The organism is Aliifodinibius sp. S!AR15-10 (assembly GCF_031569985.1).
GTDB lineage: Bacteria > Bacteroidota > Rhodothermia > Balneolales > Balneolaceae > JAMQKA01.
In genome coordinates, this window is sequence record NZ_JAMQKA010000031.1 from 1 (window position 1) to 57,671 (window position 57,671).

A 57,671-nucleotide genomic window follows, 5' to 3' on the forward strand; every position below is an offset into this window, starting at 1 on the left:
CGCCGGACGATCGATGCGTTCACCAAAGCGCACAATAAACAGGCCGCTCCCTTTGAATGGAAAAAGAAGTTCGTCAAACCGGGAAAGCTGTCGGATAATTACGCTGATTTATGAATCTAAGTACTAGTATATAAGATCATCTTATTTCACATTTCACCCATTGGAATCAGGATCAACAGGACGGGATTCCTTCGCAAGTAAACATTACCATCCTGCAGATCCGCTAATCCTGTAAATCCCGGTTCTAATTTTACACTCATACTCATCTGCCTCATCTCTGCTGTTTTTGATACTACTCAATCTTACTCCCCCTGCCCTTTTCGAACAACGGGGAATTCACGGATCTTGCTCTCTTCTTGGGAAGATCTCTCATTCAGCAGGCTCCCTCACGCCAGTAGTCGGACACGGTTCGAGATTACCGGTTAAATAGAGACATATTATAATTAATTAGGGGCTCCTCAAAAAGGGCGGCTCCTCCATAATTTGGTTAGTTAATTAGGATACCCTCAAAAGCAACGGTAGTCTTTTGGGTGGGTGGAGGTGTACCGGGCTCCCCGTAAATCCCAGACCGGGGAGAGGTGAAGGATAATTCAAATCCTCTGGCAGCCCCCAAGTCCAGAAAATCCTTGCAGCAGGTGGTCGCAAAGATTATTAATGGGCCAAAGTAAGCTTCGTTTTACAGCAGGTTAGAACAATATCTGGGATTTTCTGGTGATTTTTTCTGGTTCGTTTTTTCTTCACTGAAAAAATGAACAATCCTTCCAGTGAAAAGGGCTTCAGGATGGGAATCAGTGAATCGCGTAGTTCAAGTGCAAGGTAAATGTGTACTTTTGCTAAATACCTTTGCATTTATTGTGTAATATTTATCTCCTAAGTATATAATCTGCAATCATTTATTACCCTCTTGAGGATGCACTAAATAAATACAATTAGGGAAAATAAGATATATACCTAATCCACCAGCACAATCTGCAGGTCCATCAGGTTGTTGCCCGTGGGACCAGTGATGAGCAACGAACCCACCTCCTGGTGGAAGTGGTAGGCATCGTTATTCTCCAAATAACGTTCAGGATCCAATCCCATCTCCCGGGCCTTCGCAATTGTCTTGCCCGTTACCACTGCACCGGCTGCGTCCGTCGGACCGTCGATGCCATCAGTACCGGCACTTAGCCACGTAATGTTATCTTTTCCCTGTATTTCAAGCGCGCCCCGCAGGGCCAGCTCCTGGTTCCTCCCGCCCTTGCCAGTGCCGGTTACATCCACCGTACTTTCCCCGTAAAAAACAAATGCAGCCGGCTGATCACTCGATTTCATATTCCCAGTCACTTTTCCGGCAATGCTTTTCGCTACCTGTCCTACATCTTCATTATATGCTTCCTCCGCGACCCAAGACCGGTAACCTTCATCTTGTAACATTTTTCCTGCATTCTGTGCCAGTTTCCGGGCTGAGCCAACAATCATGGAGTGATGTTTCTTTACCGGGTCCTCTCCTGGTTGGACCGTCTCTGGGACAGTGCCCTCTACACCTTGTTCAATATGATGACGTGCAGATTCCGGGATCCGATTCCACAAGTTATACTTCAATAAAATATCTTTTGCCTCCTTGAATGTGGAGTCATCGGGGGTTGAAGGTCCGCTGCCAATAACCTGCAGGTTGTCGTTGGGTACATCTGAGATCACAAGGTCGACTAATGTCGCCGAGGGGTCAACATGTCGCAGCAATTGTCCCCCCTTCACGAGAGAAATATGCTTGCGTACAGTGTTGATCTCATGAATAGTGGCCCCTGAGTTATTCAACAATTCATATATCGTATTCAGCTCCCCAATTGTAATACCATCCGCTGGTCGGCATACCAGAGAGGACGTACCCCCGGAAACAGCATAGAGCAGTAAGGCATCCCCGGGTACTTTTTCAAAAAAGCGGCTGAGTTTATCTCCGGCCGCTACGCTTGTTTCATCCGGTACGGGGTGGGCCGACTGGTGTAGCTCAATCTGGGGATGCATCTCTCCCGGATCATACGAGCTGATCGCAAGTGCTGCTGCCACGCGGTCTCCCAGCTCTTCACACAGGGTATGCACCATCTCCCAGGAAGCTTTGCCACTACCGGCAATATAGACTTCCGGGTAATCATCAAGGTCTATAATAAAATCCTGCCCCAGTATTCTGCTGTTATCAAAAACACCTTTCAGTACAGCAGATGGCTTTTGAGATTCCAGGGATTGCAGAAATACCTGCTCGGCCAGCGTGTTCATGTTTAATTATTGATTTTATAGTACCCGGTTTAGTTGGGGCATATTATAGCTTTTTTCAATCCGTATTTCTAGCCTGAGTTTCGATGTCTGTTATAATAAACAGGACTTGATGCAGTAGAGCTATTTTTTATACATAGAAAAAAACTCATACCCCATCTTCCCGACTTCCACGATAAATCCCCAAAACAGGACCAATATTCGTTTTATGCCCTTTGTATGCTTTGAGATCATGAGCCACTTGTACCGTATGGTCAGCAGGCGATTTTTAAGCCTGCTCAGGTACCCCCGCTCATAGCGACGATACAGGTAGACCGCTTTGTTTATGATCTCAACGCTGTCGGCTTCTGTCAAAAGCCGAATCGCATAGTCTTTGTCCTGTCCACGCAGCAATCGCTCATCATAGGACCCCACTTTTTTGATAAGTGCCCTGGATATCAGCATGCTGTTTTGATGAAACGGGGACTTGATATTGAACAGCAACTCATCGACCATTGACCGCTTATTCTCCACGCTGGGCGGTGAGCGATGCCCCAGCACCCGATTGCCGTTAAACGTTGAGAATCCCCCAAAAACAAGCTCAGCTCCAGTTTCTTGTGCACGTTGATGTCTAAGCTGAAGGCTATCTTTCGGCAATTTGTCATCGGCATCCAGGATAGTGATATATTGCCCCTTGGCTTCATTTAACGCCCGGTTAACGGCAGCTGACTTGCCGAGGTTCTCTTCGTGCGTATACCGAATGGGGACACCCTCACCAGTTTGATTCCTCATCAATTCTTCAACAACTGCAGGCGTCTCATCGGTAGATCCGTCATCGACTACAAAAAGCTCAACATCGAGGTCACCAAAGCTGCTTTTTTGTACACTGTCTATCGCTTCCGGCAAATAAGCCGCCATATTATAGGTGGGAATGATCACCGTGATATGTGTAGATTGTTCCTTCATTCAGAGTTGTACCCGTTCCTATGAAATCTCTCTTCCCTAGTGGTAGTGAGCCAACGATTTTTGTTATTCGTTATCGGATATTGTTATTGGGAAACGCTCATAGAGCTGACAAGAAATAACCACTTACCAATAAACTAGTACTTAATTCCAAAAGTTAGCGTAATAATCGATTCTAACTTTTTAACTTATTTTGTCAGGTCATCCCCCTACCCCCCCCTTCGAAGAGGGGGACTCTAGAGGCTTTTTTCGAGTTACTTAGAGTTAATTTTAAATACGCTTTTTTCTGACAATAAGTACTAGTAAGAACACTAACAAAGGGTCTTTATGGATCGACTAAAATTAAAAACGTACAGTATAACAGCAATTCTGGTTGAGATCCCTGTAAAATTGATCATATCCTTCCATTAGTGTCCGGGAAAATTACTCTTTTAGGCAAAAAATAGCATTTAAGTTCACGACATACCGTTTTGGGAAAGGAATTCAATATGATCCCCGGCATGAACAGGCTACATACGACAAGACCTGCTTTCGGACCTGGTAACCTTGACCGCCCGGAAGGGAACGGAGGGGAGCGTGAAGAAAAAATCTGCGATTTTTTTCGTTTAGTTCTTCAGTCCGACCACTGGCGGATTTCATTGCTGAAAAAATGAACACAAGAATTAGTAGTAGGAAGCTCCAAAAGTTTTTTTACCGGACAACAGTGATCTCCTTCTACAACTCTAAAGTAAACTGAGAGCAAAATACACTATATTGTTTCGTCGTTGTGAACAAATTATTAAAAGAATAGTTTTGTTCACCCACTGTATACAAACAGTTTAATTCATTAGCTATAAATCCTTATCTTAATCAAGAATTAAGTACAATAAAATGCATTGAGGAACGCCTATCGCAGTAGAACAAAACATCGGTGAATACACCATTCATATAGAAGATGTTGAACCTGTTCTCGTTCTTGGCTTCGAGGATGAGCATCTCAACAAGATCGAGGACGCCTACCCAGAAACCAAGATCACCGTCCGTGGCAATAGTGTGAAGTTGAAAGGCCCTGACGACGATATTGACGATCTGCGGGAGATTATTGAAGAATTGATCGATATTGCGGATCGAAACGGAGATCTCACGGATAGCGATGTTGAAACGGTGCTGGCCCTGCAGAAGGGGGATAGCACCAAGCCGGCCAAAACCAACCCCCTGCGCGATCAAACCCAGGATTCGGAAAACTTTATCCTGCACTCCCAGTCCGGCGAAACGATTACAGCCAAGACCCCCGGGCAGCAGGAGATCGTCCGGGCTTCTGAACAGAATGACATTGTGTTTGCCATCGGTCCGGCAGGAACGGGAAAAACATTCACCTCGGTTGCACTGGCCGTTCGGGCGCTAAAAACCCGTAAAGTAAAAAAGATTATCCTGGCTCGACCTGCTGTAGAAGCCGGAGAAACCCTCGGCTTTCTGCCCGGCGATCTGCGGGAAAAGATCGATCCCTACCTGCGTCCGCTGTATGATGCACTGGAAGAGATGATAGAATATGACCGGCTGGAGCTACATCTTGCCAAAAATGTGATTGAAATTGCTCCCCTGGCCTACATGCGGGGCCGTACCCTCAACAACGCATTTGTGATCCTTGATGAAGCCCAGAACGCCACAAATAAGCAGATGAAAATGTTTCTGACGCGTATCGGGTTCAACAGCAAGGCGATTATCACCGGTGACATCACACAGACCGACCTCCCACAGAAACGGCACTCGGGGCTTATCTCGATCCAGGATATCCTCAAGGATATCGATGGGATCCGGTTCGTGTACCTCGATCAAAATGATGTGGTTCGCCACCGCCTGGTACGCGAAATTATTGATGCCTATGACAGGCACGAAAACAAGAATAGTTAGCAATTCTGTGATGCTGATGGTGCAATTTTCATAACCCATCATTCATCTGACCATCCAACAACAATTCCTGATGCAAACCCAATCAAATTCAACAACAACATCCAGGGCTTATCCACTGTACGAAGGTACATTCAGTGTGGGGACCGACAAAAAGTTTAACCGGATTGACCGCGACGATCCCCCGGCCAAAGGTGCTCTTAAGATCTCGCTGAATCCATTCCTGATCAAAACCGAAGAGCGTAACTATCTTATCGATGTTGGAATCGGTGACTTTGGAGAGGATACGAGCACCGAAACGATTAAAGAAAACCTGGCAGCGCACGATGTTGCGGACTTTGAAATTACCGACATCATCTGCAGCCATCTCCACTACGACCATATTGGCGGACTGGCGGGCCGCAGTTCCGGTTTCTGGGAGCTGACCTTTCCTGATGCACGCCTCTGGGTTTCCGGCAAAGACTGGGAAAAAGCGACTGGCAAGGATACGTATTATGACGATGAAAAGACCCAATTTCTGCACTTCATCGATGCCAGGGCCGACCTTCATTTCCTGGAGGATCAAGATCAGCCGTATCCGGAACTCACAGTCGAAAAAATTGGCGGTCACACTGAATTCTCGCAAGTAATCTGGTTTGACGACGGCCATGCCCGTTATATGATGGCGGGCGATGTGCTGGCCGTCCGCGGCGAAGTGAACCGAAAGTTTGCCGCCAAATATGATTACGATCCCGACCGCAGTATGGAGGCCCGAAAGGAACTGCTCAAAAAAGCTTATCAAGAAGAATACACTATCATGGGCTACCACGACAGCCACTACCCGCTGTTTCGGCTGAGTGATTACAATGAGAAGCAGGGCTATGTGATAGAAAATATTGAGGCGGATGTCTCTTCCTGATCACCTGGAAGAAATAACGGCCTCTCTTCTTGAGAAAGGAGTTGCCGAAGCTCCGGAAGCGGTTATCATACTGGGCTCCGGGCTGGGGAGTTTTTCCAACTACATCGAAAATAGCACACATATCCCCTACTCTTCTATTCCCCACTTCCCGGCCACCTCGGTACAGGGACACAGCGGAGAACTAATTACAGGAGAAATCGAAGGGCACCCGATCATCGCTTTCTCGGGGCGCTTTCATCATTACGAAGGCTTCACATTTGAACAGACCGCCCTGCCGGTGTATGTAGCCGATATCCTTGAAGCAGAAAAACTAATTATTTCGAATGCCGCGGGAGCGATAAACACGGCCTTTAATGTAGGCGATTTAATGGTTATTGAGGATGTGATGCGCCAGAATTTTCGTATCACCCCTAGAGGGAAGTCGCGATTTCGTTATTCACATTACCAGTGGGTTGATACCGTTCGCGAGCTGGCGGCTAAACTGGGAATCGCGACACGGCAGGGAACCTATATCTACGTCAAGGGTCCCAATTATGAAACCAAAGCCGAGATACAGGCATTTCGCACTATAGGCGCTGATGCCGTAGGAATGTCGACCGTGCCCGAACTAATGGAGGCCGCCCGGCTGGGTATCAAGACAGCCGCCATTTCGTTAATCAGCAATATGGCCGCCGGCGTAACCGATGGAAAACTAAACCATGACGAAGTAACCGAAGCTGCTGACCTGCGAAAAGATGATTTCAGCAACCTGGTTCAAAAATTGATTAAGGAACTTTAAATCTCCTGGACTGCCTGCAACATTTGCGAGTTGAGGTTCACCTTTTCTCAGAGCAAAAGGGATTACAAACCATGGAACTTTTGTGATTTGCATAAGTATTAGTGACAGAAACTGAGTGGAAACCAATTATTTCCAGGGTCGAATTTATTTTTTTGTAACATTTTTGTGCTTGACTTCTCTTTATAATAAATAAGGACTAAAAGTATTGTGCTTGGTAGACCAAATCGTTGATAAAATGCTCTATATGAACGTTCAATATAAATGCACAATACGCTAAGACGGCAATTACAATTAATTTGTGTACAGCAATGAGTATAGTAGAACTGAAAATGTTTGAATACTATTCAACAGGAAAATATAAGGGATTCCTGTTGAAAAAGACTGAAGTTATTGACAAACAGAAGAGTTTAAAACGACTTATCTTTACCAATGGTCAGTTTGAAGTCAGCGCCATTGGTCGTTTCCAAGAAGAGGCTCTTCAGACAATTTTTTCACAAATCGACAGGTATTTAGAGCACAATCCTGTGCACTCTCACGCAGTTTAATTAGGGCCTGTTAACACTAATTGTGTGCACTGTGCCGGAGGCCATTTTTCCGTAAGCCAAGGCGCCGGGAGCGTGGTGTGGGGTCCTCACACTAGCAAGCGGGAACGCCGGATTGCGGAAAAAGGGGCCCGGCCCTTCGGGTTGCGCCCAAAATGCCCCCATTCTGCGTTGCTGATCGCTTATGTAGCAGGGCTACACAACGCTATCAGCGCCTTGTCTGGCCCATTTTGGGCAGCAACGCAGCGTACCCAGTTAGTGTTAACAGGCCCTAGAATATTTAGTCTGCAAGAATGTGAGTGATTTTGTGCATTGGGTGCACGTGTACTAATGATGTATAAATCATCTCACAATAATAAAGGTCTTATTAAGTAATAATAAGCCCCTTATTATTACTGGGTTATAGTCTTGGGTAGTAATTGCAGCAAGCTTAATTCACTTAACTCCGATACCATCCATTGCTCGCTTCCGTCCGCTCTGCGGCGGAAGCCCCTCTGACGCGCGTCTTTGTTGCATCATGAGTTATACTGGACGCGAAGCGTCCCAACAGGTCCCAACGGAGAGCATAGGGACCAAGCGTGGGATTATTAATAAGAAATCTTATAACGAACTGACATTAAATTGCCGCTGGCATTGACCATCGGCCCACAGATTTTTAGTATACATCTTTTACCCCTCTCCCCTGGTTATTTAATTTGTGAACAAATTCTGGAGTTACGGGATCTCCTTCAAAGAACTCTCGTTCAACGCCCCGGGTAAGTGCCCACCGGTCGATCCATGAAATACCCCAATCGCCATACCTGGTAAAGGGGTTATCGTAGGCCGGATCTTTTATTACATCGGTTTGGGAAATGAACCGGTAACCATGTTCTATATATACTTGGGTAAGCTCGTCCAGGTAACGTGCATTCAGAAGGCTGGCGTGAATGAGAAGTATTTGCGAAATGTTTCTTCCAAATAATTTGTCAGAGGACTCTTCGTAAAAAAGCAGCTTATCCGTCATGTACTTAACATAAGCCTCTCCGATTTTTTGCATTAATTGTTGGTCATCCTGCTGAAATGCATTATGATAAGCTTTTGCAAAGATATAGTCCTCATTGTCTATCGTCACCGGGGCTTCTGTATAACCTTGTTCACTTAGAAACGTTCTCAGGGAATCGGCATGTGCTTCTGATAACCCAAGCCGCAGGTAGGGATGGCGGAAATATTGATATGGCAGGCCATACTTTCCCGATAATTCGCGGCTTACTTTTTCTCCCCTGGTAACATCTGCAGTATATTCTTCAAAAGGAACCTGGTGATAGTTCTTGTGAGAAAATGTATGATTCCCAAGTTCATACCCTTTTTTTAGCCAGTGTTCCAGCAGTTGTACCTGGTTTGAATCCAAGCGACCGCCCTCATACAATTTGAATTCATTGACATATCCTATGGCCGGAATATTGTATTTATCAAATGTACGTATGAGGTCTTGAGTCACCTGTAAATGAAATTCTGGATCGTCGATGCCGTAGGAAACTACCGGCAGATCATCTACAGTAATGCACATGGTTTTATCTTGAGCATACAAGACGCTCACCGCTATAGAAAATATCAGTGTAAAAAAGTATTTCATATTGAATTGTATAATTATTAATTGTTGTAATTTTTCAGGATCCCGGCATCTACCCAGTAGATATCCCGGTCGCTGATGTAGAAAAAATATTTGCCATCTCTAGTAACAAATGGGCAGCGTTCGTGTCCTTTTGTATTGATAAGCTCTCCCATATTTCTCGCTTCTTTCCAATCGTCATGTTGGTCTCTAAAACTAATATACAAATCGCATTGCCCGTGCCCTTCTCTTCTCACAGAGCTGAAGATCATATGCGATTCGTCGGGCGCTACAAACACATCGGCTTCGTATTGGCGGGAATTGATGTTTTGGTTTAAGCGGTGGGGAGCCTGGAAACTCCCATTTTGAAACTTGGATTTATAGATGTCAAAATCGTGCTTTCTTTCTTCAGTGGCCGCAAAATTTGAGGCGAAATAAATGCTGCCATCATTCGTAAAGGAGCTGTAGTATTCATTTGCGCCTGTATTGATGGAATCTCCTGCATGGACCGGGTCGGACCACCCTGAATCAGTACGGGAAGAGTACCAGATATCGTAGTCTTTTGGCACTTCAGATCCATCACGAGACATATTAGAAATGTAATACAACCTTTTTTCATCCGGGGAGAGGAAAGGATCATTGAAACTAAACCGTTCATGTGCAATCAGGGGCATGGGTGACGTCCAGATGCCGTTTTCCAGCCTCGCAGATCGTATTTCCGCTTTGCCTTCGATATCCACTCCATAATAAAATTCGGTTGCATCCTTTGAGAAAACAGAACCGAATTCATGTTCATCACTCTTCGAGATCAGATTCGGAGCAAATTTCTCAGGCTTCATCCCAGGGAATTTTTGGCCCAAGTAGAAGAACAGGTCATCTTGTACCGAACCGGAATCTCCTTCCACATGAGTGAACAGTTTATCCAGATCGTCTACGTGCTCTTTTTTACCGGTCCATTTGTTGCTTTGGACACTTACAAGAAGTAACAGAAGAATAGCATAGAAACCGTGGAATATTTTGTTCACGAAGTATCAGATGTAGATGATTTTGTTTAATAAGAGATTACAGCTGCTACAAGGATTAATAGAATTCCTTATGCAAAGTAAGTCAGCTGGTCCCGGTACGGCAAGAACATAAGTTAGTTTCAGATAAATGTCTGCCATATTTAGGTTAGCCATATTACTCATCTAAAACCAACATTAGTGCATCTTCGGCAAAAAAATTTTAATTGATCTCAGATTATCCCAAAAATATTTAGACAGCAGGTTTCATCCGAAATTGCAGTGCTAAAGCAGTTCCTGTTGGTTTCCGAATCGGTCAAGGTACTGGGTAAGCTTCACTTTGCGGCGGGTGCTTACGCTGGTCATATAGCGAACCTTACCGTAGATGGGTCGTTCCTGCCACGCGCGGTCGAATCGCCCCAGGCACCAGAAGATGCCGGAATAGCTGTTGGGATCACGCCCGTCAATAGCAAACTTGTTATTAAGCTCTATCATGAACTTCAGCGCGGTTTGGGGATCGGGGGTCCACTCCAGAATTTTCTTGCCCCACAGCATCCGCAGGTAGTTGTGAATGATTCCCTCCTGCCGGAGCTGGCGCTGGGCGGCATTCCAGAGCTCGTCGTGCGTCTGGGCTTTTTCGAACTGCTCGTAACTGTATACCCATTCGCGGGGATCATCTTTGTGGTCCATCAGCGTCTCCAGGGCCCAGTCGGGCAAACTGTCAAATTCGGCGTAATCGGGTCGATGGTGCGCAAAATGGAATCCCACTTCCCGCCAGGTGATCAGCTCGTCCAGGTACTTGGAGATATTGGACTCCCCGTTCCAAAACTGTCCGCGCGACCCATCGTTGTATGAGATATCTCCTAAATCCCACCCTTTGGGTTGATGGTCCAGCACCGTTTTCACAATCTCATACTCCGATATCTTCCCGAAATGCAGCCAGGGGCTCATCCCACTTACTTTGTTCTCATCCGGGTCATTTCGTTTGTCTCCATAATCCATAAGCCCATACTGCACAAACTGTCCGAGCTTGCCGAGTGCCGCCTGCCGCGTCCCCTTGATCTCCAGTGGCTTCACCTCATGGTCTATCGGCTGCTCACCTAGAAACGAAGTAATATTATTGGGAATATTGCCACTAGTGGGCAGTTTTTTACGGATTGCATCGATATCCAAAGTATTTCGATTCTCAAGCTCCTCCAGCGGATTTTTTTTCGGGGGATGTGTATAACATTCCACAAAGTGTTTCTGCACAATCTTGCGAAAAAAGTAGGCGCTGTAGGGATCTTTGTCAGTGAGCCCCAGTGGAATAATCCCGTTGTTATCTACGGTTGTGACCGGGATGTCAAGGTTTTCCCCGAGCCACCTATTGCGCTCACGAATAAAGTAGACCGGGAATTCGTCGGTCACCAGGTAACAGGCATTGCTAAAGACTTCCAGGTAGGCCTGCTTGTTGGTACCCGACTCCTCTTCCACAAAGGAAAGATAATTCAGGTCATGTTTCAGAGCATACTGCTGCACCTCCTGCATCCCCTCCAGGTAAAACTGGTGTATACGGTCAGAGGCCCACGGGTAGTCGTTTTTCAACTCTTCGTAGAGCAGCAAGGGCTTCCCCAACTTGTTAGCCCAGCCCACGGCATATTCCAGCGCGTAATTGTACTGCAGCCGGTGGCCCAACTGCATCCAGTAGACTACGTAATCGCCTTCACTGTTGGGACTCAGATCATTCCTGTGAAATACACGGTGGCGGTTGATGTTTTTCATGCTCAATGCTCTTTTATAATTCATTTTCGGAGGCGTCAACAGCAATGGAAGAGCAGACATTCCCTCTTTTGACTTCTTGGATATCTCAGATTACAGAGATGGTTAGAAATCATCGGTGCATAAATTTAGTACGGCAGCATCCCGACTTGCTACCTATTGTCACTACTTTAATTGCAGTGGCCTCTGTTTTCAGTACAGCAATGTTCTATCTTGTAATTCTGCTATCTTTGATCAGTTAAGCTCATTCTTGTTTGTTTTTTCATCTTTTTGTGCTGTAAAGTCTTTTGTACTGAACACATCTGACAAAATGGATTGTTCGATATATCCCCGTTGTTCCGATTTTACAGGTATCCGTATGATAAGGTGAATTTCTCCAGCTGCCGGCACCTGAATAGTCACCCGCGGTTCCACCGATGGCACGTCAAGTCCCTGTTCATCGCTGATTTGCTTCATGTGCTTGCGTACGTCTTCAAGATATGGTTGGCAATGCCTGTTGGCGGATTCCAGGAACGCCTTCTGAGCTTCCCGCCAGTTATCTTCCCTCTTAAACGGAATGGTAATTACATGCAGAATATAGTCGTTCGTATAACTCTCGTTGATAACGGGTTCCGAGACAAACAATGCATTGGGAAGAACCGTCATACGTCCTGTCCGTTGGTGAGTGAGCTTACCAGGGCCGACTTCAAGGATCGTGGTAGCAAGCAGATTTTAATCTGTATGCGATCACCTAAATTAAAAGAACCAGCCCCGGTTTTGAGTATCGATCCGGTAACACAGAGAATCAACTCCTTGGTAGCCACAACAAAAGCAATCGCAATTGCCACGATCGACAAAGCAATTGTTCGAAGCTGTTCACCCCATATAAAAAATAGGCCCAGCAGCAGTATAAGTAACAATCCATTACGTGATTGAACCAACCACCGACGTCGCAGATCGGTAGTACCTACATTTCGACGAATATATCTAGCAATCAGCACACGCAATACAACGATTGCGATAATGAGAATACCCGTGCTGACAAACATATACATTAAAGAACCTGAAATAGTGAAATCTTCCATCCATACTCTTAAATCTTCAAGCATTATTATTTGTCCTGCTGATTACTGATCATTGAAATATTAAAACGTATTCCATCCACATTGTAAATTGAATAAAAATGTAAGGTTTCTCGACGTTCCGATACAATTGTATAATTTTAGAACTTGTAATCGCAATTATATCAACTGTACACTCAACAAACTCGCCAAAGAATTCCAGTTCCTGTTCCCTCCTCCCATAACCTAATGTTTTGGGACACCTGTCATCTTTTTCAAGACAAGCCTCGGGAATTCGCTGGACTGGAGAAGGTAACCAATCAGCAACTCAACAATTCGACGTTTTAAACATCTCGAAAGGGCCTGATATCAAGCAGGTATCCTTCTTTCATCAACTTCTGTTCGGAACAAAGACTCGGTTAAGACGATAACAACCGGATGAACATCTACAGAAAACCATAAACTTATGTCCATGCTAAAAAAGTTACCGCTATTATTACTCGCTATATTTACAGTATCACAACTTTCGGGAGTAGAAACGGCCAATGCCCAGGATGGATTCTTTACGGACGCCCAAACATTGTCCAAAGGGACTGGCACCCTTGGCATTCAACCGGTGTATTTTACCGAATCGGAGGATGGCATGCTGATGTTTCGTGGTGCTTACGGGCTGAACAGCACCGTCACGCTACACGGCAAGCTGGGTGTATTTGAAGATGAAACCTACGGCGGCGGCCACCTGGAGATCGGTCTGGCTTCTGAACCTTCTTCCAGCATCTCACTAGCCCTGCTCGCCGGGGTTCACGTTTGGGATGAACCAGGACTAAAGGCTTCCCTTATAGCGAGCAAGCGATGGGACCAGGTTAGCCTGTTCTCTGGATTGAGCTACGAGCCTATTTTCTATGAGAATAATACGCTGGGTCCCCTGCTTATACCGGTCGGCATCGATGTGCACTTGGACAACAGCTCGGCAAACCTGGTACTGGAGGCTGACCTGGCCGCAAACGACGATGGAGAGTTTCTGCAGGCGATTACGGGCGGTATTTATTTTTATTTATGATTTTGCTCCTTTAAATATCAAATAGAACCCACTTACTTCTGTTATAGCACGAAGTAACACGGTGAAGCCATAGAGGTCCACAAAGGCGTAGTTCATGCTTCATGACCTCTGTGGAAACTGTGTTACAATTTAAAAAGTAAAATTTGGATATTTGCCCATCACTTATCATTCATTAATACTGTCGTTGAATGAAACTCGGATATCACGGTTGAAATGGATCAACACCGATAAAATATAATCTGTAGTTTTCTGCTGCATCTGTGGCATCGGCGTTCTAGTCCTTCGCTAGTCTGGTATCTTTTAAAAAGAGTAGAATTTGACAGACACTAGAAAGCCACTATAAAGCCCAGTCCCACTGTAAATAGGTCTGTACTAGAACGACTCGTATCGTACACAAGGGTACCGTTATTGTTGCGCAGGGCTCCCTCTTTCAGGTAGTCAGCCTCTCCACCGAACAAATAGCGCGCTTTGAGATCGATAAACCACGTCAACTTCTGACCTAAATCATCATAGGAATCGGCTACCTTAAACTTGAGTCCGCCACCAAGTCCGTAACTGAACGCGGTGTCATCAAAATTGGTAGTCGAGGCGATCGTATCAAAATCACTGTCATCCTCCACTTTGCTTTCCGTAAAGAGATAATTCAGGCCCACCAGCGCATCGACGTAGGGTCGAACGATCCGCTCCTTTGCTTCCAGCCGGGTAAAAAAGTGCCCCGTAAAAATGTTGTTGGTCGTGCGCACTCCCACCCGTACTTCGGGAATATTGGGATTGAAAAACTCTTTTCGCGATTGATTACCGTAATTATAGAATCCCAGGTTTAGACCCACCGTTAATGGTGAGTTTTTGACGCTATATGCCGCCATGCCCTCAAGTCCTATACCATTGCTCTCAACATTGCGCTTGAAATTACCCTGGGGAAATCCGCCGTCAAGGGTTAAGCCAAAACTAAAATCCTGAGCGATGGCCACCGGCAGACCAAATGCCGTCAGGAATAGGAGTAACAGTAACATCTTTTTCATTGTAGTAGTCCCTTTTGATTAAAAAACTATAAAGTGATTTTACGCATCTGTTACAAAAAAGTTCATGGCATTTTGATGTGATTTTAGAAGGCTCTGCAAAACCGCGGTGTATAAAAACTGTCATCACGTCCGCCAAATGGCGGATTGGGGCGTGACGATCTCCACACGAGGGGAGATTACCGCACTTCATTCACTATACACACCTTTGCCAAGGGTACGGTGCACTTCGTTCATTCTGTTGGCAATGGCACCATGGTATTTCAAATCCTCATTTATTCTTTACCAAAAATCAGGATGCTAATGCTATTAAAGCTGTGCCCCTTGTTTCTCATCCTTATTTTTACTATCAAGTGTTAAAGAAACACTTTTGTAATTAAGAATAATTTGGCGCTGTACCTTTGTAGGCTAACATTTTACTCCCCTATTTTTTGAACACCTAAAATGGAGTCACCATGTCTTTAGATATCAGAAAAATCAATTGGGTTGGATATTGCTTGTTACTAGCTGTCATGCTACTAGGTGGTTGCAGTTCTGGAAATGAAGAATCTACTGATAAATTTACGATTGTTCCCTCCCGGGATATTGTTAAAGCGGAGCAATTTGAGCTAAGTGAGGTTCAACTTCTTGAGAGCCCGTTCAAAGATGCAAAAGAGCGGGACGGTAAATACCTTCTCAGCCTGAATCCAGATCGACTGCTGGCTCCCTACTTAAAACAGGCGCGAATGGAGCCCGAAGTTGATAATTACGGGGGCTGGGAATCGACCGGCCTCGACGGACATTCGCTGGGCCATTATCTATCGGCGATATCCATGATGTCTGCCACCAGTGATAATGAAGAATTTAAGCAACGGGTTGATCACATTGTGAGTACGCTTGCAACAGTGCAGGATTCCATCGGGACAGGCTATGTCGCCGGGATTCCCAACGGCAAAGAAATATTCGACGAGATAGCATCGGGCAATATTGATGCGGAACCTTTTGGTCTTAACGACGGCTGGGTGCCCTGGTATAATATCCATAAGCTTTATGCCGGTTTGCGGGATGCCTACCTGTATGCTAATAGCGACTTGGCCCGGGAAGTGTTGGTCAAACTTTCAGATTGGGCTGTGAACCTCTCAAATCAACTTTCTGGTGAACAGTTCAGGCAGATGATTCGTGCAGAATATGGCGGGATGAACGAGGTACTGACCGATGTGTATGCGATCACCGGTGACAAAAAGTATCTCGAAGTGGCCCAGCGCTTTAATGACCAGCGGCTGTTCGATCCGCTTGCCAGTGGTGAGGATCAGTTGGAGGGCCTGCATGCCAACACCCAGATTCCCAAAATTATTGGTGCAGCACGGGAATACGAATTTACGGGCAACAATACCCTCCAACAGGTTGCCACTTTCTTTTGGGAGACGGTAGTAAATAACCGTACCTATGCCAATGGTGGTAACAGCATGAATGAACATTTTGGAGAGCTTGGGAAACTTGCCGAACGCCTGAGTAAGGTGACCTCTGAAACCTGTAACACCTACAACATGCTAAAGCTTACTGAGCATCTAATGAAATGGTATCCTGATGAGCCGAAGTACGCCGCTTACTATGAAAAGGCGCTCTACAACCATATCCTGGCATCACAGGATCCCAAGACAGGGATGGTCTGTTATTTTGTACCGCTGATTTCCGGCCATTTCAAGACGTTCAGCAGCCCGGAGGACTCTTTCTGGTGCTGCGTGGGATCGGGCATGGAAAATCACACCAAGTATGGCAAGAATATCTACCTTCACACAGATTCAGAGCTTTTTGTTAACCTGTTTATCCCTTCAGAAGTAACCTGGAATCCCAAGGAGGTAACCCTGCGGCAAGAAACCGATTTTCCCCGCTCCCAGAGCTCAACACTTACGATATCAACTGAAAATCCCACTCAGTTTGCCCTCAACATCCGTCGGCCGGGCTGGGCGGGATCCGGATTGGGGATTTTAGTTAATGGTGATCCCGTCGATGCGCAAACCAGCACCGCTCATGTTTCCATAGTGCGTGAATGGAGCGATGGCGACCAAGTTGAGGTGATCCTGCCGATGGATTTCCAGTTGGAGCCACTTGCTGATAATGAACATAAAGCGGCGATCACCTACGGACCCATCCTGCTGGCAGGTCAGCTGGGAGATGCACGCATGCAACAAGAACCGATCCCCTATGGTGGGTACGACGGTTTTGACGGCCGGTGGGATCATCGTCGATATGAAGATATGGAGCTTGTGGAAGCGCTATCATTTGATGTTGGGGATCAACCGATTCAAAACTGGATCTCCCCTGTTGAAGGACAGGCCCTTCACTTCAGAACGCAGGGCGTTGGCAGCCCCAATGATGTGGAACTGGCTCCTTTTTATGAGGTGAACCACCAGCGCTACGCCATTTATTGGGATATCACTCGGCAATGAGATGCGTTGAAGGTTGGATTAATTTAATAATGAACAACAACGGCTTTGTTTCATCCCGGACCCGTACCGGGATCTCGCGGAAAATCGAAGCGTTGATATAATTGGTGTAGTGCGCTACGTTCAACAATCTTACCAGAGATTTGGGTCTGAAGTAGTCCGAAAAGATTGGCTGCGTAGAGTTGCATCAGTTTGCGGAAATGAAACTGGCCGGTAAATCTCCGGAAGATGCCATGCCCCTGGTCAAGGATCACCTTGATCGGTGCGGCAGTTGCCGTGAAGAGTATGAGGCCTTGCTGGAAGCCATGAAAAGTCTTGAGAATCCCATCTAGTAATTTAAGTACGTTAAAAAAGTAAGATTCCCGCCTATCTGGTAGTCTAGTAGAAAATGAAAGCTCAACTACCAGGTTATGAAAAAGCGACTCACATATCCCCTTCTCGTTTTAGCCTTTTTAATTCCTGTTGATCTCCTCGGGCAAACCTGTAGTTGTGCAGGAGCACCGCTAATCAGTTCACAAAGCATTAGTTCCGCCTCAAAAGGAAATCTCCTGGTAGGGTTGACCTATCAGTATAATGATATCTCTAATCTTTACACCGGAGATACCCAGCTAACCAATCGTTCGGTGGAACGGAACACCCAGTCCACGCTTTTGGAGTTTAATTATGGTATAACAAGTCGACTGACTGTCTCTGCAACAACCACATTTGTTCGAAAGCAGCGGACTGGGCTTCTAAATCCGGGCAATCGCGATCAGTTGACTACTCAAGGCATAGGCGATGGCCTCGTACTGCTTAAGTATGTGCTGCACCAGAATACCATTCGCGAGCAGTATCAGCTGGCCGTAGGTGGCGGCGGGAAAATACCGTTTGGGAAGAGCTCCCTTACGCAAAATGGTATAGCTCTGAATATGGATATGCAGCCGGGTACCGGGGCTTGGGATGGCGTGCTGTGGTCCTATTTTTCCAAAACATTTGCACCGGCTTCAACCATCAATTTTTTCCTGTTCAACACATACAGGATAACCGGCACCAATGAGCGTTTTGGCAGTGATGACCGCTATAAGTTTGGAAATGAATGGGTAGTCAATGCCGGTATTACAGACACGTTCCTTCCCAACCTCTCCTATATCGGTATGATCAATTACCGATCAACCAGCTCTGATGAGCGTAATGGTCAGGCACTGCCCAATACCGGTGGAAAATGGGTTAATCTCGAACCGGCATTTCGTTACCAGGTTTCGCAGGGATTGTCCGTAAAGTTGTCTGGCCAAATTCCGGTATATCAACACCTCAATGGGACCCAGCCCACCACGGCTTATACTGCTTCATTTTCCCTGTTCTACAACTTCGGGAAACGAGTCATCTTCTAGTCAATACAAACCAATGGTGAACAAAATGAAATCGTTAAAACCGTTTATATTAGCAAGTTTGGTGCTGGTATTTACCGGCTGCAGTTCTGTCAATGATAGTTCTAGCGGTAATAGTCTCGTGGAAGGCGACTGGCTCATCCCCAGGGGTGAGGTTGTGGATGGCGGGCCGGGGCAGGATGGCATTCCCTCCATCGATGATCCACAGTTCTCCGTTGCTAGCAATGTGAGCTATGTCGGTGAAACCCGAATAGTCACCGGGATCAAAATCGGAGATACGATCAAAGCTTACCCGCACCAGGTCATGGACCATCACGAAATTGTAAATGACGCGGTAGGTGATACCCCGTATTGCCTCACCTTGTGTCCGTTGACAGGAACCGCAATCGCGTGGGAGCGGGTCATCGATGGAGAAACGGTTGAATTTGGGGTGTCGGGTTGGCTGTTCCGAAACAACCTTATCCCGTACGACCGAAAAACAGGAAGCCGGTATTCCCAGATGCAGATGCGCGGGATTAACGGCCCTGAGTCTAGCACCCAGCTAAACACGATACAGGTCATTCAGACCACTTGGAGTACATGGCGGGAGATGTATCCCGATTCGCAGGTGCTCACCACCAATACCGGTTTCAGCCGAAATTACAGCGGTTACGTGTACGGCCGGGATTACTACCTGGATGAGAATTCTGGGACGCTCTTCCCTGTTCAAAACTCTGATAACCGCCTGCCCAACAAGGCACGGGTACATGGTATTATTGCAGAGCTACCGGCGGATCAGAACGCGCAGGTGAAGGTGTATCAGATAGGGTTGTTCGGGGAAGGAGTTCATCTTGTTTCCGATCAGGTTGGAGGTGAAGATGTTATAGTCGCAGGAAGTACCAACTATAATTTTGCTGTTTCCTTCCACGCACTTCCTGAAGATGGTACCGAGCTTAATTTTGAACCGGTACAGGACGAATTGCCATTCATCATGGAAGACCAGGAGGGGAACCGCTGGGATCTGTTCGGCTATGCCGTGGAAGGGCCGCGGCAAGGAGAACAGCTTGCTCCGACCAACTCCTACACCGGGTACTGGTTTGCGTGGGCTGACTTTTTCCCGGAGCTGTCTATCTACCGGTGGAATAGTTAGGTAAGCGGGAATTGCATTAATCACTTTATACCATGTTATCAACCATAAAAAGAATATTAATCCTACTTCTGGGAATCGGAATATTCGGCTGCACTATGGTCTCGGAAAATGGAGAAAGTGTAGGTGGGGACAGCCCTTTCTCCGGCCGGTGGTTTTCGAGATCAGGAAACTGGTTGATTCCAAATGACGAAATTGTTGATGGAGGAGCTGGAGCCGATGGCATCCCGTCTATCGACGATCCCCAGTTTCAGCCAGTCGGCAGCCCGGCTACGGAATATATTGCCGACCGAAGACTCGTGATCGGAATTAAGATCGGAGAAACCGTCAGGGCCTACCCACACCAGGTCATTGCCTGGCATGAAATTGTAAACGATCAAATTGGTAATACAAATTTTGCCCTCACCTACTGTCCGTTGACCGGTACAGCCAGTGGCTGGGACCGAACAGTTAACGGAGAAGTCACTGAATTCGGAGTCTCCGGCCTGTTGTTTCGTAACAACTTGATTCCCTATGACCGCAATTCCAATAGCCTCTATTCACAAATGCAACTGCGCGGTGTTCGTGGTGATCACTCCGGGCGGCAGGTTACAGCTTATCCGCTGATCCAAACGACTTGGGAAACGTGGAAAAAAATGTATCCCAACTCACAGGTGCTAACCACCAATACGGGATTTGATCGTGATTACCACGGTTATGCCTACGGCCAGGAATATCTCGAAGAACGATCGGAGGCCCTTTTCCCTATCAAACATCGAGATAACAGCTTTTTTAACAAGGAGCGAGTCCATGGAATCATCGGCGGTCCCATTGATGAATCAGGTGAGCCACCTCCTGTGAGAGTATTTGTTATTGAGCAGTTTGGAGCCGGGGTCAACCTGGTTCACGACCAAGTGGGAGACTTACCGGTCATCGTTGCTGGTAGTACGATTGACCAGTATGCCGTTTCTTTTATGCGGCGAACCGAAACCAGTGATATACTTGAGTTTACTGCGGTGCAAGATTCACTTCCTGTGATTATGAAAGACCAGGAAGGCAACAGATGGGACCTGTTTGGTTATGCTGTTGAAGGACCCCGAAAAGGAGAACGCCTGATCCCCGTTCGTTCTTACTCCGGATACTGGTTTGCCTGGCATGACTTTTATCCCCACCTGGAAGTCTATCAGCAGTAATTATCTCCCGATTAAAATTTTACAATATACCGGTATGCTGATATTGGCTGCCTTTCCTAAAATTGAAACATCAATCTAACTCAACACAATCATTCATGATTCGTATCTGAATTGTACTTCTTTTCGCCGGTATTCTGTTCCCACAAATTGCAATGACTCAAGATCAGATCATCCTGCCGGTAAATCAATACGATGAAAGTTCGGATCCCAAACAGGAGGAAGAGAATCCGCGGTGGGCGCCCATGGAGGTGAAAGCAGATAACCGTACAGAATATTCCAAACGGCAGGACAAGGAGGGCAATACCGTAATTAGGGCAGAGAGCAAAAATGCGGCCTCAGGTTTGATTTACAAGGTAGACATCGATCCATCTGAATACCCGGTTATTGAGTGGCGGTGGCGGGTTGACAACATCGTGGAGGGGGGAGATGTCACCAAGAAAAGCGGGGATGACTATGCCGCGCGAATCTATGTTACCTTTGATTATGACAAAGCCAACCTTGGTTTTACAGACTGGATTAAATACATGTTCATAAAAACGTTTACCTCCTACAATATACCGCTCCGGGCCATCAACTATATCTGGGCTAACGATACCGAGAAAAGCCGGATCGTTCCAAATCCCTTTACGGACTGGGTTCAGATGGTGGTAGTTAGAAATGGCAGTGACAAACGCCGGACATGGATTACTGAAACAAGGAATATTCTGGAAGATTACCGCAAAATATGGGGTGAGGATCCCCCGAGGATATCGGGCGTGGCCATTATGACCGACACTGACAATACTGGCGGAGAAGCGGTAGCTTGGTATGGTGACATAGTATTTAAAAAGGAATAACCGAACATGCAGACTTCTAATGGCAAATATGTGAAACCGAAATCGACAATTTAATTACTGACTAATTTGGCTCATTTGGTAGTTTTTGAAGCAGTGTGTACTAGCAGCACGGAGGTCCCAAATTGTATATAAAAGCATACTACGGAAAAGATAAACGACTGAATCTGATAATTTTTATCTAATAAACTCTTCAAGTTGAAATACGGAATACCATTTAGAAAGAGGAAGGCGTTTCCGGCCTCCCTCTCTGTCATTGTGGATGGTCATGAAGTAATGGTGACTTCAACCTTTTGTTTTACGGCATTTCCTTTGAAAGCATAAAGCAGCGATACAGCAATAATCAATACCTGGAATTCCATTCCTCGTCCTCCATTATTTCCCATATTGCGCGTGGATCATTACTGCAGTAAACAACAGGCCCGAGAGTCGTGTAGCCCAGTCGGGACCAAAACCACCCCAAAGCATAAGCAGGGCTCCTCCTACTTCAACAATACCAAGCGTCAATACCATGATAAACGGCATCCCCATCATCGCCGTAACATCACCTGTCATCGCAATTTTGGGGAAGCCGTGATAAATGAGATTGCCGCCAAAGAAAGCCTGGGAAGCCAGTGTGTGCAATACCCGATAGTTTATTTAATTGATCCATTTCATCCCTTTTGGGTTCGTAATTATTCGAATGTATTTATAAGATGATTTAGGATATAAATGTCTTACTAATTACTATCTTTACTTTGGAGATACACCCGTCGAATCAACTAAATAAGTACCAACTGGTAATGGATTACATAAATACCAGCAAGGATGAGCAAAACACCAGTAACCCGTTCCATATGAGGTAGGATCTTTCGCAGGTACTTCATCAGCAGATCTTTGGCAAACGTGGAAAGCAGAATGGTGGCAATCATCATGCCGCTCAGTCCAACAAAATAGGCCCCGATGTAAGAGGCGCCCTGCCAGGCTGTAGGCGCGGCCAACGCCTGCGTGGCGACCACCAGAAACAGGGGAAACAGGCAACCCAGCGCGCCGATGGCGTATGCGATGCCAAAGACAAAGGCTTCTACCGCTTCTGTTTGCTCGGTGGCGTTGTTCATGTTCAGGGAAAATGAAACATTTTTACCCATAACCATCAGAATGCCGAGCACAATCAAAACGACTCCCATACCAATGGTGATCCACTTCATGTAGTCTTTTAGCACCTGGGCGGCGGCAATGATCATCCCGCCCGCAATGGCATAGACCACCAGGATTCCAAGAATGCTTAGCAGAGCCAGTTTAAGCCCGCGGTACAGCCGCCTGGCTAGTGGGGGATCATCTTGTGAATTCCGCGAGATGAACGCCACGATATAACCGGGGAGCAGTGCAACGGCACAGGGTGCCAGAAAAGCCAGCACCCCCTGCATGAACGAAAAGGAGATAAAATCCATCGGAAATTAGCTCACTATCTGGTCGAACAGTTCGCGGTACTCTTCCTCACTGAGGGCAGTCTTGTTTTTCTGAAATACGATGTTGCCCTCCCGGTTGATGCCTACAGTCGTGGCCTGACTCTCTACGCCAAAATCGACCATGATGTCAGGATGTCCCCAGGTGGTTGGAAAGGTAAACCCTTCCTCTTTAGCCAGCTTGGTCATGACGTCCCGGGTATCGGTCGGATCAATACCTATGGCCACAAAATTCAGTTTGTCTTTATAATCCGGATACACCTTGGAAAGTACCGGCCAGTTTTTGGCGCAAACCGGGCACCATGAAGCGGTGAAATATACGACCATTGGCTTGTTTTCTTCGAGAGATTGTTGCAGGCTTACGGTATTTCCTTCAATCGTGGTGACTTCAAAATTGGGCGCTTCTCTTAATTCTGTTTCACTAGCTGATGATGAGGTCTGTTCGTTGGAATCTGATTTTTTAGAGCTACAAGCCATTGCCAAAAGAGACAATATGACGGAAAAGACTAGAATATTCGTTGATTTATACATTGTTGAATTGAGAGTTAGTGGGTTGTTTAGATTATTGAACAATTTTTCCAAGTTCGGTTACCTGTACTGATAATATGAGAAGCGATTGTCTTACTACTTTTTTTATCTGAGTAATACCGCTGTTGAATAAAGCTTCATTTTTTTAGAACAAACCTGTCAGATTTTGGAAACCTGACAGGTTTAAGAATTATGTGCCTATTAATTGGCTACCGCTTTGGTATGCTTTATTGTGCCAGAGATCGGGGCGCCGTTGGCAATGTTATCGAACATGGGAGAGTTTTTCTCGGCAGCCGCTTTGATCTGCTGTAGCGTCTCCTCATCGGCATCGGTTTCAACTTCTACCTCGTAGTTGATCTCGGGAAATCCAGGACGGACCCCATCATCTATATCGAGGTATCCCCTTAGGTCGTATGGTGCGGACACCTTGATCTTGAGATTTTTATAGTCGATGTCATGAAAGTTGGCATTGGTAACCCAGCCTATAGTTAGGCAGGAGCCCAGTGATGCCAGCAACAATTCCATCGGGTCGATGCCTGTATCACCGCCGCCCAGAGGCTTTGGTTCATCTGTGGTTATTTCAAAGCTGCGGGCCTTGTTGACGGCCACCGCTCCGTCTTTCCAGATGGTAACGGATTCAAATTTACCTTTTCCTTTTTCAGGATCCTTAGAAACGGCTTCCTTGGTTTGGGTGTACGTATCGATATCGAGTGTTTGGCAAGTACCAGACATAGTTATTGTTTTTTTGATTGTGGTTAGAAATAAAAAAGGCCTCACCACAACTCAGTGTGATGAGGCCGTAAGTGAGATTCAGATTTCGTTAGATCTTAATACACATACCCCCATCACATGCTGTGATACAACAGCAGCAACCGTTCAAGGTGATATGTATAACTAAATGCATTGTTGTTTCTTTGTTTTTTCTAATGCTTCAAAAATAGGCTCTAAAAGCATCTAAAACTAACACGCTGCATATCTAAAACCACTCTGGAAGATGCGCTATTATCTATGACGACTGAAGAGAATAAAGTCTTACTAAAATTTTTAAACAAGTTCTGCCGTAACAAATAGGACTCAGCCCAATACAGGATGCACACTTGACTTTCCCGATTGCAGTTCTGGGATACCTCTGTACTCATTTTCTATTTTCAGCATGACTGTGAGAAGCCTTTTTATTAAAAGAGAACAACCCGTCATTAGTTGCTCTCCCAAAATTATTTCAGATATTAATTAAGGTAGATGAACCGCAAACTGTATATCACGACAGGTGTTTGGTCCATGTGTTCCAAGTTCTTCAGGAACCGGAGGCAGGCCGGGATCAAAGATTGGTCCACAGCCAGCGTTAAACGAATGCAGCATCTCACTTACTAATTCGGGGATTTGGAGGCCATGGGAATGAACGATAAAATGTATCTCGGCTTTCTTGGCATCCCTCAATCCAGGAGAAGGCAGACCCAGCCAAGCTGGAAATATAGATCCGCTGTTATCTCCCTTGTTCCTGTGACCAGCGAAAGTGGCTTTACCCGAACCACCTATGACTCTGCCCGCAGAGTAAACCACATCCACATTGGCATCAAGATTGGCCAGGTCGTCATTACCACAATCATCCGTACAGTTTTCTGGATTATTGAATATGACCATCCAAAGGGTAACGACCGTTCCGGGTTCCAGCTCAGTCGTTTCCAGGGTAAATGACACACCGTTCGATGTACGAACCAACCTTGATGAACCTACCTCATTCATCCCTTCAAACGTATATACATTCGAAATAGAATGAGTAGCGGCATTATGCATTTCCGTTGCCAGAGGCTGCAAATTCTCAGTTCCAGGCTTTGGTGCAATGGGTGCTTCGGATTCACAACTCAATAACACCCCTATCACTGAACTACCTTCATACACTAATAAAATTCGCGTATCCAAAGAATTATTCACTTGCAAAAGCTTTTGGTATATTTCGAACCTTTATAGCACGTTATAACAGACAGGCAAACACAATCCCTTTATGATGGACATAGATTTTGGAATTCTCTTCGATATGGATGGCGTGATTGTTCACAGCAATCCCGCCCATAAGAAGGCAATCAATATTTTCTGCGAAAATCACAAAATTGAAATTTCTGACGATTACCTGAGAAACAATATTTACGGGCGGGCTAACAAGGAATGGATTCCCAAAATTTTCGGAGATATCTCCGAAGAGCGAATGCAGGAACTGGCTGATGACAAAGAGCAGATTTTCCGTGATATTTTTGACCCGGAGAAGATGCAGGTGCCGGGTATTATCGATTTCCTGGACCATCTTAAAGAAGAGAAAATAAAAATGGTGGTGGCTACTTCAGCACCGGGAGCCAATGCAGACTTCATTCTCAACAAACTTGGAATCTACGAGTATTTTGATGCTGTTCTCGACTCCTCTCACGTCACCAACAGCAAGCCGCATCCCGAGCCGTACCACAACGCGGCCAAGTCCATTGGACTGACCCCTCCGCAGTGTGTTGTCATTGAAGATTCCGTCTCTGGCGTACAATCCGGGCTGGCAGCAGGAGCCATCGTTGTGGGTGTGGCAACCACACATACTCCGGAGGAACTGAGCGACTGTCACCTGGTCATCGAAGATTTTGAGGATTTTACCCTTGACCATTTAATTGGCTTGATGGAACTGGCAGAGAATTAAAAAAATGAGTTCTGCTTAAGAATTACTCAAAATAATAACTGTCATCGTTCACCCATTGGAACCGGGATGGCAGGATTAATGGATTTTCGGGTTCTCAAGTTCACTTCTTGTACAAACATTACATCCTGTTCATCCTCTAATCCTGTAAATCCCGGTTCCAAGTGCACCCTCAATCTTTTTGCTCACCGCCGCTGCTATTGATGCTCCTTAATCTACTATTGCACCCTACAAGCACATGTGTTATAAGCTCTCCTCTCGAGGGATTCAGTGACCCTTCGGGAGCAATCTCAATGACAGTTTCCGACTTTAAAAGGGTTAGGGCAGGGAGAAGTCGGGTATACCTGCTTTATTTTATGTGACTCTTCAATAGCTCTTCCTTAACCATTCAGCCTGTATCTTTGGTGCCATTCCGGTAACAATACTTAATTATATAAAAAATGGCTGCAGATAATGAAACCTGCAGCCATTTTATTTTAAAGCTTTTTTAAAAGCGAGAGTTAAGTTTTTAGTAACCCGGATTTTGAGACAAGTTGGGATTTAGGTCACGTTCACCTGACGGTATGGGCCACAAGTAATCCCGCGGTGCTTCGAACGAACGTGTATGTTGCCCTGGCACAGGGTCGAAGCCTCCATTTCCGTCGGAGATGTCAATACCATGCACATTGCCGTTCAACACATCTTCTGCTGTCTTCCATCGGCGTATATCAGCAAGATGCAGACCCTCCCAGGCCAGCTCGATGACCCGTTCATTGCGGATAAAGTCGATAGCCTCCTGCTGGTTCATCGAAGTTACGTCTTGAGGCATCGGCAGGTTCACACGGTCACGGATCTCTTGAATCGCGTCGTTAGCGGACTGATCCAGTTCACCCAGTTCAGCCTTCGCCTCCGCATACATCAGCAGAACGTCGGCATACCGCATCTTTATAATATTGAGACCGCTGTTACTCGGGGAGGACTCATCCTGCGGATCCACATACTTCATAGCGACATAGCCCGTATATGTGTTATTGTAATCAGATATCAGAATCCGGTCAATACTCTGGCTGCAGTAGCCATTTGGTGCTGGCGATCCCTCACCACTACAAGGTGGATACGAGTTATAGGTGACGCCGTTGAATTCTTGGCCCGGGAACAGGACGGTACCGTAAAATCTCGGGTCACGGTCTGCGTACATACCCATCGTCTGGACGTTAGGGTTCCCGTCGCCATCATAAGTAATTTCCGGCGGTGTTGGATCATACATTGGAGACTCATCAATGGGCTGTCCATCTTCCATGGGGAATCGATCCACAAGCTCGCGGGTCGGTTCTACATCCACATTACTACCCATAGATTTTGGAGCAAATCCCAACCAGGCCCACCAGCCATTCTGACCGGCAACTTTCTGGTAGTCGAAGATGATCTCCTGGCTTTGCTCACCGGCATAAGTAAAAAGCTGACGGAAGTCGGGATGCAGTTCGTACTCACCGCTGTTCATAATGGCTTCAGCCATGTCTCTGGCAGTGCCGTACAGTGTACTTGCCCGAGACGCATTACCCTCGTGGTGTTCCTGCCAGCCAGCCTCGTACAAGGCAGTGCGCGCATGATAAGCCATGGCAGCACCGCTGGTGGCACGTCCATACTCTGAAGAGGCCAGACCAGAACGGGGCCGCAGAAGATTTGCCGCTTCTGTCAAGTCCGACGTAATCCGATCATAGACTTCTTCGCGAGAAGAACGGCTAACGCTGCGTGCCTCCTCCACAGTGGGTACGCTTGTGAACAGGGGAACCTCACCAAACATCCACAGCAACTCGTGGTAAAAGTAGCCACGCAAAAACAGAGCCTCACCACGGATACGATCCGCCGCTTCGCCCGAAAGCACGTCGCCTCCTACTTCATCGAGCTGTGCCAAAATCTCGTTTGCACGGCTGATTCCGGTAAAACTCCGGGACCATATGCCTGCCGACCAGCCAGAAAGGGCATTGGCACGTCCCATGACATACTCATGCTGACGCATCCAGTCGGCGTGTGAGTAGCCAATATCAGTAGTCCCGTCAAAGTACATCGGGTTTAGGTCAACGCCCACCATCCGTTCATAGGCACCGTTGAGCGCTGTGTTGAAGTCACGCTCATTAGACCAAAAGGTTGCTGACGAAACCCTGTCCTGAGGTACAGTAGTCAACAAGTCATCATTACAACCTGTGATCCCAAGAGCGATACATAGAATCAGTATGCCTGAAAACAATACATTCGGTGTCTTGGTCATTTTCTTAGTCATAATCTTAGTTTTTTTATAAATCATTCTCTTGGTCATTTTAGAAGCTGATGTTAGCACCCAGGCTAAGTACCCTCGTCTGAGGATAATAGTCACCAACCGTCCATGGATACTCTGGATCAAGACCGATGCCCAGATTATTCTTCATCCACAGGTTTTTGCCTGTTGCATACAGCCGTACTCGCTGAATGCCGATGCTACTGGTAATGTCCGTCGGCACTGTATAGCCAACCTGTACATTACGCAGCTTCACGAAACTTCCGTCCAGTATCCACCAAGAGTTCGTCGTATAATAATTTCGGTTGTCGTTGGAATAGTAAGCCGGATGACGGGCATCCTGGTTGTCCGGCGTCCAGTAGTCTTTGTGCCACTGTGAGGTATAATTTTCCCACACAGGACCCTGTGCGAACCCGAGGCCCAGGTACTGGTCGCGCTTGCCTATACCCTGCAGGAATGCACTGAAATCAAAGTTTTTCCAACCGACGTTGATGTTAATACCGTAGATGTAGCGCGGGCTTGGATCACCTATCACTTTGCGATCTGCTTCATTGATAACACCGTCACTGTTCTGGTCCTTATAAATAATATCGCCCAGCCGCGCCGGATCTCCGGGGACATCCGCATGGTTGTCAATCTGCTCGTACGAACTGTACAACCCCTCAGCCTCCAGGCCATACCACGCATTAATGGGCGAACCTTCCTGGATCACTCGTCCTCCAAGGTTACCGCCCTCGATGTAAGGTCCGGTATCAACCAAGTCAACAACCTCGTTCTTGTTATCGGAAAGATTGACATCAATACCATAGCTCACTTCGCCGATATTATCCTGCCACCCAACAGAAACCTCCCAGCCTCTGTTTTCAACGATCCCCGCGTTTTGGAAGGGGGCATTAAGACCGACCATGTTGGGTATTGATAGCGGCAGGAGGATATCCTCGGTGCGCCGTTGGTAAATGTCGCCCGTAACGCTCAGGCGGTCTTCCAGGAATGAAGCATCGAATCCCACATTGGTAACCGTAGTCGTTTCCCACGAAAGCTCCTCGTTGATCAGATCCGTGGCAGCACCGCCCACTGAGTTTACACTACTGGCGTTGCCCATGTGATAAGGGATACCCAGGTCGATGGATGAGTAGTACGAGTACAGCGGCACGTCTTGGTTACCAAGCTGTCCCCAGGATCCACGAAACTTCAGCTCATCAACCCATTCAACATTGAAGAAGGACTCCTCGGCGACCCGCCAGCCGAGCGAGAAAGACGGGAAGAACCCATATCGGTGTCCTTCAGCAAACCGGCTTGAACCATCGTAGCGAGCGTTAAATTCAAATAGATAACGACCCATAAATTCGTAATTGAGCCGACCGAACGCCGATCGAAGTGCCCAGCTGTTTGCAAAACCACGGGTCCCGTCATTCGTTTCGTTACCCAGATCCAGCTGGCGAAGGTCGTTATTGTAGAACTGGTCTCGCCACGCCCGGAACTCTTCAAAGTTGGACTCAGTCTGTTCGTATCCAACCACACCGGAAACCTCATGGTTTTCACCAAATGTATGGCCGTAGTCAATCAGGGCACGGAGAGTGGTCTGCCTGTCTGTGTAAGACCGGTTCTCACCCCGGCTGGGACCCCAGTAATACCCATTATACTCGGGAATGAGGTTGGGTTCGGTCACAAACCGCTCCCAGTCCATGCTGCCATAGTCAAAGGATGCGAGCGTCTGTAATTCTGCCCATGGAGTTATTTGGTAGTTCAGGCGACCGGTCATGGTGCCTTCCCATCGGGTATCCTGTCGGTTACCGCTGACCTCCGCGGAAGCAAGCGCACTGCGGCCAAACAGGTTCAGACCGTAGCTACCATCGGAATAGCGTGTTCTAATTGTGGGCGGGGTATCGTGAATAATGTAGAAGTTCGCGGCCCAATCTTCAGCCGGAATAATATTCCAGCTGCGATTAGCTGAAACGTCCAGGCCACCAGAAATGTCATCAGTCAGCTGGAAGTCAGTATTGAGGCGTACACCATAACGGTCATGTCCCGTGTTCGCCATCAGTCCCTCTTCTTCCATGTAATTGAGCGAGAGGTTGTAACGAGCATTAACATTTCCTCCAGATACACTCAGGTTATGGTCCTGGATGGGTGCCCGGTTGAAAATTTCGTTCACCAATTCGTTGTCAGGGTACTCGTCCGGTTGATCTCCCGCGATTGTGTTCTGGATGTATTCCTCCGTATAACGGGGAGCGTAGTTCGGATTTGATCGGCACTCTGCTTCGGTTTGATTACCCTCTCGACCGTCGAGGCACGATTGCAGGAGGTTTGACCGGGCTACGTTAGCGAGTCGCATATGCGTTTCCGTATCTACTCGATCCGGCCAGGATGTGATGTCCTGCGTGCCATAGTATCCGTTATATGTAATTTGCAGATCACCGGCATTTCCTCGCTTGGTGGTAACTAAAATCACACCGTTCGCTGCCCGTGACCCGTAGATGGCTGCAGAAGCGGCATCTTTCAGCACCGAAATGCTCTCTACATCTTCCATATCTACATTGGAGAGATTTCCCTCGATACCGTCGATCAGTACCAATGGGCGGGAAGCTGAAGCACTTCCAGTATCACCGCCACGACCCAACGATCCCTGACCGCGTACCAGCACATCTAACACGTTGTTCCCGGGCATGTCGCCTCCATCAAGAATCTGCATTCCCGGCGCCATACCTTGCAGTGCGTGTGTAACAGTGGGAACCGGAATTTCGGCCATCTCATTGGTTGAAACGGATGAAACCGATCCCGTCAGGCTTTCTCTTTTTTGCCGGCCGTAACCAACAACTACGAGCTCCTCACCAGCAATGGCACTGGTCTGCATCTCAACGCTAATATCTGTTCGGCCCTGAATGGGAACTTCCGTAGTTTCGTAGCCAATAAAAGAGAACACCAGCGTATCCTGTAATGATGGTACTGTCAGCGTATAAGAACCCTCCGCATTGGTAGAGGTCCCTGTAGTGGTTCCTTTAACAACAATATTAACCCCGGGAAGCGATTCACCGGTAACGCCATCACTGACTGTACCCGTTACACTTTCCATCTGGACAGCTTTCTTTAACTTCCTTTGCTCATAAAACGGGACTTTTTTTATAGCATACTGCTGTTCCGACTCCCGCGAGTATGTTAGCCCATTCCTGTTCAGAGCCTGGCTCAACATCTGACCCAAACTATCGGCCTGCAACAAAGAAGCTCTCACATATTTCCCTTTAAGTATATTTGAATCGTACAGGAAAGACACGTTATAGCTTTCCTGGATCTGGTTCAGGGCTGCTTCAAGCGATAACATTTTTGTACTGCTGACAAAAAAAGTGTTGCCACTTAGCTGCCTGGAAGTGTATAGTTCCTGGGAGGCATCCTGGGCAATGGCCCTTGAGACCATTGACATGCTTCCCAGCAAAATGGCACACAGGAATCCTATTGCCACCCTACTAAACTTTGTATCATTATGAATTTTCATGATATCCCTTATTTCGGTTATAATTATGCTTGTGTTTATGCCTACTTATCTCAATCCCTATTTTCTTTCCCTATGTATACTATTTCCCCATCTATCTCGACAGGCGTTGATAGCGTTTGAGACAATGTTGACAGAATTACATTCATCTTGGAATTTTCGATCGTACCGGATAGTGTCCGCTGTTTAAGCGCCGGATCCTTAATTTTTATTGTAACACCAAAAGTGTATTCAATCCTTTTAAGAACCTCCGGCAGGGGCGTGTGATCAAAGACCAAATCCTCGGTTTTCCAAGAGGTGTAAACAGCTGTATTCACCCACTTCACCAGGAGTGTATCACTTGTATTGTCAAACTCAGCCATATGATTTGGCTTCAGGATTAACTGTCTCCGCTTCTGTTGTTCCGCCTGGTAGGAGGTCACCTCTACCCTACCCTTCTCCAATACCACCTGCGTTTTTTCGTCTCTTGTCGAAACCGAAAACTCTGTCCCCAAAACCCGGACTGAACCATCCTCTGTTACAACTCTGAATGGAAATTGGTTTTGACTGGTTCTTTCAGAAACACTGAAAAATGCCTCCCCTCTCAGGTTTATTGTGATATCGGTAGGATTTGCCGAACTGACGCTGTATACCAATTCGGAATTGGAGTTAAGGTTAATCAGCGAACCGTCCCCCAGTTGTATCGTCTTTTGTTCCCCATAATCGGTGAGCACTCTGCGGTTGGTAACTACATTTTCTGATTGTGAGCCACTGTTATCCTCCGAGTACCCAAGGTAGACGGACAAACCGGCAGTAAGAATTATCAGAAAACCAGCCGCCATTCTATATATCCATTTGAGATCAACCATTTGCCCACTACTTTCCTTGGGTGCTTTATGGTTGACTATCTTTCCCTCCGGGTTTAACCTTTTATTAAACCGGCTCCACGCCTTGTCAGTGTTGGGACTAGTGTTGGGATCCAAGGTAAACCCTGCCATCTCTTTCATGGCATTTCGGGCCAGAACACGGTTTTCGTCTGTCTCCGTCACCCAATGATCCCAATATTCTTTTTGACTTCTAGAAGCCTCACCCCGAACCCATTTTCGGAATGAATCAAGCTCCAATAATTCTTCGATAGTATATCCCTGACTGTTCACTATCCCTATTATTTTTCATTGTATTTAGGTATTTCTATCTAAATAGATGGATGGGAAACTAATTTGTACTAGAAAAAAATCTGTTTTTTTCAGATCTACTAAAAGGATAGCCTGAGATGCGTTAAACACACTTTTTTACAGGTAGAAAATTAAACGAAAGGATACTCCCTTATCCCTGAGTACTATTTAAATCATCTAAATTGCTGCACACAGAGAGTAATTACAGGTTAGATGACAAATGCCAATAACTGAAAAAGAAAACAGGTCAATTGCGCGGAAAGTAGCGTGCTGATCATTTTTTCGGAAGGCTTGTTTATCACTTCATCCAGCACTTTAAGAGACTCGTAGACATAGTTACGAATGGTCTGATAATTCAGGGATGTTATTGTCTCAATTTCTTCATAGGTCATCCCTTCATAATATCGCAGATAAACAATCTCTCGCTGACGGGGCGTCAACTCATCCATTGCCTTTTTTAATGCCTTTCGTTTAGCTTGGTCTCTTTCTCTTTGAATGATGATCTCCTCAACAGCAAACTGCATCCTGCTGGTCTGCTCCCCCAGTTCTGCATAGATCTCTGACTTTCGTGAATCCCTGTTATTTTGGTTGATAAGTCTTCTTCGCAGGGCGGTCCAAAGGTAGGTTTTTACACCGTTAACGTATCCCAGGTTATCTCTTCTCTTCCACACCCTCAAAAACAGCTCCTGGATATGATCTTCCGCGATAACTTCACTACCGCAAAACTTCACTCCATAACGAAACAGATCATCATAGTAACGCCGGAATAACGCTTCGAGAGCATTGCGATTCCCTTCTTTTAGCTGATTCCACAATTCAGTGTCAGTCATAGAACATCCCCACTTCGGCTTTCATCTTTCCCTAGATAATCCCAAGCCCTTCTTTTGTGATTTATCGTAAATTCCCTTCCCTATTTTTTAACAAACGCGTAAGCTGACAGCTTCTCGCGGTGAAAGGCATGTATTAAGTGTAAATATTACGTTTAACACGTAGTCAATTTATCAATTTTCTGATTAATATCAAGAAGAATGACCAACAGCGGTAAATATTTTGGACGTCACAAAGTGAGTAGACCTTCATCTTTGAAAATTTTCTTTAGCACTTGATACTTTCGCAATATTTGGGTAATTCGAATAGGTGTAAAATAAACACTTAGTAATTTGTTAGGGAACCAACGGACAGGATGCGCAAAGCATCTCTATGTCTTCTATCTATTTTTATTAAAAAAAGCGGGTTAACCATGATAAATAATCGGGATTATGTATCCACCGGATCTGTAAAGAAAACTTTTTTAGCCTACTGTTTTGTTGGACTGATATTAATTGCTACAGGGGGTGATGCAGAGGCACAAAACAAAAAAATTTCTGTTCATGACCCCGTCATGATCAAGCAGGATCAAACTTATTACCTGTTTGAGACAGGGAGAGGCATCTCCGTTTGGTCATCCACTGACATGCAGAACTGGACGGAACAAGAACAGATTTTTGATTCTGCTCCCGAATGGACCTACGAGGTAAATCCAGAATTTCGGAATCACATGTGGGCTCCGGATATCACCCATCACGATGGCACGTACTACTTGTATTACTCGGTCTCTTCTTTTGGTAGAAATGCTTCGGCCATCGGGGTTGCCACCAACACAACACTTCATCCTGATGACCCCGATTTTGAGTGGGTGGATCACGGTCCGGTAGTGGAATCGGTGCCGGGGCGGGATTTGTGGAACGCCATCGATCCCAATCTCACCATAGATGATGAGGGCACACCGTGGCTGACATTTGGTTCCTACTGGCTGGGGATGAAGCTGGTAAAACTGCAGGACAACCTAACGCACGTCGCTGTCGATACAGCGGCAGAATGGCATACCATAGCAGCCCGACACCGCTACTGGAAGCTTGATGAGCGGGATGCCGGAGACACGGAGAATGGCGACATCGAAGCCCCGTTTATCTTCAAAAAGAATGGATATTATTACCTCTTCTCGTCCTGGGATCGCTGCTGTGCCAATGAAAAAAGTACCTACAAAGTGGTCGTAGGCCGATCAAAAGATATTACTGGCCCCTACCTGGATCGCGCCGGCAAGGATATGCGGCACGGCGGGGGCACCCTGGTTATCAGGGGCAATGAGGACTGGGCCGGTATCGGACACAACTCGGCCTACACCTTCGATGGCACCGATTACCTGGTGGCCCATGGATATGACCTGTCCGATGAGGGTCGATCCAAGCTGATCATGCTGGAAATTGAATGGGATGAAGGAGACTGGCCCCAGGTATCCCTCGACTGATTCCAACACCAAAAACAGAACTTATTTATATCTACCACTATGAATTCAAGAAACAGTTCAGTATTCGTGTTAACAGTAGTTTTAATGTCAATCCTTTTGCTGGGTGAAGGTATTGTTAAAGCCCAGCCCCGAGATGCAACGGTCCACGACCCGGTGATGATCAAACAGGATGACACCTATTATCTTTTCCACACCGGCCAGGGCATTTCGGTAAAATCATCTACCGACTTGAACAACTGGACGGAAGAGGACCAGGTATTTGAATCGACTCCTGAATGGGTGTTCAAGATACTGCCGGATTTCGGAAATCATATCTGGGCCCCGGACATCGCCTATCACGACGGCAAATACTACCTATACTACTCGGTCTCGGCTTTTGGGAGGAACAATTCTGCCATCGGCGTAGCCACCAATACAACGCTCCATCCCGATGATCCCGACTTTGAGTGGGTGGATCACGGGCCGGTAGTGCAATCGGTGCCCGGTCGCGATATGTGGAACGCCATCGATCCCAACCTGGCCTTCGATGATGACGGTACCCCCTGGATGACCTTTGGATCGTTCTGGATGGGACTTAAAATTGTAAAGCTCAAAGATAACCTTACTGAAGTGGTTACTGATACGGCCGAAGAATGGCACACGGTGGCTGCCCGTCACCGCTACTGGAAACTAGATGAGCGGGATGCAGGAGACTCTGCCAACCCGGAGCTGGATTACGAGGAGCTCTATCCCGACGATATCCTGGAGATGAATCGCAATATGGAGAATGGCGCCACCGAAGCTCCTTTCATCTTTAAGAAAGATGGATATTACTACCTCTTCATATCTTGGGATCGCTGCTGCCGGGGTGTGGAAAGCACCTACAAAATTATGGTGGGGCGATCGAAAGATATTACTGGCCCTTATCTCGACCGTTCGAATAAAAAGCTTATCCACGGCGGAGGTACACTCGTGGCCAAAGACAATGATGAATGGGCTGCGGTAGGTCATCCAGCCGCTTACACCTTTGAGGGCACCGATTACTTGGTATTTCATGGATATGATATTTCGGAAGACGGGCGCCCAAAACTCTGGATTTCAGAGATCACCTGGGATGAAGAGGACTGGCCCCAAATATCTTTGGAAGGAAACTAATATAGTGCTCTGTCAACCCTTAAAATTCAGGTATGTTGGAACACGGATGATACTGGTTCTGCGGATTACCGAGGAATATTTAAGGAAAGGTCAAATGTCGAAAGTCCAAAGTTGTAAAGGTCAAAGCTCCATCTATCAGTCATAATGCAAATTTTTGTTTGATAGTGAAGGCAGTGACAATTTACTGCGCTTGTGCTACGACCTGCAGGGATTCTCTGTACTCGAGGTACATTGGATTCCAAATTACCGGATCAGGACGGAAGAAGAAGCTACTAGCCTTAAACACAAATGATGTCCTCTACCTAGACCAATTGCCCTTGTCGTAGAAAGATCTCTCATTCTATTCGAGATGACGGTTCAGGGGGAGGGCCATAATGTTTAAAGGACGGTCAGCAATCACCAACCAAGCCCCTACCCGCTAACGTCATTTTGACCGTCAGGGCTGTGTCCGCCTACCGGCGGAAGAAATCTTTCCTGAAAAGAGCTCGGTTTTGAATTGAATCATAAAATGGGACACTGCCTGAATATGCTTTTGGGAGCACCAGTATGAAAGGCGCGTAACTGGAGATAGCGCTATACTTAAGATTAGCGGCGCTGTTTCCACCCTTGCCCTTCTCCGAGGAAGATCTCTCATTCCGCACGCTCCATTCGAGATGACTGTTCTGGGGTGGGGCTATTATATTAGAAGGCGGGCAGCCATCAACAACCAAGCCCCTTCCCGTTGTCGTCATTTCGAGCGTAAGGGAGAAATCTTTCCTGAGAAGGTCTCGGTTTTGAATTGGATCATGAAATGTGACGCTACCTGATATCCTTTTGGGAAGCACTTACGAGAAAGGCACATAACTTGGGATAGAGCTTTATATCAGCTTAACGGCCTGTTCCGTCCTTACCCTTGTTCAAGGAAGATCTCTCCCTCCGCAAGCTTCGCTCGAGATGACTGTTTAATGGAGGGCATTTATATAAGAAAGCGGGCTGTCGGGATTGTTTCAAGACAAAAGGGACACCCCTTCCCGTTCATTTAGCAATTCTAATATGCCTGCTACCTTAACGTGATTAATATTACTTCTGCCTCCTATCCAGATAGTTATCTGCTTTAGATCCAGATTACTATCTGAATTCAATTAAGACTACGATGAAAATACAAACCTCCTCCAAGAGCAGCAGAGTTCATTCAATAATTACTCTACCCTCTTCCCCCAGACAGACCGGCCGGAAGTGGTAAGGCCCGCATAGGTAATAGTGGTGCGTCTTGGGGAAGCCTCCCAATTCCACGCAGTATCAATTATGAGTTCTGTATCATTTACGGTCAGCGTTTGGGAGTCCTTATCATAAGACCACGTGCCACTCAAGCGCCCTCCCAGCGTATGATCCTCATTAAACTTCACGGTATATGGAGTTTGTATGGTTTGATATTGGTAGTTCAGGGTAACTTCTTCCCAGGTACCCACAATATCCTCTTCATTTATCTCAATGTCGGGAACCGCGGCATAGCGTTCCGGTACCACCACCGGCCAGCCACTTTCTGTCCAATAAATTTCTCGCACTTGTCCCATCATAATAGCGTTTGAGGCGTTGATGCCCCCCACATCTCGTGGTAAACGACCCTGCGATGAATAGAACCATTTTCCAGTCTCCGGGTCCTGGAAAATTGAGCAGTGCGAAATGCCCACCCAACCGTAATGCCCGCTAAATTTATATGGATGAGTTACGATAGGCCAAGCCTCTGCCCCTTCGGTTACATTTCCGCCGTCAATACCGTGATAGGGTCCAGTAATATTCCTGGATCGGGCTACCCGCGTGTTATAGGCTACCGACAACTCATCATAGGCTAAAAAAAGGTAATAATACCCAGTTTCCTCGTTATAAATAATTTCTGGAGCCTCAAGGCCTTGCCACCTGTTGGAATTGACATCCCCACGCCCGGCGATTCGTATCCCGTAGTCCTCCAGGTTATCGAGTTCAGAAGGCTTACCGGTTGCAGGATCAATCTGAACGGCAGCGATGCCCGAATGCCAGGAACCGTAAACCAGCCAGTGCTCTCCCTCCGGGGTAACTACATAGGACGGATCGATCGCATTGTATTTAAAATAAGCACTCCAGTCTGAGCCTCCATCCCGATGGTAGGATTCCTCACCATCTGCCACAGAGTGGATCACCATTCCCTTGTCTTCCCAACTGTTGGCGGAAAGGTCGGTAGACTCGGCAAGCCCGATAAACGCGCGTTCTGTCCAGTATTCGGTATTATCAGATCCAATGATCGGGTTCGTTATCACCACGCTGTAATATAGTCTGTATATATCATTTACTTTTGTTATATGTGGTGCCCAAAAGCCATAATTTGGATCTTCGATTGGCGAAAGCGGTGGATCCATTTCTGCCCTGATACTGTTTAACGAATCCTTTACCCAAGGCTGGACACTTTGAAATGCTGCACCCAAATACTCCCAGTTCACCAGATCTTTCGAACGTCGGTATGGATAATTACCATGCCCTTGATGCGCATTTCCATAGGAGGCATTGGTTTGGTACATGTAATAGTAATCGCCGTCCTTTACAACTGTTGGATCATGGACATTCGCCAGATTCCACTGTGAACGATCTGTCCATGAAGCGATCGGAGTATAATCATCAGAATATGTAGGTCCCTCGAAATCCTCGATGATGCCCTTGTATTCCTCTTCCTGTTTTTCCTCTTCATCGTCGCTATCTACACCAGTGCTATTGTCTCCGCAGCCAGTCAAAAGACCGAGAATGAATAAAGTGATGAATGTAGATTTTAATAACTTCATGGTTGCTGATTGAAAATTTACATTTTAGAACTGAAACAGGTTTATGCCGTGTGGTTAACACTTTATCCCATAGCCACCTGTTTCCCCTGGATAACTTTAACAAGCGGGAGCACTAAGGCTACATTTTCGGCTTATAAAAACCACCTTGCATGCAAGCCGATCATTAAACGATTGCCAACTTGCACCAAGGTGGTGTAGGGAGAAGATCCATTCAAGAACTCCATTTTCCTCAATTACCACGTAAGCTTAAGGAAAGAAACGCCCTGGCGGGGTAGTTCAAATGAAACCGTAGCATTTCCACCCGAAGTCTTTATCCATTCTGGAGAAGTTAGCAGGTCAAGCTGACCAGAATCTTCCAGTTTTTTGTACTGTTCGCGCGTCACCTGTTGTGGTGCCCCCATCTCACGCCATACGGTGTAGGAGTTGCTATGATCTCTGTCTACGCGGTAATGGTGAAGCAGTACCTGTGGCGCATCGATGTTGCTCAATTCTATCTGCACAGGAGCATCCGGGGCAGGCAGATCGTCATCATGATAATTCCATACCATGATGTACATCGCGTTGCCTGTTCTACTGGCCAGTGCATTGATATCGGACTGCTTTCCGCGCACGCCCTGCTCAATTACTTCATGTGCCGTGATTGGGTCGTCCTGGCCAACTGCCAGCCGATCTCCCTGCATCATGCCGAACATGCGAAATATATTAAGCACCGGCTTGTCCACTCCATTTGTAGACATAGAACGGAACCCGTCGAACCAAGGCTTATTCTCAAACTGGAATGACCAGCTCAACGCCCCTTCAAAGTTGATTCCATATTGATCTGCCAACTCATACATTTTGGCAAAAGAAGAAGCGGTATAGCTGGCATACATTACCCCGTTTCGGTAGCCATTGCCACGATAGCCTGATGCAAAGGAACAGGCAGCGCATCCTTCCGGGTCGGCTTCTCCAATTATGATCGGCAAGTCTGGAAATTCAGAGTTAGCCACAATTTCAAAACCCTTGCTCACATCCTGCAGCTGGACGCCCATATCCATCCTAACGTGGCCATCGACTTCATCAGGGGAACCCTTGGCGTGATAAGATATAAAATCGATGGGCGCCCCGGTTTCCCCGGTGGCATAATTTGTACCGTTGGCACAGTGTTCCAGGAAGTCGCGGAGCCATCCTGCGGCCTGGTCCCATCGAGGTCCGGTGGTGGTGGGACCTCCAACTCGGGCGGAGGGAAGAGCACGTTTTATCGCATCGACGGTATAATCGTAAAGTTTAAAATATTCCTCCTTGGTTCCCTGCCAGTAGCCGATGTTCGGTTCGTTCCAGGGCTCCCACCACCAGGTTGAAACCTCTTCCGCACCGTAACGCTCCACGCTGTGACGAACCCACTGGTAGACCAACTCAGCCCACTTCTCGTAATCTTTTGGCGGTTGTGACCATCCGGTATAGATATCTTCATAGGCATCGCCCGGCGACCAGTAGTGCCGGTATGGTTCCGGCTCAGATGACAACGCCTTGGGCATAAATCCCACTTCCACCAACGGTTTCATACCCCGTTCAATATAGGTATCCATGATGCGGTCCATAACCTCCCAGTTGTAGACCGGATTGCCCTCCTCATCTTCAGTGTATACGTCTGTGGAGCCCCATTTGAGAGCAGCTCGCGGTCCCTCGTCTGTATTCAGCAAGTTGTGGGCACGGACATAGACTGGTACCGGGCTTAGCTCCGCAATTTCTGTCAGCAGCTTTTTGCCGTTGGGCATGTAGGTGTAGTTTGGCTCATCATATCCCCAGTAGGCCCACATCGGGTACATCTCCCCGATGGTGTTTTTGGCATCAATGGCCAGTGAGGTGGTATCCTGCTGAGCGGTAGCCCGGAGTGTCATTCCCAGTAATATCAGCAGACATATTGTTGCCGTTAAAAGAGAGCTTATTTTATTCATCATATCCCCATTTATTTATTGTTGGAAAGGCTTTAATGCCCTGTCGGATCATAGGATGTTCATTTTTACAAATGAAGAATATCCACCCACAACCAAGAAATAGATTCAACATGTTTTATCATAAAACCCAGTATTAGTATCCCTTTTGTTCCGACAAAACGGATCCAAAAACGGCCGGCTGGGATTCATTCGTCTGGCGGCACTCCGCTTCGGCTAAAAGAAATCTAGATATTTACACTTTCAGGCTCATCTTTTATTATGAGCTTTTCAGCATTTCCTGATTCTACTGCAATTCTGACACAGGATTTCTTTCTAAACGCCGCCGCTACGTTTGCCCGGGTCGACTCATGAATCGCTAGGCCGGAAAAACAAAATCATTAAATTTGATCTCCTGAACCCCGCGGATCCCAAACAGCAATGATTTCTTTACGCTTCAGCTTCACTCACTTTCCAGCGAAATTACATTTGGGCGGAAGACAGACAATGTTAAATGATGAATTATGTATGTTGTATTCCATGCACCAACATTCAACATGCAACCTTTAACTTTCAAACTTTTACGTTGAACCTTCCGACCTTAGATCTTCTGACTTTCGACTAACTATCAACACCCAAACAATTCAACATTTCAACGTCTCAACACTTCAACAACAAAAGACTTACGACCTCACTACCTGATCCCCTTATAGTTTCCGTAATACACTTCATTTGATCTCAGCTGCTGTTTGAAATCATGGATCTCGGTGTCTTCATCAATAACCACACACTCAACACCCAGCATCTCGGAAAAATCCCGAATATGGTCTACTTGCAAACTCTGGCTGTATGAAGTATGATGCGCGCCACCGGCCAGTATCCATGCCTTGGCCGCAGTTTTAAGTCCCGGTTGGGGATCCCATAACACGCGCGCCACCGGCAGGTTGGGCAGATCAGGAGTTTCTACCGCTTCAACCTTGTTCACCAACAGGCGGTACCGATTCCCCAGGTCGACCAGGGAAACGTTCAGCGCATCACCGGCCGGGGCGTTGAATACCAGTCGCGCCGGGTCTGATTTATCACCAATTGAGAGCGGATGTACCTCCAGTGAGGGCGTTCCATCTGTTATTGAGGGACATATCTCCAGCATGTGAGCCCCAAGCACCTGCATCTGGTCGGGATTGAAATGATAGGTGTAGTCCTCCATGAACGAGGTCCCACCCTCTAATCCATCGGCCATCACCTTGGTGGTACGAACCAAGGCTGCGGTCTTCCAGTCACCCTCGGCACCAAAACCATAGCCCTGTTCCATAAGTCGTTGAACACCCAGACCGGGCAGTTGCTCGAGGCCGTGCAGGTCTTCAAATGTGGTGGTAAAAGCGCTGAATCCCCCCTCTTCCAGAAAAGCTTTGATTCCCAGTTCAATCCGTGCCGCTTCCTTTACAGCGTTATTGAAATGGTCATCTGATAGGTCATCAGAAGCTATTTTATACTGCTCTTGATACTCATCAACCAGGTTTTCCAGATCACTGTCAGCAACACTGTTTACATATTCAACCAGGTCGCCGACCCCGTAGCCCCTGACATCCATACCCAGCTGTACCTGCGCAGTCACTTTGTCGCCTTCGGTCACGGCCACATTCCGCATATTATCGCCAAAGCGTGCCAACTTCATGTTTGCAAGCTCATCTTTACCAATAGCGGCCCGGGTCCAGGTTTCCAATTCTTCGATAACTTCGGGATCCTGCCAGTGACCTACAATCACCTTCCGGTCGATTCCCATTAAGGTATTGATAAACCCGAACTCCCTGCCGCCGTGAGCCGACTGGTTGAGGTTCATAAAATCCATGTCAATCTCTTCCCAGGGGATATCGCGGTTAAACTGGGTATGCAGGTGTACAAATGGTTTGTCCAAAATTTTGAGCCCAGAGATCCACATCTTAGCCGGCGAAAACGTGTGCATCCAGGTTATCAGTCCTATACAGTTGTCCGAACTGTTAGCCTCGCGGCACAACCGCTGTATGGCATCAGAAGTGGTGAGTACTGATTTAAAAACTATTTGAACAGGGGATTGAATATCTTCGGCAAGACCTGCCGTTACTTTTTTTGAATGCTCCTCTACCTGTTTTAGGGTTTCTTCACCATACAGGTGTTGACTACCGGTGATAAACCAGATCTCTTTCTGTGCTTGACTCATAAATTGTGTCTAAATTTTTTCATTAGTTAAATCAGAATTCTGCTTGCAGAACTCAACCCACACCATCCCACTGAAGCGGGACAACGATCCCCTCCGAGGAGGGGACATACATTAGCCAAATTGTCAATAAGTAAACACCAACTTAAAAAGGCAGAGTTATTCCCCTCCCACGGAGGGGTGCCGCAGCGTAGCAAGGCGGAGTGGGTTCACAGAGACTATTTTAGTTTCTCTTTCCCCCATCATTCCTGTCCGTAGTAGGCCTTATCGCCATGCTTGCGTTCCCAATGTTTTTGAATCAGGGTATCTTTCAACCGGGGAGCATCGGGACGAATCTGTAGTGAGAGGTACGCCATCTTGGCCACCTCTTCCAATACTGCGCTGTTATAAACCGCCTTTTCTGCAGTCTTTCCCCATGAGAACGGCGCATGATTCGCCACGAGCACCATTTCGACCTCTTCATATGAGAGATCACGATCTTTAAACGCATTTATGATTTGATAGCCGGTCTGTTCCTCGTAATCTCCTTTGATCATCTCGTCACTCATGACCGGGGCGCACGGAATATCTTTGGTGAGATGATCGGCATGGGTGGTTCCCATAATGGGAATATCCTGCTGGGTTTGCGCCCAGGCCGTACCATAAGTTGAATGTGTGTGAACAATGCCACCGATATTTTCCCAGTGCTTGTACAAAACAGCATGGGTTTCGGTATCTGAGGAGGGGCGCATGTCTCCTTCAACGACGTTGGCGTCGAAATCAACAATGACAATATCTTCCGGGTTGAGCTTCTTGTAGGGCACTCCACTCGGCTTGATGGCAAACACTTCGCGTTCGCGGTCTACTGCACTGGCGTTGCCGAATGTGAACAGCACCAGGTCCAGCTCGGGTAGCCGCATATTACTTTCATAAGCGATTTCCTTGAGTTCCTTAAACTCACTCATTGAGAAATTTTCTCCTGTTTGTATTGCTTTTCAATTCGATTTTCAATGAAATTTCCAAGAGACAGGTACCGCTGATAGAGATCTTCATAAGCCTGCACCTTATCCGGTTCGGGTTCATAAACCTCTCCAAAGCCGTTGCCCATCGACTCCTTGGCCTTTGAAACACTCTCAAATGATCCCGCTGCAGTGGCAGCAAACATCGCCGCACCACGTGCACAAACCTGGTCCGATTTGGCTATCTTGATCGGCATATCCAGGATATTTGCCAACGTTTGCATAACAAAAGGGGATTTCTTCGCTACGCCACCGAGGCCGATGATACCCTCGATGCGGATATCCTCATCGCGGAACCGTTCGACAATCGCCTTGGCCCCGAAACAGGTAGCTTCCACGAGGGCTTTGAACACTTTCGCCGCATCGCTGCCCAGATCGAGGCCTTCAATAGTCCCTTTGAGCAGCTGATTGGCATCGGGCGTTCGGCGACCATTCAGCCAGTCGAGAGCAACAATACCGGTGTCAACAGTTTCTATGTTAGATGCTTTTTCGGTTAATACGGGAAGCAGCTTGTTTTCCGCTTCTTTAATCAACGATTGCTTCTGCTCATCAGACAACAGGTCGCTCTGGCTAATCAACTCCTTGAATGGATCCAGTATCAAATCCCTGAACCAGGCATACACATCTCCAAAAGCGGACTGCCCAGCCTCAAGGCCCACCATGCCCGGGATAACCGAGCCGTCAACCTGGCCGCAAATGCCCTGCACAAGATTGTCCTGTACGTCTTCATAAGGAGCCACCAGGATATCACAGGTTGAAGTGCCCATCACTTTGCTGAGAAAATAGGGCTCAATCTCGCCGCCTACTGCTCCCATATGGGCATCAAAAGCTCCCACTGCTATGACAACATCCTCCGGCAGGCCGAGCTTTTCCGCCCACTCTTTTGAGATGGTGCCGGCCGGTTCATCAGAAGTGAACGTTTTTTCGAACAACCGCTCCAGAACCCCGGCCAACAGCGGATCCAGCTTGGTCAGAAATTCTTCACTGGGGAGTCCATCAAATTCTTCGTGCCAAAGTGCTTTGTGTCCCGCTGCACAACGGCTGCGTTTCATCTTGTGGACATCAGTTTCACCGGTAAGCTCGTAGGGAATCCAGTCGCAAAGTTCGACCCAGGAATAGGCCGCATCGCGAATCGTCTCATCTTTGCGGAGCGTGTGTAGCATTTTGGCCCAGAACCATTCGGAGGAATATATCCCACCAACATACTTGGTGTAGTCCTGACCGCCCCATGTTTTGGCTAACTCTGTAATTTCTTCAGCCTCTTGGACGGCTGTGTGATCCTTCCATAGAATGAACATCGCGTTGGGGTTTTCGGCGAAATTATCCTTAAGAGCAAGCGGTGTCCCCGACCGGTCGACTGCAACCGGTGTGGACCCGGTCGTGTCCACTGCAATTCCTTTGACTCGGCCAACTACTTCATCGGAAACACTAGACAAAACCTCCTTCAGCGTATTTTCGAGCCCCTCAAGATAGTCCAGCGGATGCTGCCTGAATTGGTTGGCGGCGCTATCACAGTACAAGCCTTTTTTCCAGCGAGAGTAGTGATGTACAGACTCTGCTAATTGATTCCCTTCAATATCAACGAGAACTGATCGTACAGAATCAGTCCCGTAATCAATTCCAATGACGCATTCATTCTCAGATTTCATAGTTCCCTTTTATTTTCCCACAAATTATACAAACCTGTTCCATCAATAACCTTTACCAGTTAGAAATAGCCTCAAGATTAAAGAATAGATGATCAAATAACGCTTCTATGATCTCCGAATTCTGTGCATCCTGCTGGAATATATCCTCCCGCTGATTGAGCAGATATCGCAGATAACAAAACCTAACCGGTAAATAGGTTTATTAATAAGTGTAAATTAAACGCTTTTCTTTTTCAGGTACAAATATTTCCTCGTTTAACTTCTCCAGACCCGAACCTAGAATTTCAACGGTTTAAAAACAAGATTTCCTCTGTTATCTCGATTCCAAATTATTTTGAGTTAGCCTTATCTCGAACACAGGTTAATTAATAATCCCATGCTTGGTCCCTATGCTCTGCGTTGGGACCTGTTGGGACGCTCTGCGTCCAGTATAACCTAGGGTGCCACAGAGACGCGGTGTGTCAGAGGGGCTTCCGCCGCAGAGCGGAAATGGGTGGAAGAGTCGTCGGGCTACCCGGAATACTGCTAAATGCCGGTATGCCGGTCAGCGACCGGTTTTTGGCAGCTGGAAAGTTAGTGGTTCAAAAGAAAATCGTAATGACTGTTTATCTTGAACTCAGGTTATTGTAGGTATTCTTACTTGCCTCAGTTCATAAATATTAATCACTGTTGTCCGGTACACCTTTGATTGCCCTGCTTCTCATTCCTGCTGTTCATTTTTTTAGCGATGAAATCCGCCAGTGGATTGGGATGGGAGGTTTAATTTTCAGATTGGAGTCTTATTCCCTTTGTGGTATTCATTTTTTTATCGATAAAAAAACGAATCAAAAAAATCGCCGGCTGAGCTAAAGCTGATCTGAAGGGCTCTGCGTTCCGCTAAAAAAATCATAGATTTTTTCTTCACGCTCCACTCCGTTTCCTTCCGGGCGGTCACCTTTACCAAGGCCGGAGGGACTCAGTTCGTAATTGAGAATAAAGCAAGATTTTCTTTCTTAACGCCTCCACTTCTTTTGCCCCGGGCGGTTCATGAATCGCTAGACCGGGAATGATCAAAAATAGGGATTGTTCACTACCAAATATTTTTCCACGCCGAGAAGCTTTTAGCATCAGATGGAAATCGAATCATTTCTGTTTGAGACTAGGAGTCTGTTGGACTTAGCCTAATCTACTGTTAACCATCCGGATTTGGCAGTTCCGTCCTATATCTGTGGAGCGATGGGTAGGCGGGGGACCTTCAGGCCTTAGACCTTCTGACTTTCGACTAAACTATCAACATCTCAACAACTCAACTGTTCAGCATCAGCCATGAGGGAAGAGAATTTAAATCATACTTCAACCTTCCAACCTTGGACTTTTAGACCTTCGACCTTCAACTCAACGCTTCAACATTTCAACACTTAAACAATTCAACATCAACATGATTGAATTCGAAATCTGCACATATAGCTAAATATGTGCAGATTCGAATTCGGAAGACTTAAAAAGATTTAGAGCTCTTCAAATCACTGTAACATGATTTTATGAACCTTGGAGTACAATGCGTCTTCTTTACCGTCAATTTCAACCGCAATGCGTGCAAAAACATATTCGCGGTTTGCGAGGTCTTCCGGCAGCGCACTCAGCGGAGGGGAATATGTATTCGCCCCATTTTCATCAATCTGATAAGGATTTTGCGGATCCCCAGTTTCACTGATCTGATTCCAGAAAAAGGAATTTTGTTGGATGCTGGTGAATCGCCCCGTACCAATGAAGAGCGTAACCCACGTTATATTGCGTGAGTCGTTTACCTCTTCAAGCGTAAAATCGGCAACAATCTCACTGCCATCGAGCCTGATATCGGAACTTGCCACTTTGTAGAACGGCTCTACTTCGAACTGCATGTCTTTACTGCCGCTCAGTTCGAATTCCGTTGTATCTGTATTTGTAACCCAGGGTCCATCGCCAACCAGCTGAGTCATCTTATACTGTCCTTCAAAGAGTGAAGATGAGAATGTCCCATCCTGTCCCACTTCGACCGGTATTTTTTCGTAATCGGTGTAGCCGTCTTCCCAGATTTCCAGTTCAACAGCTCCACTGCGAAGTTGCAGGGTATCGCCGTCGTGAACGACAGCCCCTGTAAGGGTTGATTTAGGTTTATCGTAATTGTCGAACTCGGTAAGTCCACATCCGGCGACTGTTACCAGCACAGCCCCGAATATTATCGTTGATATAATGGTTGTAAACTTCATAACGCAAGATTTTTTGAATGAGCAATTATGTTAGTGGAACGGGTTCTGTACAAGCTCGGGATTGTTATTGATGGCATCCTGTGGAATACGCGCATAGTAGTTTGCCATCTGGAACCAACGGGCGTTTACAAAGCTTGGTGCCTGTGGTCCTATTTTGTCAAACACATACTTCCCGTGCATTGGTGTACCCGGACGATATACCCTGTATGGGTACAGCGCAGCAACATTTGCCGTCGGGTTTGAATCGTCACCGTTCCAAACCTGGTGTGCTCTTCTCCAGCGGATGAGATCCCAGAGTCGGTGACCTTCAAACGCCAGTTCAATGCGGCGTTCATTCATAATAGTTTCGAAATCGATGGAGGAACCATCCAGCATACCACTCTGCTCAAAGCCAGCACGTTCACGCAGTACGTTGATGTAGTCGGCTGCATCCTGTGCTGTAGCGGAACCGCCCAGCTGGCTCAGTTGATACGCTGCTTCGGCGGCATTCAGGTACATTTCCGACAAACGCATACGTACCCACCATGTATCACTCTGGGTACCACGCGTGCTCGCTCCAGTGGTATTATCCACAAACTTGCGCAGGTAAAAACCACTGGCACTTACGTTCTGAACCGTACGATGAGGTCCTCCTCCCGCGGTCAGGGTCCAGTCAACCTCGGGACCACCCTCTTCTCCTGAATATGTGGAGCCGAGAGCACTTCCCTCTACGGTCTCATAGGAACCCGAGCTGGTATTCCAGACTTTAACACCTGCCTGCATTGGAACTGATTGTCCCCGAAAACTTTCACCGGGTACAATAACAGTCCCATCCATGCGACCATCTTTGCCTTCGAAGATCTCCCCAACACTATCGTAGTAGACATAATCACCGGTAGTGGCATCGCGCGTTTGTAGTTCGCCCGAACTGCCATCTACATAGGGATACGCTTCAATGAGCCCGAGTCCGGGTGTCAGAGAGGATGAATCCAGGTTATCCTCACGGATCGGTCTCGGTATATTGAAATAGGTAAACAGGTGACGGCGGTCTGCTGATGCCATGAAATCTTCGGCAAAGATAACTTCGTTATTACCATCCTTTACCGTAACAGCCTGGTAAAAGTTCGCTCCCGGATCACCCGACACACCGTTATAGAGTGTGTTTGGGCTGTTTTGAATAACTTCTTCTGCAGCTGCGAGCGCTTCCTCATAATACCCTTGCGCCATTTCGCCCGGGATACCGACGAGACGTCCGCCATCTTCATTTTCAAGCGTTATCGGCTGGCTCATCCTGCTGTTGTGATAAGCGACAGAACCGGCATACAACATCGTCCGGCTTTTGAGTGCCAGGGCTGTATACTTATTGGCTCGTGTCTGGCTGCCGGCATTATGACCCAGGCTGTCCTGGATGGCATCGAGCTCGCTGCCGATAAAGTTATAGATCTCGGCTTCGGTACTACGCGGAATCTGAACTGATGAGGGATCACCGCTGAAGTCATACTCCAGGGTTTCCGTAACCAGTGGTACTCCGCCCATTCGCTTCACATGCTGGAAATAGACCCAGGCCCTGAGAAACCGAAGTTCCGCCTTGAATTGGTTTTTCTGATCCGGATCCAGTTCAGTGGAATACTGGTCGATATTCTCAATCGCCAGGTTGAGATCACGAATCAGGTCGTAATCCCACAGAGCCCACCAAGTGGTCCCGTAGTTCTCAATATTAAGCAGACCGTCTCGGTTTTCCTGGCCAGACCACATGGCGTTGGTAAAGAGGGCAAATTCTGCCCATCCCTGCCCCTGACCGTCTGTCAACGAATGGAAACGGGGGAGCCGATCGTAGTAGTTGGCTAACAGGCCCTCAATCATCTCGGGGTCATTCCAGACCTGTTCTTCCGTAATGATACTCTCTGGCTCACGAACAAGCCAGTCACCATCACATCCTGTCATGGCAAACAGGAGTACAAACAATAGTGTATATCTGTTTAATGATTTCATAATCAAATTTCTCATCCTTTTATATCCTTGAATTTCCATTAAAGCGACAAGTCAAACCCAAAGCTATACATGCTTTGGCGGGGATAAACCAGTCCGTTGGTCGCAGAAATTTCAGGGTCAATTTGATATTTCTTCATGTTATCAAATGAGTAGAGGTTGGTTCCCTTCACATAAACGCGCAGAGACTTCACACCCACTTGTGCCAACAGGTCCCTGGGGATTGTGTATCCCAGCTGCAGGTTCTGCAAGCGCAGGTACCACACATTATGCGTCCAATAGTTGTTGGACTGATAGTTGTAGTGGCCGTAGTTGGGTCCGCGATTGGCCGGGTAGTGTCCGGGGATCCATTCGCTCGTTGGATCGAACGGATCAGCACGGTGCCAGCGGTCCGTAAGCATGAACTCTGGAGAATTACCGTTATTCTGGAAGAAGTAACGGAGCTCCCAATCACGGGTGTAGCTCTGCATAGCAGCACCTGCCAAATTGAAGCTCAGGTTTGCACCCTTGTAGGAAAAACTACCGTTGAACCCAAAGCTTGTGTACGGATTCCATCCCTGGGCATACCCAATAGGTCTCTGATCCAGGTCAGTAATGATTCCATCCCCGTTCACATCCTTGTAGATGAGATCACCGGGCAGAGCAGTTCTGTTGCCCTGGCCATCTATATTCACAGGATAGTTGTCGATCTGCTCTTGAGACTGGAACCGACCGATCACCTGGTATCCCCAGGTAATAGCTGACCAGCGATCCTCGGGAGAATTCCTGTAATAATCCCAGGAGTTACCGGCCCTGAAGTTTTCATCGGAAAGAACACGCCAACGAGACAACGTGGCATTAGCCCCGACTCTGTAACTAATGTCCTGGCCGATCTGTCCGTTATATGAAATAGACCCTTCAATTCCACGTGCTGCATCGGAATTCAGGTTTTGAGGTGGCGTATCATAGCCAAGCTCCTCTGGAACGACCAGGTCCTGCGGGGTCGCCGGCAATCCATCGCGCCGACGTTCAAACACGTCGATCGTAGCTGAGAGCCGGTCATCAAAGAATGAGATGTCGAGACCGATATTCTTGGTAACTGCAGTAATCCAGCTGACGTTTGTAATCGGCCTGCCTCTGGGACCGACACCGGTGTAGTAGCTGCCGTCAAACACGGAACTACCGGCATAATAATCATAACCCGATCGGTAACTAAATGGGGCAATAATGAAGTTGTTACCCGAGTCTGTTTCACTACCAGTTCGCCCGTACGACGCACGTATCTTCAGATTACTGATTGTGTTTCCAAAAGCATCATCGAAGAACTCCTCTTCAGACACTCTCCATCCTGCTGAAATCCCCGGGAAAAAGCCCCAACGGTTATCCTCAGGAAACAGGAAGGAACCATCGTAACGACCGAGCAGCTCAAGAAGGTACTTTTCATCATAATTGTAATTGAACCTGCCTACATAACCAGCATGGGCCTGTTTCTCAATGGCGTGAATCAAGAGATCCTGATTCGAGAAGCTCATAACGTTGATATAGTTGTTGTCGGGGACGGTATGAATCCGTTGTTCGTCCCCCCTGAAATCGGATCGCTCATAAGCCGCCAGTGCCGAGATGCTGTGATTCCCGATATCTACACTGTAATCAGCCTGGAAAGATAAAAAGCGATTGACGTTATTCCGCCAACGGCGTTCTCTCCAGGGATTGTCGTTCCCCTGTACGGGAATGTATTCATCGTTCTCTTCGTCATACTGGTAGGCATTATAGGTATATTCGAAACCATCAAAGTCCCATGAACCGATTTGGTAGGAACCTGTTCCACTCAGGGTAAGGCCGAAATCGAAATCGTACTCTGCATTGATATTAAACCTACCCTGGCGCCAAATGTCATTAACCCATCCAGTAATATCTCTTGTATATGTGGCCGGGTTGACGTTAACGTTATGCACATCATTTACATAATTCGGGTTGTTATTGGCATACGGGGCTTCCGTCGGCCACATAGAGAATACACTCAGGAAGGGGTTGAAGTAATCATCGAGGCCCGGGACTCCCACATTTTGCCGGTTCTCCATCCGGGCACTTATTTCAGCGCCGAGAGTCAGCCTGTCAGATATCGTACCTTCAATATTGGCTTGAATATTTGTACGATCAAAACTGTAATCTTCAATTACCGCTTTCTGTGTTAGATGAGTTGCAGAAAGATAGTAGCTGATCGATTCTGAACCCCCAGAAACACTGGCACCCAGCTGATTTTGCGGCACCATTGGCTCCATGACGATATCATAGTAGTCATAGCTTTGGTATTCGCCGCCTCCCTGCCGCCAGTTCTGGAGCTCTTCCTCGGTATACGGCAGTTGTGTCTCTCCCCGGTTTTGAGCAGCATAAACCTTCCCACGGACATACTGGTAGGCATTGGCCGGTTGCGGATACCGGGTATAATTCTGCCAGCCATAGTAACCATTAATATTAATTTCGGTGTCCTGCCCGTATCCGCCATCCTTGGTTTGTACCAAAACAACACCGCTGGAAGCTCGCAAACCATAGACGGCGGCGGAAGCATCCTTAAGTACGGAAATACTTTCAATATCTCCCTGTCCCAGCTGGGCAAAGTCACCCTCTGTTGAGGGGACACCGTCAATCACAAACAGCGGATCACCCAGGTTACGGATCTCTATCTGGGGTGGTGAACCCGGTCGCGCATCTGCCTGTCGGGCGGTCACCCCCTGTACCTTACCTACAAGAGCATCACCTGTAGTCACTGATGGCGTTTCCTGTAGATCTTCTGAGCTCACAGAGCTAATGGAGCCGGTAACACTTTCTACCTGCTGTTCGCCATATCCTACAACGACCATCTCTTCACCGGTAACGACCTGGGGCTGCATTGATATGTCGATTTCAGTCCGTCCATTTATTGGAACTTCTCTTGTTTGAAACCCCACAAAGGAAAATACCAGCGTATCCTGGAGAGAAGGAACGGTTAACTGGTAATTACCTTCACTATTTGTCGATGTCCCTATTGAAGTACCCTTGACTACAATATTAACCCCTGGAAGGGTTTCCTGGTTGGCCTGCGTGGTGACCGTACCAGAAACTTGTTGCGCATGGACATCATTTTGCCATATAAATATGAGGGCAAACATGAGAAACCCCATGATCTTCTTTGTAACTTTGTACATAAATTATCCCCTTTTTAGGTTGAAATTATATTTCCCGGCAGGCAATTCTTTGGTAATGCTACCTTGGCAAAATTCCTGCCTCACACCCTTTAGCTAATACTTCAGAAGAGGGTTTTATATATGTAGTGTCAATACAACACTTAATATTTTTTTATATCAATCGGAAATGCAAACTCACAGAAAGGAAATTTTCAACACTCACACTGAAAACTCAAACTATTTGACTGGCAAACAGTTATAGAAACGATAATAAATGTGTTATATACACTTTTACATTTTGTAAAATTTTAGGGCGTATAAAATTGTTCGCGGAGAGGCTCATTTCTTGGATACTCTACAATTTCTTAGGTAACGCATTGAGTGGTTAGGGGATGGCTGAGAGTTTCTATTGTGGATTATGGTTTCATAACTCAACCACTAAACGCGTTTAGGTAGGCTTTTCCTTTAAAACAGATAGACTAATCCTGGCTTAAAACCAAAAGTTAGGTTAAGAACCTATTGTAACTTTTAGCTTATCTTTTCAGTCGTATGGCCACAGACCTGCACAGATTCAACCAGATTAATCTGTGCTAATCTGTGACAACTACTTTAGTAAAATAAATGCATTTAACGCGTACGAGTAAATGGCTATAAAGGTACAAATACTCTCTGTGCTTGCGAGTGATTACGCGACCATCGGGTTCCCGACAGTGGTCGTGAGGCAATCTCCATCTGTGTGGGGATCGCCACGCCCCAAAAATCCGCCAGCTGGCGGACGCGATGACAATTTCAAATGGGGTAGGTTTTGCAAGCCCTCGTTAAAATGCTTCCAAAAAACTTGTCAAAGCTTTAGCGGCTTAAATACAAGGCTTTCCCCGCTACTGACTTTCTCCTCATATTTTTCGTGATCAAATCTATAGAGATATGCCCCCTTCTTGGAGTATTTTTTCTGCTTTTCATCCGTTTTGTTCAGCACATTGGTAGACAGGATGCGCCGACGGAAATTCCTTTTATCCAGCTTGGTCTGGTAGATATCTTCATATAGAATCTGTAACTCCGGCATAGTAAATTTTTCGGGAAGCAGTTCAAACCCTACCGGCTCATGCGAGGCTCGATATTTTAATCTTGATTTCGCTGCTTCCACCATCTCCGAATGATCAAATATCAGGTCGGGCAGATCATCAATGGGAAACCAGCGGGCACCGTACTCCTCAACCAACTCCTTATCATGCTCCTTAATATTAATCAGAGCATAATAAGCAATCGAAATTGTACGCTCCACCGGATCCCGATCCACTTCACCAAAGCCATATAACTGTTCGAGGTATACATTTTTCAGCCCAGTCAGCTTATGTAAAATACGGTCAGCAGCCTGGTCCAAACTTTCCTCACGATTAAGGAATCCCCCCATCAGCGACCATTTTCCCTTTTCAGGTTCAAAATCTCTTTGAATAAGTAGTAATTTCAGCCCGCTTCGATCAAAACCAAAAATAATACAATCGAGAGCGACTAAAATTCTGTCGTAATTCTCATAATGCTTTGCCATAGTGATATCGCGGTCTTGAGTATCTGATTATTTTAAATAATTAATAATAATAGTGACTTAACTAAACCATCGTAATTTGGAATATCCTACTGACTATAATGGATTTAAATCTTAAGTTCAATCATAACTTTTTCCTAAAAGACAATATGCCAGAGTAATTTAATTTTTACTCCTTAAATATAAGGGATTTTATTTTTATATCGCTTTATTGATTTGAACAGAAGAACCTGGCATTGAAAATACCAGACTATCTATAACCCCTCCCCGCTGTCGTCATTTCGACTGACAGGGAGATATCCTTCCTGAGAAGGCCTCAGTTTTGAATTGGAGCGACAAATTATGGAACCGACTGAACATTCTTTGGGACGCTGATGGTAAGGCAAAGAATAGTGAATAAACTTCAATCGGGATCAACGGCACAACTCCCAGCTTTTGCCCTTGTCCAAGAAAGATCTCTCCCTGCGCAAGCTGCGCTCGAGATGACGGTTCTGGTGGAAGGGTTCTTATATTAGAGAGCGGGCAACAATCTACAACCAAGCCCCTAAATATAATCGTCATTTCGACCGAGAGGGAGAAATCTTTCCTGAGAAGGAGCGCTGTTTTATTCTGATTGTTCCTTATTGTATTCTCTTTCTCGGTACCATTGCCCTGCGGTGGGCTGCACCTTTACATATCATTGCTCCCGCAGCATCGCTACGGGCTACATGTTTCGCATCTCGTGGCTGAGCTCTGGTGCCTTGTTCTGTTGAGATAAACTGGTAATAGAGTTTTATTTGGGGTTAGTGGCACTGCTCCCAGCTTGTGCCCTTTTCATAGAAAGATCTCTCCCTCCGCAGGCTCCGCTCGAGATGACGGTTCTTGTGGTAGGGTTCTTATATTAGAGAGCGGGCAACAATCTACAACCAAGCCCCTAAATATAATCGTCATTACCACCCCGAAAGCCTTCGGGAGAGAACTCTTTCCTGAGAAGGGTTCGTTTTTAAATTGGATTGGACAATCAATAGCAAAACGATCTCAACAACTGCCCTGAGAACCCACCCCGCCTTATCTCGTGCCTGACCTCTGGTTGGGCACGGAGTGCGGTACCTCTGGTACCTTATGCTGCCATATTCCTATCTCCAGGCGTTCCGCACCGGAGGTACGGAACGAGATAAAATACAGTCTCACAAATATATCCAACCACTGTCCAGTCCCCTCACGAGCTTGCCCATCCCCGGAGGGACTTTTGTGAGCCATAAATCTTTTATATCAATATTTCCTGCTATTTCAGTTTGCATCACGCTTTATCAAAACTGCAACGTCATCATTCTCATCCAGGTCGGGAGCACTGAGCGTATGCACTTGTCCAGCACTTATCTCTTCATTTTGCAGGTATTCCCCGGTCTTGGGATTGTACCATCTAACCTGGTATTCACCATTGTACTCCGTTAGATCAAGAGGGATATCGGCGACCGTTTTTTGATACACCACGTACACTTCTCCCGGCTGATAAAACACGTAATCGTCCTCCTTCTTCGTCAAATCATCCTGCGGCTCCATCTGCCTGACCGGTATCTCATTCTCCTCAAAAAATTGCAATAGATAACGGCATTGATCCCAGAAAAGGTCTCGGGAGCGGTAATCCTGGGCTGTCAGATCAGACTCATCGTGATCGTAGCCAAAATACCATTCCACGCCCCAGGCCCCCGCCATCATCGCACCCCAGAGTGCATTTTTACGGGCCAGGTTGTGTTCGGGGTCATCTTTATCTGGTACCAGTGCATGTTGGGCATCGCCGGGTTCATCCACCGCCACGGCCCACGGTTTGCCGGCTTCAGCCGATTTCGTCCTCCACTTAAGCACTTCATCGTGCACGGTGTGAAAATCGGAATGGTGCGTCTGTATGGATGGTCCGGTTAGAGCACTGCCGGAACCGAGCAGATCATCAAAATAGTCTCCATTGTGTATAACAATGTGCCGTGGATAGGGATCATGTTGGTGAAAGTACTGGGCCATGGAAAGCCGCTGCCAGGTAAACTGTGGTGGTGTGGGGTGATTTTCCATCCACTCCCCGTTTTCTTCACCCAGGTTCCAGTTGAGTGCCAAATGATGACCAAACCGGGCGATCAGCTCGCGATAGTATAACTTTCGGACCGCACCAACGCCCCCGTTGTCGAGCAATCCCTGGTTTTCCACCTCCTGGGTTTTGAAGTGAAGAAAAATTCCGAGCTGGTCGGCATGCTTAAATACAATCTCCCATTGGGCCAACTTGGAGATATCAAATCGGTCATAGGTATTGTAATTGGTGTGTGGAAATACATTTTTATCATCACCTTCCGTGCTCAAGGTTAAAAATGAGACAGCGTTGAGCCCCTCTGAAGCCAGGTAGTTAAGCGCCCCTATTATTCCTTTTCCTTTACCATCTTTCCAAGTGGGATCGCCCCCATTCCAATCTTTCACGTGTGGTTCCCACGATTTCACCAACTCATCATTATTGCCGTCACTGTGAAACGTACCGTCGAAATCTTCATATGCCAGGAAATTTTCCGGGGCATCAGCGCCCATCTTTAAAAAAGGCTCCCCGGTTTCGGCAAATTCTAAATAGTGCGTTCCCACA

General features: G+C 46.8%; 42 protein-coding genes (1 of these 42 running past the window's edge). 14 read left to right on the forward strand and 28 right to left on the reverse strand.

The window, feature by feature from the left end:
* Positions 1 to 951: 951 nt before the first annotated feature.
* Both NC796_RS17425 and NC796_RS17430 read right to left on the reverse strand, forming a co-directional pair.
* Complete coding sequence (locus tag NC796_RS17425; RefSeq protein WP_310686238.1) at positions 952 to 2,253, reverse strand: DUF4147 domain-containing protein; 1,302 nt, start codon at positions 2,251 to 2,253, stop codon at positions 952 to 954.
* 120 nt (positions 2,254 to 2,373) lie between these two features.
* Positions 2,374 to 3,195 carry a glycosyltransferase family 2 protein gene (locus NC796_RS17430; RefSeq protein ID WP_310686239.1) on the reverse strand — a complete coding sequence of 274 codons (822 nt, stop codon included), beginning with the start codon at positions 3,193 to 3,195 and terminating at the stop codon, positions 2,374 to 2,376.
* A gap of 903 nt (positions 3,196 to 4,098) precedes the next feature.
* Between NC796_RS17430 and NC796_RS17435 the strand changes: the two genes are divergently transcribed.
* The 4 genes from NC796_RS17435 (at position 4,099) to NC796_RS17450 (ending at position 7,300) form a co-directional block, all read left to right on the forward strand.
* A complete protein-coding gene (locus tag NC796_RS17435) occupies positions 4,099 to 5,082 on the forward strand; it encodes a PhoH family protein (RefSeq protein ID WP_409070392.1) in 984 nt (327 codons plus the stop codon).
* A gap of 70 nt (positions 5,083 to 5,152) precedes the next feature.
* Positions 5,153 to 5,977 (forward strand): MBL fold metallo-hydrolase, encoded by an 825-nt coding sequence (locus NC796_RS17440; RefSeq protein WP_310686242.1) that lies wholly within the window; start codon positions 5,153 to 5,155, stop codon positions 5,975 to 5,977.
* Positions 5,964 to 6,755, forward strand: coding sequence for a purine-nucleoside phosphorylase (locus tag NC796_RS17445; protein ID WP_310686244.1), 792 nt, complete (start codon positions 5,964 to 5,966; stop codon positions 6,753 to 6,755). Before NC796_RS17440 ends, NC796_RS17445 begins: the two co-directional genes overlap by 14 nt.
* A gap of 308 nt (positions 6,756 to 7,063) precedes the next feature.
* On the forward strand, positions 7,064 to 7,300 hold the full coding sequence (locus NC796_RS17450) for a hypothetical protein (RefSeq protein ID WP_310686245.1): 237 nt from the start codon (positions 7,064 to 7,066) through the stop codon (positions 7,298 to 7,300).
* Positions 7,301 to 7,952: 652 nt separating this feature from the next.
* Here the strand turns inward: NC796_RS17450 and NC796_RS17455 are convergent.
* From NC796_RS17455 to NC796_RS17475, 5 genes are all read right to left on the reverse strand, one after another.
* Positions 7,953 to 8,909 carry a polysaccharide deacetylase family protein gene (locus tag NC796_RS17455; RefSeq protein WP_310686247.1) on the reverse strand — a complete coding sequence of 319 codons (957 nt, stop codon included), beginning with the start codon at positions 8,907 to 8,909 and terminating at the stop codon, positions 7,953 to 7,955.
* Positions 8,910 to 8,926: 17 nt separating this feature from the next.
* Positions 8,927 to 9,910 (reverse strand): hypothetical protein, encoded by a 984-nt coding sequence (locus tag NC796_RS17460; protein ID WP_310686249.1) that lies wholly within the window; start codon positions 9,908 to 9,910, stop codon positions 8,927 to 8,929.
* A 261-nt stretch (positions 9,911 to 10,171) separates the two neighbouring features.
* Positions 10,172 to 11,647 carry a hypothetical protein gene (locus NC796_RS17465; protein WP_310686251.1) on the reverse strand — a complete coding sequence of 492 codons (1,476 nt, stop codon included), beginning with the start codon at positions 11,645 to 11,647 and terminating at the stop codon, positions 10,172 to 10,174.
* 231 nt (positions 11,648 to 11,878) lie between these two features.
* Positions 11,879 to 12,289, reverse strand: a complete 411-nt coding sequence (locus NC796_RS17470) for a hypothetical protein (RefSeq protein WP_310686252.1) — start codon at positions 12,287 to 12,289, stop codon at positions 11,879 to 11,881.
* The gene (locus NC796_RS17475; RefSeq protein ID WP_310686254.1) at positions 12,286 to 12,708 is read right to left on the reverse strand and encodes a hypothetical protein; all 423 of its coding nucleotides are present in this window, start codon (positions 12,706 to 12,708) and stop codon (positions 12,286 to 12,288) included. The genes NC796_RS17470 and NC796_RS17475 overlap by 4 nt, the downstream gene beginning before the upstream one ends.
* Positions 12,709 to 13,150: 442 nt before the next feature.
* Here NC796_RS17475 and NC796_RS17480 point away from each other — a divergent pair, with 442 nt between their 5' ends.
* Complete coding sequence (locus NC796_RS17480) at positions 13,151 to 13,744, forward strand: hypothetical protein (protein ID WP_310686256.1); 594 nt, start codon at positions 13,151 to 13,153, stop codon at positions 13,742 to 13,744.
* Between the two features lie 326 nt (positions 13,745 to 14,070).
* Here NC796_RS17480 and NC796_RS17485 read toward each other — a convergent pair whose 3' ends face one another.
* Complete coding sequence (locus NC796_RS17485; RefSeq protein WP_310686257.1) at positions 14,071 to 14,766, reverse strand: outer membrane beta-barrel protein; 696 nt, start codon at positions 14,764 to 14,766, stop codon at positions 14,071 to 14,073.
* Positions 14,767 to 15,218: 452 nt separating this feature from the next.
* Here NC796_RS17485 and NC796_RS17490 point away from each other — a divergent pair, with 452 nt between their 5' ends.
* From NC796_RS17490 to NC796_RS17515, 6 genes are all read left to right on the forward strand, one after another.
* Positions 15,219 to 17,192, forward strand: a complete 1,974-nt coding sequence (locus NC796_RS17490) for a beta-L-arabinofuranosidase domain-containing protein (protein WP_310686259.1) — start codon at positions 15,219 to 15,221, stop codon at positions 17,190 to 17,192.
* A gap of 197 nt (positions 17,193 to 17,389) precedes the next feature.
* Positions 17,390 to 17,521, forward strand: coding sequence for a hypothetical protein (locus NC796_RS17495; RefSeq protein ID WP_310686261.1), 132 nt, complete (start codon positions 17,390 to 17,392; stop codon positions 17,519 to 17,521).
* 78 nt (positions 17,522 to 17,599) lie between these two features.
* On the forward strand, positions 17,600 to 18,559 hold the full coding sequence (locus NC796_RS17500; protein WP_310686262.1) for a hypothetical protein: 960 nt from the start codon (positions 17,600 to 17,602) through the stop codon (positions 18,557 to 18,559).
* Positions 18,560 to 18,584: 25 nt separating this feature from the next.
* Positions 18,585 to 19,685, forward strand: coding sequence for a DUF3179 domain-containing protein (locus NC796_RS17505; RefSeq protein WP_310686263.1), 1,101 nt, complete (start codon positions 18,585 to 18,587; stop codon positions 19,683 to 19,685).
* Between the two features lie 32 nt (positions 19,686 to 19,717).
* Complete coding sequence (locus tag NC796_RS17510; RefSeq protein ID WP_310686264.1) at positions 19,718 to 20,854, forward strand: DUF3179 domain-containing protein; 1,137 nt, start codon at positions 19,718 to 19,720, stop codon at positions 20,852 to 20,854.
* Between the two features lie 152 nt (positions 20,855 to 21,006).
* Positions 21,007 to 21,690 (forward strand): DUF3047 domain-containing protein, encoded by a 684-nt coding sequence (locus tag NC796_RS17515; protein ID WP_310686265.1) that lies wholly within the window; start codon positions 21,007 to 21,009, stop codon positions 21,688 to 21,690.
* A 372-nt stretch (positions 21,691 to 22,062) separates the two neighbouring features.
* Here the strand turns inward: NC796_RS17515 and NC796_RS17520 are convergent, their stop codons facing one another.
* The 5 genes from NC796_RS17520 to NC796_RS17540 all read right to left on the reverse strand — a co-directional run bounded on the left by NC796_RS17520 (position 22,063) and on the right by NC796_RS17540 (position 25,580).
* A complete protein-coding gene (locus NC796_RS17520) occupies positions 22,063 to 22,311 on the reverse strand; it encodes a hypothetical protein (RefSeq protein ID WP_310686267.1) in 249 nt (82 codons plus the stop codon).
* Positions 22,312 to 22,448: 137 nt separating this feature from the next.
* Positions 22,449 to 23,117 carry a cytochrome c biogenesis CcdA family protein gene (locus NC796_RS17525; RefSeq protein WP_310686269.1) on the reverse strand — a complete coding sequence of 223 codons (669 nt, stop codon included), beginning with the start codon at positions 23,115 to 23,117 and terminating at the stop codon, positions 22,449 to 22,451.
* 6 nt (positions 23,118 to 23,123) lie between these two features.
* Complete coding sequence (locus NC796_RS17530; protein WP_310686270.1) at positions 23,124 to 23,663, reverse strand: redoxin domain-containing protein; 540 nt, start codon at positions 23,661 to 23,663, stop codon at positions 23,124 to 23,126.
* 198 nt (positions 23,664 to 23,861) lie between these two features.
* The gene (locus tag NC796_RS17535) at positions 23,862 to 24,392 is read right to left on the reverse strand and encodes an OsmC family protein (RefSeq protein WP_310686272.1); all 531 of its coding nucleotides are present in this window, start codon (positions 24,390 to 24,392) and stop codon (positions 23,862 to 23,864) included.
* 498 nt (positions 24,393 to 24,890) lie between these two features.
* Complete coding sequence (locus tag NC796_RS17540) at positions 24,891 to 25,580, reverse strand: hypothetical protein (RefSeq protein ID WP_310686274.1); 690 nt, start codon at positions 25,578 to 25,580, stop codon at positions 24,891 to 24,893.
* 82 nt (positions 25,581 to 25,662) lie between these two features.
* Between NC796_RS17540 and NC796_RS17545 the strand changes: the two genes are divergently transcribed.
* A complete protein-coding gene (locus tag NC796_RS17545; protein ID WP_310686275.1) occupies positions 25,663 to 26,334 on the forward strand; it encodes an HAD family phosphatase in 672 nt (223 codons plus the stop codon).
* A gap of 505 nt (positions 26,335 to 26,839) precedes the next feature.
* Here the strand turns inward: NC796_RS17545 and NC796_RS17550 are convergent.
* The 4 genes from NC796_RS17550 to NC796_RS17565 form a co-directional block, all read right to left on the reverse strand.
* The gene (locus NC796_RS17550) at positions 26,840 to 28,591 is read right to left on the reverse strand and encodes a RagB/SusD family nutrient uptake outer membrane protein (protein ID WP_310686276.1); all 1,752 of its coding nucleotides are present in this window, start codon (positions 28,589 to 28,591) and stop codon (positions 26,840 to 26,842) included.
* A 37-nt stretch (positions 28,592 to 28,628) separates the two neighbouring features.
* A complete protein-coding gene (locus NC796_RS17555) occupies positions 28,629 to 32,075 on the reverse strand; it encodes a TonB-dependent receptor (RefSeq protein WP_310686278.1) in 3,447 nt (1,148 codons plus the stop codon).
* A 50-nt stretch (positions 32,076 to 32,125) separates the two neighbouring features.
* Positions 32,126 to 33,208, reverse strand: a complete 1,083-nt coding sequence (locus NC796_RS17560) for a FecR domain-containing protein (RefSeq protein WP_310686280.1) — start codon at positions 33,206 to 33,208, stop codon at positions 32,126 to 32,128.
* Between the two features lie 227 nt (positions 33,209 to 33,435).
* Positions 33,436 to 34,056, reverse strand: a complete 621-nt coding sequence (locus NC796_RS17565; protein ID WP_310686282.1) for a sigma-70 family RNA polymerase sigma factor — start codon at positions 34,054 to 34,056, stop codon at positions 33,436 to 33,438.
* 410 nt (positions 34,057 to 34,466) lie between these two features.
* Between NC796_RS17565 and NC796_RS17570 the strand changes: the two genes are divergently transcribed.
* Positions 34,467 to 35,513 (forward strand): arabinan endo-1,5-alpha-L-arabinosidase, encoded by a 1,047-nt coding sequence (locus tag NC796_RS17570; protein ID WP_310686283.1) that lies wholly within the window; start codon positions 34,467 to 34,469, stop codon positions 35,511 to 35,513.
* A gap of 39 nt (positions 35,514 to 35,552) precedes the next feature.
* Positions 35,553 to 36,647: an arabinan endo-1,5-alpha-L-arabinosidase gene (locus NC796_RS17575; RefSeq protein ID WP_310686284.1), complete on the forward strand. Its 1,095-nt coding sequence runs from the start codon at positions 35,553 to 35,555 to the stop codon at positions 36,645 to 36,647.
* A 1,178-nt stretch (positions 36,648 to 37,825) separates the two neighbouring features.
* Here the strand turns inward: NC796_RS17575 and NC796_RS17580 are convergent.
* The 11 genes from NC796_RS17580 to NC796_RS17630 all read right to left on the reverse strand — a co-directional run.
* The gene (locus tag NC796_RS17580) at positions 37,826 to 39,436 is read right to left on the reverse strand and encodes an arabinan endo-1,5-alpha-L-arabinosidase (protein ID WP_310686285.1); all 1,611 of its coding nucleotides are present in this window, start codon (positions 39,434 to 39,436) and stop codon (positions 37,826 to 37,828) included.
* A gap of 233 nt (positions 39,437 to 39,669) precedes the next feature.
* Positions 39,670 to 41,376 carry a GH39 family glycosyl hydrolase gene (locus tag NC796_RS17585; protein ID WP_310686287.1) on the reverse strand — a complete coding sequence of 569 codons (1,707 nt, stop codon included), beginning with the start codon at positions 41,374 to 41,376 and terminating at the stop codon, positions 39,670 to 39,672.
* Between the two features lie 667 nt (positions 41,377 to 42,043).
* Positions 42,044 to 43,546: an L-arabinose isomerase gene (araA, locus tag NC796_RS17590; RefSeq protein WP_310686288.1), complete on the reverse strand. Its 1,503-nt coding sequence runs from the start codon at positions 43,544 to 43,546 to the stop codon at positions 42,044 to 42,046.
* Between the two features lie 239 nt (positions 43,547 to 43,785).
* Complete coding sequence (locus tag NC796_RS17595; protein WP_310686291.1) at positions 43,786 to 44,487, reverse strand: L-ribulose-5-phosphate 4-epimerase; 702 nt, start codon at positions 44,485 to 44,487, stop codon at positions 43,786 to 43,788.
* Entirely contained in the window at positions 44,484 to 46,190 is a 1,707-nt protein-coding gene (locus NC796_RS17600) for a ribulokinase (protein ID WP_310686292.1), read from the reverse strand. Before NC796_RS17600 ends, NC796_RS17595 begins: the two co-directional genes overlap by 4 nt.
* 1,502 nt (positions 46,191 to 47,692) lie before the next feature.
* Positions 47,693 to 48,418, reverse strand: coding sequence for a DUF3823 domain-containing protein (locus tag NC796_RS17605; protein WP_310686294.1), 726 nt, complete (start codon positions 48,416 to 48,418; stop codon positions 47,693 to 47,695).
* 30 nt (positions 48,419 to 48,448) lie between these two features.
* Entirely contained in the window at positions 48,449 to 50,389 is a 1,941-nt protein-coding gene (locus tag NC796_RS17610; protein ID WP_310686296.1) for a RagB/SusD family nutrient uptake outer membrane protein, read from the reverse strand.
* A gap of 38 nt (positions 50,390 to 50,427) precedes the next feature.
* Complete coding sequence (locus NC796_RS17615) at positions 50,428 to 53,550, reverse strand: SusC/RagA family TonB-linked outer membrane protein (protein ID WP_310686298.1); 3,123 nt, start codon at positions 53,548 to 53,550, stop codon at positions 50,428 to 50,430.
* A gap of 820 nt (positions 53,551 to 54,370) precedes the next feature.
* Positions 54,371 to 55,075 (reverse strand): NrtR DNA-binding winged helix domain-containing protein, encoded by a 705-nt coding sequence (locus NC796_RS17620; protein WP_310686299.1) that lies wholly within the window; start codon positions 55,073 to 55,075, stop codon positions 54,371 to 54,373.
* 1,044 nt (positions 55,076 to 56,119) lie between these two features.
* Positions 56,120 to 56,311 (reverse strand): hypothetical protein, encoded by a 192-nt coding sequence (locus NC796_RS17625; RefSeq protein ID WP_310686300.1) that lies wholly within the window; start codon positions 56,309 to 56,311, stop codon positions 56,120 to 56,122.
* A 30-nt stretch (positions 56,312 to 56,341) separates the two neighbouring features.
* Positions 56,342 to 57,671, reverse strand: partial view of a DUF5060 domain-containing protein gene (locus NC796_RS17630; RefSeq protein ID WP_310686302.1) — the 3' portion only. Its footprint extends 500 nt past the window's final position; only the last 1,330 of its 1,830 coding nucleotides appear in the window; the start codon falls outside the window, past its right edge; its stop codon occupies positions 56,342 to 56,344.

Excerpts from the sequence above, each read along its gene's own strand:
- NC796_RS17545 (WP_310686275.1), top strand. The coding sequence starts at position 25,663 with ATGATGGACATAGATTTTGGAATTCTCTTCGATATGGATGGCGTGATT.
- NC796_RS17490 (WP_310686259.1), top strand. The coding sequence starts at position 15,219 with ATGTCTTTAGATATCAGAAAAATCAATTGGGTTGGATATTGCTTGTTA.
- NC796_RS17500 (WP_310686262.1), top strand. The coding sequence starts at position 17,600 with ATGAAAAAGCGACTCACATATCCCCTTCTCGTTTTAGCCTTTTTAATT.
- NC796_RS17430 (WP_310686239.1), bottom strand. The coding sequence starts at position 3,195 with ATGAAGGAACAATCTACACATATCACGGTGATCATTCCCACCTATAAT.
- NC796_RS17565 (WP_310686282.1), bottom strand. The coding sequence starts at position 34,056 with ATGACTGACACTGAATTGTGGAATCAGCTAAAAGAAGGGAATCGCAAT.
- NC796_RS17625 (WP_310686300.1), bottom strand. The coding sequence starts at position 56,311 with ATGGCTCACAAAAGTCCCTCCGGGGATGGGCAAGCTCGTGAGGGGACT.
- araA (WP_310686288.1), bottom strand. The coding sequence starts at position 43,546 with ATGAGTCAAGCACAGAAAGAGATCTGGTTTATCACCGGTAGTCAACAC.
- NC796_RS17595 (WP_310686291.1), bottom strand. The coding sequence starts at position 44,487 with ATGAGTGAGTTTAAGGAACTCAAGGAAATCGCTTATGAAAGTAATATG.
- NC796_RS17485 (WP_310686257.1), bottom strand. The coding sequence starts at position 14,766 with ATGAAAAAGATGTTACTGTTACTCCTATTCCTGACGGCATTTGGTCTG.
- NC796_RS17615 (WP_310686298.1), bottom strand. The coding sequence starts at position 53,550 with ATGTACAAAGTTACAAAGAAGATCATGGGGTTTCTCATGTTTGCCCTC.
- NC796_RS17585 (WP_310686287.1), bottom strand. The coding sequence starts at position 41,376 with ATGATGAATAAAATAAGCTCTCTTTTAACGGCAACAATATGTCTGCTG.
- NC796_RS17600 (WP_310686292.1), bottom strand. The coding sequence starts at position 46,190 with ATGAAATCTGAGAATGAATGCGTCATTGGAATTGATTACGGGACTGAT.
- NC796_RS17495 (WP_310686261.1), top strand. The coding sequence starts at position 17,390 with ATGAAACTGGCCGGTAAATCTCCGGAAGATGCCATGCCCCTGGTCAAG.
- NC796_RS17445 (WP_310686244.1), top strand. The coding sequence starts at position 5,964 with ATGTCTCTTCCTGATCACCTGGAAGAAATAACGGCCTCTCTTCTTGAG.
- NC796_RS17535 (WP_310686272.1), bottom strand. The coding sequence starts at position 24,392 with ATGTCTGGTACTTGCCAAACACTCGATATCGATACGTACACCCAAACC.
- NC796_RS17605 (WP_310686294.1), bottom strand. The coding sequence starts at position 48,418 with ATGAAGTTTACAACCATTATATCAACGATAATATTCGGGGCTGTGCTG.
- NC796_RS17465 (WP_310686251.1), bottom strand. The coding sequence starts at position 11,647 with ATGAAAAACATCAACCGCCACCGTGTATTTCACAGGAATGATCTGAGT.
- NC796_RS17510 (WP_310686264.1), top strand. The coding sequence starts at position 19,718 with ATGTTATCAACCATAAAAAGAATATTAATCCTACTTCTGGGAATCGGA.
- NC796_RS17580 (WP_310686285.1), bottom strand. The coding sequence starts at position 39,436 with ATGAAGTTATTAAAATCTACATTCATCACTTTATTCATTCTCGGTCTT.
- NC796_RS17610 (WP_310686296.1), bottom strand. The coding sequence starts at position 50,389 with ATGAAATCATTAAACAGATATACACTATTGTTTGTACTCCTGTTTGCC.
- NC796_RS17530 (WP_310686270.1), bottom strand. The coding sequence starts at position 23,663 with ATGTATAAATCAACGAATATTCTAGTCTTTTCCGTCATATTGTCTCTT.
- NC796_RS17425 (WP_310686238.1), bottom strand. The coding sequence starts at position 2,253 with ATGAACACGCTGGCCGAGCAGGTATTTCTGCAATCCCTGGAATCTCAA.
- NC796_RS17505 (WP_310686263.1), top strand. The coding sequence starts at position 18,585 with ATGAAATCGTTAAAACCGTTTATATTAGCAAGTTTGGTGCTGGTATTT.
- NC796_RS17440 (WP_310686242.1), top strand. The coding sequence starts at position 5,153 with ATGCAAACCCAATCAAATTCAACAACAACATCCAGGGCTTATCCACTG.
- NC796_RS17455 (WP_310686247.1), bottom strand. The coding sequence starts at position 8,909 with ATGAAATACTTTTTTACACTGATATTTTCTATAGCGGTGAGCGTCTTG.
- NC796_RS17480 (WP_310686256.1), top strand. The coding sequence starts at position 13,151 with ATGTCCATGCTAAAAAAGTTACCGCTATTATTACTCGCTATATTTACA.
- NC796_RS17475 (WP_310686254.1), bottom strand. The coding sequence starts at position 12,708 with ATGGAAGATTTCACTATTTCAGGTTCTTTAATGTATATGTTTGTCAGC.
- NC796_RS17515 (WP_310686265.1), top strand. The coding sequence starts at position 21,007 with ATGACTCAAGATCAGATCATCCTGCCGGTAAATCAATACGATGAAAGT.
- NC796_RS17525 (WP_310686269.1), bottom strand. The coding sequence starts at position 23,117 with ATGGATTTTATCTCCTTTTCGTTCATGCAGGGGGTGCTGGCTTTTCTG.
- NC796_RS17555 (WP_310686278.1), bottom strand. The coding sequence starts at position 32,075 with ATGAAAATTCATAATGATACAAAGTTTAGTAGGGTGGCAATAGGATTC.
- NC796_RS17620 (WP_310686299.1), bottom strand. The coding sequence starts at position 55,075 with ATGGCAAAGCATTATGAGAATTACGACAGAATTTTAGTCGCTCTCGAT.
- NC796_RS17450 (WP_310686245.1), top strand. The coding sequence starts at position 7,064 with ATGAGTATAGTAGAACTGAAAATGTTTGAATACTATTCAACAGGAAAA.
- NC796_RS17550 (WP_310686276.1), bottom strand. The coding sequence starts at position 28,591 with ATGACTAAGAAAATGACCAAGACACCGAATGTATTGTTTTCAGGCATA.
- NC796_RS17570 (WP_310686283.1), top strand. The coding sequence starts at position 34,467 with ATGATAAATAATCGGGATTATGTATCCACCGGATCTGTAAAGAAAACT.
- NC796_RS17575 (WP_310686284.1), top strand. The coding sequence starts at position 35,553 with ATGAATTCAAGAAACAGTTCAGTATTCGTGTTAACAGTAGTTTTAATG.
- NC796_RS17470 (WP_310686252.1), bottom strand. The coding sequence starts at position 12,289 with ATGACGGTTCTTCCCAATGCATTGTTTGTCTCGGAACCCGTTATCAAC.